The sequence below is a fragment of the Marinobacter vulgaris genome, from assembly GCF_003344045.1.
GTDB classification, from domain to species: Bacteria; Pseudomonadota; Gammaproteobacteria; order Pseudomonadales; family Oleiphilaceae; genus Marinobacter; species Marinobacter vulgaris.
This window is the reverse complement of sequence record NZ_QFWX01000006.1, coordinates 225,659-283,329: the sequence shown is the minus strand read 5'-3', so window position 1 is coordinate 283,329 and position 57,671 is coordinate 225,659. Positions and strand designations below refer to the sequence as shown.

Annotated in this window: 48 protein-coding genes (2 of these 48 running past the window's edge); 19 read left to right on the top strand and 29 right to left on the bottom strand. The window is 58.9% G+C overall.

Going from position 1 to position 57,671, the window contains the following annotated elements; translation table 11 throughout:
- From DIT71_RS14770 to DIT71_RS14725, 10 genes are all read right to left on the bottom strand, one after another.
- Positions 1-1,159, bottom strand: the 5' portion of a protein-coding gene (locus DIT71_RS14770) for an ATP phosphoribosyltransferase regulatory subunit (protein ID WP_114613980.1). The gene continues 23 nt to the left of window position 1, outside the view; only the first 1,159 of its 1,182 coding nucleotides appear in the window; it begins with the start codon at positions 1,157-1,159; its stop codon lies beyond the left edge, outside the window.
- Between the two features lie 182 nt (positions 1,160-1,341).
- Complete coding sequence (gene hflC, locus DIT71_RS14765) at positions 1,342-2,217, bottom strand: protease modulator HflC (protein WP_114613979.1); 876 nt, start codon at positions 2,215-2,217, stop codon at positions 1,342-1,344.
- 2 nt (positions 2,218-2,219) lie between these two features.
- On the bottom strand, positions 2,220-3,419 hold the full coding sequence (hflK, locus tag DIT71_RS14760) for an FtsH protease activity modulator HflK (RefSeq protein ID WP_114613978.1): 1,200 nt from the start codon (positions 3,417-3,419) through the stop codon (positions 2,220-2,222).
- Positions 3,420-3,497: 78 nt separating this feature from the next.
- On the bottom strand, positions 3,498-4,796 hold the full coding sequence (gene hflX, locus DIT71_RS14755; protein ID WP_114613977.1) for a ribosome rescue GTPase HflX: 1,299 nt from the start codon (positions 4,794-4,796) through the stop codon (positions 3,498-3,500).
- A gap of 134 nt (positions 4,797-4,930) precedes the next feature.
- A complete protein-coding gene (gene hfq / locus DIT71_RS14750; protein ID WP_007154829.1) occupies positions 4,931-5,179 on the bottom strand; it encodes an RNA chaperone Hfq in 249 nt (82 codons plus the stop codon).
- A 40-nt stretch (positions 5,180-5,219) separates the two neighbouring features.
- Complete coding sequence (gene miaA / locus DIT71_RS14745; protein ID WP_114613976.1) at positions 5,220-6,266, bottom strand: tRNA (adenosine(37)-N6)-dimethylallyltransferase MiaA; 1,047 nt, start codon at positions 6,264-6,266, stop codon at positions 5,220-5,222.
- 7 nt (positions 6,267-6,273) lie between these two features.
- Complete coding sequence (gene mutL, locus DIT71_RS14740) at positions 6,274-8,181, bottom strand: DNA mismatch repair endonuclease MutL (protein WP_114613975.1); 1,908 nt, start codon at positions 8,179-8,181, stop codon at positions 6,274-6,276.
- Between the two features lie 19 nt (positions 8,182-8,200).
- Positions 8,201-9,502: an N-acetylmuramoyl-L-alanine amidase gene (locus DIT71_RS14735; protein ID WP_244312035.1), complete on the bottom strand. Its 1,302-nt coding sequence runs from the start codon at positions 9,500-9,502 to the stop codon at positions 8,201-8,203.
- A gap of 75 nt (positions 9,503-9,577) precedes the next feature.
- Positions 9,578-10,093, bottom strand: a complete 516-nt coding sequence (gene tsaE / locus DIT71_RS14730; protein ID WP_114613973.1) for a tRNA (adenosine(37)-N6)-threonylcarbamoyltransferase complex ATPase subunit type 1 TsaE — start codon at positions 10,091-10,093, stop codon at positions 9,578-9,580.
- A complete protein-coding gene (locus tag DIT71_RS14725) occupies positions 10,093-11,667 on the bottom strand; it encodes an NAD(P)H-hydrate dehydratase (RefSeq protein WP_114613972.1) in 1,575 nt (524 codons plus the stop codon). The genes tsaE and DIT71_RS14725 overlap by 1 nt, the downstream gene beginning before the upstream one ends.
- Positions 11,668-11,785: 118 nt before the next feature.
- On the opposite strand from DIT71_RS14725, the gene queG reads away from it, so the two are divergent.
- Positions 11,786-12,850 (top strand): tRNA epoxyqueuosine(34) reductase QueG, encoded by a 1,065-nt coding sequence (gene queG / locus DIT71_RS14720; RefSeq protein ID WP_114613971.1) that lies wholly within the window; start codon positions 11,786-11,788, stop codon positions 12,848-12,850.
- Here the strand turns inward: queG and orn are convergent.
- On the bottom strand, positions 12,845-13,387 hold the full coding sequence (orn, locus tag DIT71_RS14715) for an oligoribonuclease (protein WP_114613970.1): 543 nt from the start codon (positions 13,385-13,387) through the stop codon (positions 12,845-12,847). The genes queG and orn overlap by 6 nt on opposite strands.
- A 228-nt stretch (positions 13,388-13,615) precedes the next feature.
- On the opposite strand from orn, the gene rsgA reads away from it, so the two are divergent.
- Positions 13,616-14,671, top strand: a complete 1,056-nt coding sequence (rsgA, locus tag DIT71_RS14710) for a small ribosomal subunit biogenesis GTPase RsgA (protein ID WP_114613969.1) — start codon at positions 13,616-13,618, stop codon at positions 14,669-14,671.
- Between the two features lie 6 nt (positions 14,672-14,677).
- Here the strand turns inward: rsgA and motB are convergent, their stop codons facing one another.
- Positions 14,678-15,637 carry a flagellar motor protein MotB gene (gene motB, locus DIT71_RS14705; protein ID WP_114613968.1) on the bottom strand — a complete coding sequence of 320 codons (960 nt, stop codon included), beginning with the start codon at positions 15,635-15,637 and terminating at the stop codon, positions 14,678-14,680.
- Between the two features lie 29 nt (positions 15,638-15,666).
- Positions 15,667-16,518, bottom strand: coding sequence for a flagellar motor stator protein MotA (motA, locus tag DIT71_RS14700; protein ID WP_114613967.1), 852 nt, complete (start codon positions 16,516-16,518; stop codon positions 15,667-15,669).
- A gap of 180 nt (positions 16,519-16,698) precedes the next feature.
- Between motA and asd the strand changes: the two genes are divergently transcribed.
- Positions 16,699-17,577, top strand: coding sequence for an archaetidylserine decarboxylase (asd, locus tag DIT71_RS14695; RefSeq protein WP_114613966.1), 879 nt, complete (start codon positions 16,699-16,701; stop codon positions 17,575-17,577).
- Here asd and epmA read toward each other — a convergent pair.
- Together epmA and efp are read right to left on the bottom strand one after the other, a co-directional pair.
- Positions 17,549-18,523, bottom strand: a complete 975-nt coding sequence (gene epmA, locus DIT71_RS14690) for an EF-P lysine aminoacylase EpmA (protein ID WP_114613965.1) — start codon at positions 18,521-18,523, stop codon at positions 17,549-17,551. The two genes, asd and epmA, sit on opposite strands and share 29 nt — an antisense overlap.
- A 14-nt stretch (positions 18,524-18,537) precedes the next feature.
- A complete protein-coding gene (gene efp, locus DIT71_RS14685) occupies positions 18,538-19,113 on the bottom strand; it encodes an elongation factor P (RefSeq protein WP_114613964.1) in 576 nt (191 codons plus the stop codon).
- A gap of 45 nt (positions 19,114-19,158) precedes the next feature.
- Between efp and epmB the strand changes: the two genes are divergently transcribed.
- From epmB to DIT71_RS14670, 3 genes are all read left to right on the top strand, one after another.
- Positions 19,159-20,199 carry an EF-P beta-lysylation protein EpmB gene (epmB, locus tag DIT71_RS14680; protein ID WP_114613963.1) on the top strand — a complete coding sequence of 347 codons (1,041 nt, stop codon included), beginning with the start codon at positions 19,159-19,161 and terminating at the stop codon, positions 20,197-20,199.
- A gap of 123 nt (positions 20,200-20,322) precedes the next feature.
- A complete protein-coding gene (locus DIT71_RS14675) occupies positions 20,323-22,131 on the top strand; it encodes a GTPase (RefSeq protein ID WP_114613962.1) in 1,809 nt (602 codons plus the stop codon).
- Positions 22,132-22,290: 159 nt separating this feature from the next.
- Entirely contained in the window at positions 22,291-24,378 is a 2,088-nt protein-coding gene (locus DIT71_RS14670) for an EAL domain-containing response regulator (RefSeq protein ID WP_114613961.1), read from the top strand.
- 49 nt (positions 24,379-24,427) lie between these two features.
- Here the strand turns inward: DIT71_RS14670 and serB are convergent, their stop codons facing one another.
- On the bottom strand, positions 24,428-25,648 hold the full coding sequence (gene serB, locus DIT71_RS14665) for a phosphoserine phosphatase SerB (protein ID WP_114613960.1): 1,221 nt from the start codon (positions 25,646-25,648) through the stop codon (positions 24,428-24,430).
- Entirely contained in the window at positions 25,641-27,947 is a 2,307-nt protein-coding gene (gene parC / locus DIT71_RS14660; RefSeq protein WP_114613959.1) for a DNA topoisomerase IV subunit A, read from the bottom strand. Before parC ends, serB begins: the two co-directional genes overlap by 8 nt.
- A gap of 210 nt (positions 27,948-28,157) precedes the next feature.
- Between parC and DIT71_RS14655 the strand changes: the two genes are divergently transcribed.
- On the top strand, positions 28,158-28,397 hold the full coding sequence (locus tag DIT71_RS14655; protein WP_114613958.1) for a hypothetical protein: 240 nt from the start codon (positions 28,158-28,160) through the stop codon (positions 28,395-28,397).
- 82 nt (positions 28,398-28,479) lie between these two features.
- Here the strand turns inward: DIT71_RS14655 and DIT71_RS14650 are convergent, their stop codons facing one another.
- The 7 genes from DIT71_RS14650 to DIT71_RS14615 form a co-directional block, all read right to left on the bottom strand.
- Entirely contained in the window at positions 28,480-29,061 is a 582-nt protein-coding gene (locus DIT71_RS14650) for a YceI family protein (RefSeq protein ID WP_114613957.1), read from the bottom strand.
- 53 nt (positions 29,062-29,114) lie between these two features.
- Positions 29,115-29,675: a cytochrome b gene (locus tag DIT71_RS14645; RefSeq protein WP_114614089.1), complete on the bottom strand. Its 561-nt coding sequence runs from the start codon at positions 29,673-29,675 to the stop codon at positions 29,115-29,117.
- Between the two features lie 677 nt (positions 29,676-30,352).
- Complete coding sequence (locus DIT71_RS14635; RefSeq protein WP_114613956.1) at positions 30,353-32,128, bottom strand: SLC13 family permease; 1,776 nt, start codon at positions 32,126-32,128, stop codon at positions 30,353-30,355.
- A gap of 101 nt (positions 32,129-32,229) precedes the next feature.
- Positions 32,230-34,125 (bottom strand): DNA topoisomerase IV subunit B, encoded by a 1,896-nt coding sequence (parE, locus tag DIT71_RS14630; protein WP_114613955.1) that lies wholly within the window; start codon positions 34,123-34,125, stop codon positions 32,230-32,232.
- 114 nt (positions 34,126-34,239) lie between these two features.
- Positions 34,240-34,731: a protease complex subunit PrcB family protein gene (locus DIT71_RS14625; RefSeq protein ID WP_144114500.1), complete on the bottom strand. Its 492-nt coding sequence runs from the start codon at positions 34,729-34,731 to the stop codon at positions 34,240-34,242.
- Positions 34,728-37,382 carry a S8 family serine peptidase gene (locus tag DIT71_RS14620; RefSeq protein ID WP_114613953.1) on the bottom strand — a complete coding sequence of 885 codons (2,655 nt, stop codon included), beginning with the start codon at positions 37,380-37,382 and terminating at the stop codon, positions 34,728-34,730. The genes DIT71_RS14625 and DIT71_RS14620 overlap by 4 nt, the downstream gene beginning before the upstream one ends.
- A gap of 126 nt (positions 37,383-37,508) precedes the next feature.
- A complete protein-coding gene (locus tag DIT71_RS14615; protein WP_114613952.1) occupies positions 37,509-38,132 on the bottom strand; it encodes a TetR/AcrR family transcriptional regulator in 624 nt (207 codons plus the stop codon).
- Between the two features lie 158 nt (positions 38,133-38,290).
- Here DIT71_RS14615 and DIT71_RS14610 point away from each other — a divergent pair, with 158 nt between their 5' ends.
- The 8 genes from DIT71_RS14610 (at position 38,291) to DIT71_RS14575 (ending at position 49,868) form a co-directional block, all read left to right on the top strand.
- Positions 38,291-40,096, top strand: coding sequence for an acyclic terpene utilization AtuA family protein (locus tag DIT71_RS14610; protein WP_114613951.1), 1,806 nt, complete (start codon positions 38,291-38,293; stop codon positions 40,094-40,096).
- A 151-nt stretch (positions 40,097-40,247) separates the two neighbouring features.
- Entirely contained in the window at positions 40,248-41,114 is an 867-nt protein-coding gene (locus tag DIT71_RS14605; protein WP_114613950.1) for an SDR family oxidoreductase, read from the top strand.
- Positions 41,115-41,124: 10 nt separating this feature from the next.
- Positions 41,125-42,741 (top strand): acyl-CoA carboxylase subunit beta, encoded by a 1,617-nt coding sequence (locus DIT71_RS14600; protein ID WP_114613949.1) that lies wholly within the window; start codon positions 41,125-41,127, stop codon positions 42,739-42,741.
- Positions 42,742-42,841: 100 nt separating this feature from the next.
- Positions 42,842-44,002, top strand: a complete 1,161-nt coding sequence (locus tag DIT71_RS14595) for an acyl-CoA dehydrogenase family protein (RefSeq protein ID WP_114613948.1) — start codon at positions 42,842-42,844, stop codon at positions 44,000-44,002.
- 23 nt (positions 44,003-44,025) lie between these two features.
- On the top strand, positions 44,026-44,844 hold the full coding sequence (locus DIT71_RS14590; RefSeq protein ID WP_114613947.1) for an enoyl-CoA hydratase/isomerase family protein: 819 nt from the start codon (positions 44,026-44,028) through the stop codon (positions 44,842-44,844).
- A gap of 338 nt (positions 44,845-45,182) precedes the next feature.
- On the top strand, positions 45,183-47,189 hold the full coding sequence (locus tag DIT71_RS14585) for an acetyl/propionyl/methylcrotonyl-CoA carboxylase subunit alpha (protein WP_114613946.1): 2,007 nt from the start codon (positions 45,183-45,185) through the stop codon (positions 47,187-47,189).
- Positions 47,186-48,013: an SDR family oxidoreductase gene (locus tag DIT71_RS14580; RefSeq protein WP_114613945.1), complete on the top strand. Its 828-nt coding sequence runs from the start codon at positions 47,186-47,188 to the stop codon at positions 48,011-48,013. Before DIT71_RS14585 ends, DIT71_RS14580 begins: the two co-directional genes overlap by 4 nt.
- A 25-nt stretch (positions 48,014-48,038) precedes the next feature.
- Positions 48,039-49,868, top strand: a complete 1,830-nt coding sequence (locus DIT71_RS14575) for a long-chain-acyl-CoA synthetase (RefSeq protein WP_114614088.1) — start codon at positions 48,039-48,041, stop codon at positions 49,866-49,868.
- 479 nt (positions 49,869-50,347) lie between these two features.
- Here DIT71_RS14575 and DIT71_RS14570 read toward each other — a convergent pair whose 3' ends face one another.
- Positions 50,348-51,328 carry an NADPH:quinone oxidoreductase family protein gene (locus tag DIT71_RS14570; protein ID WP_114613944.1) on the bottom strand — a complete coding sequence of 327 codons (981 nt, stop codon included), beginning with the start codon at positions 51,326-51,328 and terminating at the stop codon, positions 50,348-50,350.
- Between the two features lie 140 nt (positions 51,329-51,468).
- Positions 51,469-52,035: a BLUF domain-containing protein gene (locus DIT71_RS14565; RefSeq protein ID WP_114613943.1), complete on the bottom strand. Its 567-nt coding sequence runs from the start codon at positions 52,033-52,035 to the stop codon at positions 51,469-51,471.
- Between the two features lie 302 nt (positions 52,036-52,337).
- On the opposite strand from DIT71_RS14565, the gene DIT71_RS14560 reads away from it, so the two are divergent.
- The 4 genes from DIT71_RS14560 to DIT71_RS14545 all read left to right on the top strand — a co-directional run bounded on the left by DIT71_RS14560 (position 52,338) and on the right by DIT71_RS14545 (position 56,261).
- Positions 52,338-53,636, top strand: coding sequence for an NCS2 family permease (locus tag DIT71_RS14560; protein ID WP_114613942.1), 1,299 nt, complete (start codon positions 52,338-52,340; stop codon positions 53,634-53,636).
- Between the two features lie 27 nt (positions 53,637-53,663).
- A complete protein-coding gene (locus DIT71_RS14555; protein ID WP_114613941.1) occupies positions 53,664-54,206 on the top strand; it encodes an adenine phosphoribosyltransferase in 543 nt (180 codons plus the stop codon).
- Between the two features lie 9 nt (positions 54,207-54,215).
- Positions 54,216-54,878, top strand: coding sequence for a fumarylacetoacetate hydrolase family protein (locus DIT71_RS14550; RefSeq protein WP_114613940.1), 663 nt, complete (start codon positions 54,216-54,218; stop codon positions 54,876-54,878).
- 69 nt (positions 54,879-54,947) lie between these two features.
- The gene (locus DIT71_RS14545) at positions 54,948-56,261 is read left to right on the top strand and encodes an ABC1 kinase family protein (RefSeq protein ID WP_114613939.1); all 1,314 of its coding nucleotides are present in this window, start codon (positions 54,948-54,950) and stop codon (positions 56,259-56,261) included.
- On the opposite strand, the gene DIT71_RS14540 is transcribed toward DIT71_RS14545, so the two are convergent.
- The 3 genes in view from DIT71_RS14540 to DIT71_RS14530 are tightly spaced (at most 41 nt apart) and all read right to left on the bottom strand, a layout consistent with a single transcriptional unit that may run on beyond the window.
- Positions 56,250-56,930 carry an SIR2 family NAD-dependent protein deacylase gene (locus tag DIT71_RS14540; protein WP_114613938.1) on the bottom strand — a complete coding sequence of 227 codons (681 nt, stop codon included), beginning with the start codon at positions 56,928-56,930 and terminating at the stop codon, positions 56,250-56,252. The genes DIT71_RS14545 and DIT71_RS14540 overlap by 12 nt on opposite strands.
- Positions 56,931-56,963: 33 nt before the next feature.
- Positions 56,964-57,470 carry a DUF2244 domain-containing protein gene (locus tag DIT71_RS14535; RefSeq protein WP_114613937.1) on the bottom strand — a complete coding sequence of 169 codons (507 nt, stop codon included), beginning with the start codon at positions 57,468-57,470 and terminating at the stop codon, positions 56,964-56,966.
- 41 nt (positions 57,471-57,511) lie between these two features.
- Positions 57,512-57,671, bottom strand: the 3' portion of a protein-coding gene (locus DIT71_RS14530; protein WP_114613936.1) for an FAD-binding oxidoreductase. 1,244 nt of this gene lie beyond the right edge of the window; the window shows 160 of its 1,404 coding nt (coding positions 1,245-1,404); its start codon lies beyond the right edge, outside the window — the gene reads right to left on this strand; it ends in the stop codon at positions 57,512-57,514.

Sequence of the window (57,671 nt, the reverse complement as noted above, 5' to 3'; positions counted from 1 at the left end):
ACTGGCCATCACGCTTTACCAGAACGCGGTCGCAATTGCGGGACCGCGGATCGACGCCTTCGTCCTCCGGCAGGGCCCGAACGACGGTTTCAGTCATCCGCAAACCCGAAATAACACCGTCCAGCCCGGGCTCCTGCATTGCCGGCGCCCAGATTGCCTTGCCGGGCTGACCGGGACGCTGACCAAGGGAAACCAGTGCACGGATATCAAGACTGAACCCCGTCGCCGGTCGGGCACGGCCAAAATCACTACCGATAGCGTCATACCGGCCGCCCTTGGCGACAGCGTCGCCGTGTCCCGGCACATAGGCCGCAAAGACCAGGCCGGTATGGTAGTTGTAGCCGCGAAGTTCACAGAAATCGAAACCAAAGCTGACTTCCGGATAATCATCGGCCAGCATCTCTGCCACCCGCTCCAGCTGCTCCAACGCCTGGCGAAGCGGCTCCGGCGCGCCTTCAAGAATGTGTTTCGCCTCCATCAGCGCCGGCTTTCCGCCACTGACCCTGGCCAGCTCCCTGAGCATGCTTCCGGCGGACCCCGGCGGGCAGTCACCCAACAGCTGGTCCAGTTCCGGCACCGATTTGCGGGCCATGGCATCGAAAATGGCGGCGCCGGTGTCGCGGTCGAATCCGGCCTCGCCCACCAGGCTTTCGTAAATGGTTACATGGGCCAGATCGAGGTGGATTTTCGGCAACCCGGACACCCGCAGGGCTTCCAGCATCAGCCTGATCACTTCCATGTCCGCCGATTCGGACCCACTGCCGAACAACTCGCACCCGGCCTGGATAGGCGTGCGCCCGGTCAGCATGTGGCGCGGGCGCGTGTGCAGGACATGGCCGGCGTAACACAAGCGGGTAATACCCTCTTGGCCAAGGGTATGGGCATCAATGCGCGCCGCTTGGGGCGTCATGTCGGCTCGGAGCCCCATCATCCGGCCGGTGAGCTGATCCGTGAGCTTGAAGGTCTGGAGTTCCAGATCATGCCCGGTACCGGTAAACAGGGATTCGAGATATTCAATCAGCGGCGGGATAACCAGCTGGTAACCCCAGCGCTGGCAGGTATCCATTACATCCCGGCGCAGGGATTCAATCTGTCCAGCCAGTGGCGGAAGGATGTCTTCCACGCCATCCGGCAATAGCCAGCGGTCAGATACTGTCATGAGATTCGATTGTCCGTTTTGACCCGGGGCAAAACTCGGACCACGGGAGTGAACAGGATTTAGGGCGATGTTCGGTACCAGAGAAAAACCCGAACCAAAACCGGCGGAATTTTACACTGTTGGCAGGCACAAAAAAACCGGAATACCGAGGTATTCCGGTTTTGTCGTCATCGCTGCGCCGATCAGCGGGCTCCCTGGGGATCCTTGAGGAACCGGAGGAACGAACTGTCGGTGTCGATCACCATGATGTCGTCCTCGTTCGCGAACGTGTTCTGGTAGGCTTCGAGGCTGCGATAGAAGCTGTAGAACTCGCTGTTCGAGCCGTAGGCATCAGCGTAGATCTCTGCTGCTTGGGCATCACCCTCACCACGCATCTCTTCGGCACTGGCGAAAGCCTCCGACAGGATGACAGTGCGCTGGCGATCCGCATCGGCGCGGATTCCCTCAGCAAGCTCCTGACCCCGGGAGCGGAACTCCTGTGCCAGCTTTTCACGCTCAGTGGCCATACGACGGTAGACGTTCTGGCTCACCTGCCCCGGAAATTCGATGGCCTTGACGCGGATATCCACCACACTGATACCGAACTCTTTCTGCGCCGTTTCGTTGACCCGCTCCGTCAGCGTCGTCATCAATTCGTCACGCTGGCCGGAAACCACCTCGACCATGGTACGCACACCGAACTCGTCCCGGAGGCCATTGTCCACACGGGACAACAGCAGCTCGGAAGCACGGAATTCGTCGCCACCGGTGGCACGATAGAACTGATCCACATTCTGGATTTTCCAGGCGATGTACGAGTCCACGTCCAGTGGCTTCTTCTCAACGGTCAGATACTGACGCGACGGTAAGTCGGTCGTCAGCAATCGAACATCAAATTCCCGTACCTGATCGATGACTGGCACCTTGAAGTGGAGGCCCGCCTCAATGTCCGTCTGGATCAGCTCCCCGAACCGGAGCAACACGCCGCGGTGGGTTTCCGGAATGATGTACACGCTTGAGAGCGCAACCAGCACGACAATCAGGGCGCCTGCAAGGCCCGCAATGCTTTTGGTTCCCATAATTATCTACTCCTCCGAACGCCACTGTCCTGCCTGCCACGCAGCTCCTGCGCAACCTGATCCGACAGGGTCTGGATATCGACATTACCGCTGCCGGAGCCGGAGCTGTTCTGGCCATCAGACATTGCGCCCGCTCGGTTGGTCAGCCTGTCCAGGGGCAGAAACATCATGTTGTCGCTGCTTTCCGTATCCACCAGCACCTTGCTGGTTCTTGAAAGCACACCTTCAAGTGCCTGGATGTACATGCGCTCACGGGTCACTTCGGGTGCCGTTTCGTAAACATCCAGTACCGCGAGGAAGCGCGAGGTCTGGCCACGAGCGCGATCAATCACTTGCTGCTTGTACGCTGAGGCCTCCTCGGTCAGACGCTGGGCGCGACCACGGGCTTCAGGAACCACTTTATTGCGGTAGGTCTCTGCTTCTTCCTTGAGCTGCTGCTCATCTTCACGGGCACGCTGAACTTCCCGGAACGCGTCCTGTACCGCATCGGGTGGCTGTGTACTCTCGACGTTTACCCGAACGATTGACAAGCCGGTGCCATATTCCTCAAGGAAGGTCTGGAGACGCTGCTCGACGCGAACGGCCAGTTCGGCACGTCCTTCAGTCAACACGTCGTCTAGGGTCGAACTTCCAACTTCATGGCGCAGTGCGCTGTCGGTCGCAAATGCCAGCGCCTGATTGGAATCACGGACGTTGAGCACGTAGGCCTTGGCATCACCAACGCGATACTGAACCTGCAGGTCTACCGACACCAGATTCTCGTCCTGTGTCAGCATCTGCCCGGTGGATTCCGTATTCCGAACACTGGTCACCCGCACCAGATTCACATTATCGATCAACGGAACCTTGAAACGCAGACCGGGGGGCTCGGTACGACTGTACTCACCGAAGCGGAGAACCACCGCCCGCTCCTGTTCGTTTACGGTATAGAACGATTGAAATATAACGTATCCGACGAAAATGATCGCCGCCAGGGCAAGAACCGCCCCGATATTACCGGCACTGGGTCCTCCACCTGAGGAAGAGCCACCATCACCACCTGACTTTTTGCCCTTGCCGCCCAGCAGCTTGTTAAGCTTGTCGAGACCCTTTTTCAACGCCTCGTCCAGATCTGGGGGCCCCTGATCCTTGCCACCACGACCACCCCCGGTTCCCCAGGGATCATTGTCGTTGCGGTTTCCACCCGGTTCATTCCAGGCCATAGTTATCTCCGTTTCAAGCGTGTCGAATTGCTGCAAATACTAGGGATTTATAAGCGCCCCGGCAATAGCGCAGCCTGTCTATATACGTTGATCGTCGAGTCTTACGTCTTTTTCGCGAACGCCGGCTCTGCTTAAAAGCTGTAACCAGTCACGGTGCTGCAGGCGAACCTCCAACACCGAATCCCCGCTGTCACGATGATTTTCGGAGATTACGGAGCCGGCCTCATGCAGAAGCGCCCGCAATTTTCCGTCCTCCGGTCCCAGTAGCACAAACTGGTGGATAACATCCTCAGCTAGCCGCTCCACGATGGCATCGAACAGACCCTGGAGCCCTTCGCCCGTTATCGCAGAAACCCACACGCGAACCGGCACACCCTCTTCATTGCGCTCAATCCGCGGCTGAAAATTATCCAGCAGATCAATCTTGTTGAAAACCTGCAGCACCGGAACCTCGTCGGCACCTATTTCTGCCAGGACTTCCTCCACCTGCTCCATGTTCTCTTCCCGTCGATTGTCATGGCAATCAATGATGTGAAGCAGAAGGGAGGCTTCCGTGGTTTCTTCCAGTGTGGCGCGAAACGCTTCTACCAGTTTATGGGGCAGATGACGGATAAAGCCGACGGTGTCGGCCATTACGACCGGACCGATATCCGGAAGTTCCAGTCTTCTGAGGGTTGGGTCCAGGGTGGCGAACAATTGATCCGCCGCGTAAACGGTGGAGGTGGTGATACGGTTGAACAGGGTGGACTTGCCGGCGTTGGTGTAACCCACCAGCGAGACGGTTGGAATATCCGCCCGCATGCGGGCCCGGCGCCCCTGATTACGCTGCTTGCGGACTTTTTCCAGCCGACGATGGATGGACTTGATGCGCTCTCTGAGCAACCGCCGGTCAGTCTCAAGCTGGGTTTCGCCAGGCCCACGCAGCCCGATACCACCCTTCTGACGCTCAAGGTGTGTCCAGCCTCGAACAAGACGGGTCGACATGTGTTCGAGCTGGGCCAGTTCCACCTGGAGCTTGCCTTCATGGGTACGGGCCCGCTGCGCGAAGATATCGAGGATAACCCCGGTGCGATCAAGCACCCGGCAACTGAGCTCGCGCTCGATGTTGCGCTCCTGGCTTGGACTTAGCGCGTGGTTAAAGAGCACCACATCCGCTTCGTTGGCGGTCACCGCATCGCGGATTTCTTCCAGCTTCCCCTCGCCGACAAACAATCTCGGACTGGGTTGCTTGCGGGAACCGTTAACCACACCAACCGGCTCGACGCCGGCAGACCAGACCAGTTCCCGGAACTCACCCAGGTCCTCGGATTCTTCATGGGAGGGAAACTCAATATGAACGAGAATCGCCCGTTCACCAACGTCGGGACGCTCAAACAAGTAGTAATAGCTCCAAATCAGTCAGGTTTAACCTGTCATCAAAACAAATACCCGCGGCCCTCGGAACCTTGACCGGTTCTTCGGGAGCGCGGGCAGTAAAACTGACAGTACCGGGTAAAATCGTACCGGGCAAATCAGTCTTCAGACTCTTCTCCGCCGGGCGCCTGTGGCGGGATACGAACATTCCGCGCGGGCACCACTGTGGAAATGGCGTGCTTATAGACCATCTGGCTGACAGTGTTTTTCAGCAAAATCACGAATTGGTCAAAAGACTCGATCTGGCCCTGAAGCTTGATGCCATTGACCAGAAAGATAGAAACCGGAATGCGTTCCTTGCGTAATGCATTGAGGTAAGGGTCTTGTAGAGAGTGCCCTTTTGACATGTGTATTCTCCTGTTTATAAGTAAAGGCAGATCGTCATTTTCAAGCTTTAAATGTGGTGCGAAATTCAATAATTTTCAAGGCAGTGTCTGACATAAGTTTGTCTTCACTGTCCAGCCAGTCCAGACCGGACCACTTCCGCAACCAGGTCAGCTGTCGCTTGGCTAGCTGCCGGGTAGCAGCAGCGCCCTTCTCAGCCATGGTATTGTAATCGCCATCACCGGCCAGATAGGACCATGCCTGCCGATAACCGACACAACGCATGGAAGGCAGCGCCGGGTGCAGATCGCCTCTGGCCATCAGCGCCCTGACCTCGTCAAGAAGGCCGGCACCAAGCATTGCCTGGAAGCGCCGGTTGATTCTTTCATGGAGTACCTGCCTGTTGGCTGGCGCTAATGCGAACTGCACCACAGTATACGGAAGAGACAGCGTTTCGTCTGCCTGCCATTGAGTTGAATAGGTGTAATCCTCAATGTCTTTACCCTTGCTGTCGCCGCCAGCGTGGCCGCTGCCGGGCTTATCCGCCCAGATCGACGAGATCGGGCGGCCGGTCAGGCGGATCACCTCCAGTGCCCGGACCAATCGTTGCCGGTTGTTCCTGTGAATCAACCGGGCCGCCACCGGGTCCAGCTGCTCCAGCTGCCGGTGCAGGACATCCCAGCCTTTTTCCTGTGCCTCCCGCTCTAGGGCCCGCCGGATGGCGGAGTCTGCAGCAGGCAGGTCAGACATGCCCTGGAGTAACGCCTTGAAATACATCATGGTGCCGCCTACCAGCAGCGGAATCCGGCCGGCCGCGGTGATCGCGGCCATTTCATCCAGGGCATCACGGCGAAAATCCGCGGCGGAGTATATTTCCGCGGGATCGCAGATATCAATCAGACGGTGGGGCGCCCGGGCAAGCTCCTCTGGTGAGGGTTTTGCGGTGCCGATATCCATCCCCCGGTAGATCATCGCTGAATCCACGCTGACAATATCGCAGGGCAACCGGCGGCAGAGTTCCAACGCCAGATCCGTCTTGCCGGAGGCGGTAGGGCCCATCAGGCATATGACGGGAGGCTTGCTGGTGTTATCTCCAGTGCTTGCGGTCATACCGGTTTTAGCGCCCCCGCAGGAACAGTTTGTCCAGTTCGGAAAGGGTGACCACCGTCCAGGTGGGACGGCCATGGTTACATTGGCCACTGCGTTCGGTGGCTTCCATATCGCGCAACAGGGTGTTCATTTCCGGAATGGTCAACTGACGGTTTGCGCGGACCGAACCGTGGCACGCCATGGTACCCAGCAGTTCGTGGGTGACGGCCTCAACACGGTCACTCTCACCATTCTCGATCAGGTCTGATAACACATCTCTTACCAGCTGCTCGGTGTCGGCGCCCCGAAGAAGCGCAGGGACCTGACGGACCGCGAGGGTTTCGGGGCCAATCCGCTCAACCCGCAACCCCAACAGAAGCAGCTCCTCACCATGGGTTTCCGCCAAAGCGGCCTCCTTCTGGCTGACCGCAAGGGACACCGGCACCAGAAGCGGCTGACTCTTGAGATCCTGGGCCTCCAGTGCCCGCTTCATGCGCTCATAGGTGATGCGTTCGTGCGCGGCGTGCATATCAACCACGATCATACCCTGGCGACTCTGGGCAAGAATATAAATCCCGTGTAGCTGGGCAATGGCATAACCCAGAGGCGGCTCATCGCCGCTGCCCTGCGGCGGCGTGGGAGAAGCAACCGCCAGCTCACTGGTCTCCACCATGGCAGACTGCTCATTGACACCACCACCCTGGCTCAGGGAATGGTAGAACGCCATCTGATCGCGGGCCTGCCATTCATGCTGGGGCTGCCGCTGAGTGCCGGAGAAACCGGACGACTGCTGGCCGGGCGACGCAGCAAACGGGTCCGGAGAAGGCTGATGATTCAGGTTCGCCATGGCAGCCTGGGTGCCATACCCGCCGGCGGCCCCGTCAGACTCGCGTCCATGGGACTGGGCTATTGCGCCTCGCAGATGGTCGTCCGGTCGCACATCTGCCAGAGCCTTGTGAAGGGTGCGGAAAATAAAATCATGAACCAGGCGCCCGTCGCGGAATCGCACTTCGTGCTTGGTTGGATGAACGTTCACATCCACGTTCCCGGGGTCGACTTCCAGATACAGCACAAAAGCCGGATGGCGGTTGTTATAAAGTACATCCCGGTAAGCCTGGCGCACCGCATGGGCCACCAGCCGGTCGCGGATCACCCGCCCGTTCACGAAAAAATACTGAAGATCCGCCTGGCTGCGGGAGAAGGTGGGCAGGGCCACCCAGCCCCAGAGTTTCAGCCCCGTTGCCTCGGCATCAATCACCACGGCGTTGTCGATGAACTGCTGGCCACACAGGGAGCCAACCCGACGCTCGCGGTCCAGGGGGGTTTCCGCCGGGCGCAGGCTCTGGACCACGCGCTGGTTGTGGCGGAGCGTGAATCCGGTGTCAAAACGGCTCAGGGCCTGACGCCGGACGCACTCGTCCACATGATTGAATTCGGTTTTTTCGGTGCGTAGAAACTTACGGCGGGCCGGCGTATTAAAAAACAGGTCCCTCACCTCGACCGTGGTCCCCACGGGGTGGGCGGCTGGCGAGATGCTGGCATCCATGTCGCGCCCTTCCACCTCTACCCGTGAGGCAGCTTCCTGGCTCTCGGTGCGGGAGGTTAGCGCCAGCCGGGAAACAGAACTGATACTCGCCAGAGCTTCGCCGCGGAACCCCAGGGATGCAACGGCCTCGAGATCGTCGAGGTTTTCGATCTTACTGGTGGCATGCCGGCTAAGGGCCAGCGGAAGGTCTGCCTCATCAATACCTCCGCCATCATCACGAACCCGGATGAGTTTGACACCACCCTGCTCGATCTCGATATCGACCCGGCGTGCACCGGCGTCGAGCGCATTTTCTACCAGTTCCTTGACGACCGAAGCCGGGCGCTCAACCACCTCGCCAGCGGCAATCTGGTTTGCCAGGCGCGGAGTCAGTAATCGAATGGAGGGCATGCTACCGGGATACCTCGTTTCAGGATGCGGGGATACGAATGGTTTGCCCTACCATAACACGGTCATCATTAAGGCCGTTATATCGCATCAGTTCAGTGACGCTGATCTGATTCTCTTTAGCAAGCCCCGACAATGTATCTCCCCTGCGGATGCGATACTGGCTGACACTGTCAGCACGCTGGCTGTTCTGTTTCTGCCAGGCCAGCAGGGTACCCGGAGGCGGTGTTTTCTGGAAATAGTCGTCAATGCCCTCGAACACCGCCCGGGAGAGCTTATCCCGGTACCAGGAGCTGGACAGGTTCTGCTCTTCCTTGGGATTCGAGATGAAACCCGCCTCAACGAGAATCGATGGGATGTCCGGCGACTTCAGCACGGCAAACGCGGCCTGTTCAACACCCTTCTTGTGGAGTTTCGCAACGTTACCAAGCCTGCCGAGAATCGAGCTTCCGACCCCGAGGCTGGAATTAATGCTTGCGGTCATGGACAGATCCAGCAGTACGCCCGCCAGCATCTCGTCGCGCCCGTCCAGGGAAACCCCACCGGCACCACCGATCAGGTCCGACCGGTTTTCGCTTTTCGCCAGCCAGCGGGCCGTCTCACTGGTAGCACCGCGCTGCGAGAGGGCAAACACTGAGGCCCCACTGGGCTGAGGCGTACGGAACGCATCCGCATGGACGGAAACAAACAGGTCGGCGCTATGCTTGCGCGCCAGCAAAGTCCGGCTGCGCAGGTCAATGTAATAGTCGCCAGTTCGGGTTAGCTTGGCAGTATATCCGGGCTTGGCGTCTATCAGCTCCGCCAGGGTTCTGGCCATTTTCAGTACGACGTCTTTCTCGAGGGTACCGCGGGGGCCGATAGCGCCGGGATCTTCACCACCATGACCGGCATCAACCACCACAATAATGTCGCGCTTGCCATTGCTGTTCTGGGAAACCGTCGGCTCGAACGACTTCCGGGCTTTCAGGCCATCCTCGTCGATCAGGTCTACTACCAGCCGGTGGCCATACTGTTGATTGGGTGCCAGCTGAAAACTGCGGGGCTTGATATCACTTTTGAGGTCCAGAACCACCCGCAGGTCATTGCCGTTGCGTGGCGCACTGCGGATACGACGAACCGGGCTACCGGACAGGTCAAGCTTTTCGAAGTCAGTTTTGAGGCTGGCATTTTCGAGGTCGATCACCAGCCTTGAGGGGCCCGAGAGCGCAAATACCTTGTGGTCAATCTTGCCACCAATATCCAGCACCAGCCGGGTGTGGTCCGGCGCCGGCCAGATCCGGGCACTGTCTACCGTAACGCCCGCCATCGCAGCCAGCGGCGCCATCACTGACAGCAGTCCCGCTACAACAAACCATCTGGAGAACGTTTTTATAATCATCATCCTGCACACCTGCACTGATCAATCACGATTAATGTCCCTGCCCGAGGACCACTGCTTGCCAACCTGCGCCAGCAAACCTCGGCCTCTGGCCGTTGGCGCCGAAACCCGGGCAACGCGCCCGTCACCGCTTTTATTCAAACGGACCAGAAGATCCGGCTCAGGCAGGATACCCAGACCCCGCCCGGGCCACTCGATCACGCACAGATTCTGGCCCTGGAAATAATCCCGGATACCCATGTACTCAAGCTCTTCCGGGTCACCAAGCCGGTACAGATCAAAGTGATAGGCCGGCGGATTCAGATGCTCATAGGGCTCGACGATGGTGTAGGTCGGGCTTTTGACCGCGCCCTCATGACCAAGCCCACGCATAAGCCCCCGGCTCAGGGTTGTCTTCCCCATACCAAGATCACCTTCCAGAAACACCACCAGCCCCTGACCACTTGCGCTGGCCAGCCCGGCCAGAATCTGGCCCAGCTTCTCCGTCTCCAGCTCGTTCTCCAGGTGGAGTGTGAGTTCGCCTGCTGACACGGCCATCACTCTGCAATCGCCCCTTGCTCGCCATTCCACGGTACAGATCCCGACTCTGATTCCATCAGCACCCGCGGCAGCGCATCAATGACATCCACTGGCAGCAGCCCCATATAGCCACAGGTCCCCGATGCCCGGTTTGCAGCCGCCAGGTGGAGAGCGGCGGCTGCCGAGGCCGCCAGATGCGCGTCTCCCAGCTGCGCATACAGGCTGCCAAGCACGCCCGACAGCACGTCTCCCATGCCGCCGGTGGCCATGCCCGGGTTGCTGCCACTGATGATATCCGGCGACGAGTGTCCCGAGGCGACGACCGTACCGGCTCCCTTGAGCAAAACCACGCCGCCGAATAGCCGGCGAATCTCCTCCGCCGCCTGAACCCGGTCGTTCTCAATATCCCCGACCTCGCATTCAAGAAGTCTTGCTGCTTCTCCCGGGTGCGGCGTGAGAATCTGGTGCTCTGCCGGCTGCGCGACCCGCGACGCCATAAGGTTCAGGGCATCCGCGTCCAGCACCCGCGGCTTGCCGCTGGCCACCACCTGCTGCAGCATCTGCTGCCCCCAAGCGCCCTGGCCAATGCCGGGGCCACAGACAATCACGTCTGCCGCACTGATCAGCGCTGGCAGTTCAGAACCGTGGATCAGCCCCTGCACCATAACTGACGGGCAACGCGCCAGTGCAGGCGCCACATATTCCGGGCGCGTTGCCAGGGTGACCATGCCGGCGCCGGACCTGGACGCAGCTTCCGCTGCCATCAGGCCAGCGCCACCGAAGCCACGATCACCGGCAACGATCAGCACATGCCCGAAACGCCCCTTATGGGCAACCCTGGGGCGGCGGGGGATCGACTTCCGAATGCCTGCCCAATCCACTCTGCGTGCGAGCCTTGGCTGTCCACTCTCGGTCGCCCAGTCGTCGGTATCCAGGGATTCAAACGCCACTTCCCCGGCGCATTCCGGACCCTGACCAGTGAACAGACCGGCCTTGAGGCCGATAAAGGTCACCGTCGCCGACGCCCTGATCGTTTCCCCGGCCACGGTTCCGGTAGTGGCATTCAGCCCCGAAGGCAGGTCAATTGCCAATACCGGCGCAAGCGCCTCGTTGGCTTGGCGGATCATTGAGGCAAAAGGCTCGCGAGGAGCACCGGTCACACCGGTGCCGAGCATGGCGTCAACAATCAGTCCGGCATTGGCGAAATGCTCGCCGACTTCGCTTTCGTCGGTGTCGGCCAATTCCCTTACCCGAACCCCGTCCGCAACGGCTTTTTGCCACGCCTTGCGGGCGTCGCCGGACAGTTTTTCAGTCGGTGCCACAGCCAGGCAGTCCACGTCCAGGCCGTGCCGAGCTGCATTGGCAGCAACCAAGTAGCCATCGCCGCCGTTGTTGCCAGCACCACACAACACCAAGATCCGGCCCGGCTCGGGCCAGTACCGCACCAGCCGCCGGAACGCACTGGCAGCAGCAGCCTGCATCAGTTCGAACCCGTCAACCCCTTGCTGATCAATCACATAGTGATCGATCTCTCGCACCGCATCGGCGGAGTAGAGGTCTTCTGGTAAACTGTGATCTTCAGACAGGCGCATAACCACCGCTCCCGTTACAGAATTCGGATTAAGAAAAAGGGCCAGATACCTGTAAAGAGTAGCAAAACTCTGGGAAAGGTCATAACTTAATCAAATTAAACTTCGTTACTGGCATTCAATGACCGCTGCAACCGACCAAAACCTGAATGATCTGCCGCAAAAGATACGTTCCTGGGCCCATGAGCTGGGTTTTAATGACTCCGGGATCACCCTTCCCGACACCGGTATTCATGGCGAGCGGCTGAACAACTGGCTGCGCGAGGGACTTCATGGCGAGATGTCGTACATGGCAGATCATGGCGACAAACGCTACACCCCCACCTCGCTGGTGGAGGGTACCCGCCGGGTCATTTCCGTGCGACTCGATTACCTGCCGGCACCGGACAATCCGGGGCGGGTGCTCACTAACCCGGAGAAAGCCTATATCACCCGTTATGCGGTCGGTCGTGACTACCACAAACTGATGCGTAAGCGCCTGGCGAGCCTGGCCAAACGGATTGACGAAGCGGTATCGGGCTATGATTATCGGGCGTTTGTGGACAGCGCCCCGGTTCTTGAGCGAGCCCTGGCCCAGCGCGCGGGCTTGGGCTGGATTGGCAAGAACAACATGCTGATTCACCCGAAGGCCGGCTCGTTCTTTTTCCTCGGGGAAATTTTCACCAGCGCCCCGTTACCGCTTGATGCACCTTTCGAGAAAGAGCATTGCGGCAGCTGCGCAGCCTGCCTGGATATCTGCCCCACGGACGCCTTCGAAGGGCCCCATAAGCTGGATGCCCGAAAATGTATCAGCTATCTCACCATCGAACTGAAGGGCAGCATCCCTGAAAACCTGAGATCGAAGATGGGCAACCGTGTGTTCGGTTGCGACGACTGCCAACTGGTCTGCCCCTGGAACAAGTTCAGCAAACCCACCGCAGAAAAGGACTTCCAGCCCCGCCATGGCCTGGACAACAGCGAGCTGGCCACCCTGTTCCTGTGGACAGAAGAGGAATTTCTCAAGCGTACTGAAGGTTCTGCCATCCGCCGAACCGGTTACCAGGGCTGGCTTCGCAACCTGGCAGTAGGTCTCGGCAATGCGCCTTCAACCATTACCGTAATCGAAGCACTCAAAGCGCGGGCAGATCACCCGTCGGACATGGTTCGGGAGCACGTCCACTGGGCTCTGCGCCGGCACGGTCTATAACCGGAAGAAATGCTCGCGGTAATGGCGCAACTCGTTGATGGAGTCCCGGATATCATCCAGAGCCAGATGACTGCCCTTTTTCTTGACCCCACCGAGGACATCCGGCCGCCAGCGGCGTGCCAGCTCCTTGATGGTGCTCACGTCCAGATTGCGGTAATGGAAAAAGGCTTCCAGCTCGGGCATATACTTCACCAGAAAACGCCGGTCCTGGCCGATGCTGTTGCCACAAAGCGGTGACTGGCCGGGTTCGAGGTAACGCTGCAGGAATTCCAAGGTTTTCTGCTCGGCGTCTATCTCACTGAACTTGCTGTCCTTCACCCGCTTGGTGAGCCCACTCTCGCCGTGGGTGCGGGTGCACCACTCGTCCATGTCGCCGAGCAGCTTGTCTGACTGATGGACGGCAATCACCGGACCTTCTTCAATCGTGTTCAGTTCAGAGTCCGTAACGATGGTCGCTATCTCGATAATGCGCTCTTTCTCCGGGTCCAGACCCGTCATTTCCAGATCAATCCAGACAAGATAGTTGGCTTCTGGCATTCAGTGTTCTCCAGCGGTTAACTCATGATTTGGGCAATGGCCGGGCAGGGCTTTCCGGGAGTGTCTGAAGCCATGGATGGCTTCAGACAAGCGCACAGGGATGTGCTCGCAGCGTCTCCCGGGAAGCCCTGCCCGGCCGTTGCTGCACATAGTCTGCCTATTGTGGATGAATCACGTATGATGTTACAGCAATCACCATTCTCCAGCAGGAATTAACCGACTCAAGATATGGCTAAACGTCGACTCAACAAGCAGCAGCAATGGCGCATCAAGAAAGTCCAGCAGGAACGGGCTGCCCGGGCGGCGAGGAAGGAAGTGTCCATCGGAGAGAAACTGGATGCCGGCGATCTGGGCCCGGAGCAGCAGGGGCTGGTTATCGCCCACTACGGTCAGCAGCTGGATGTGGAAGCCCTGGAGGGTGAGGACGCCGGCAAGGTGCTGCGCTGCTTTGTGAGGGCCAACATTGACAGCCTGGTGACCGGCGACAAGGTAATCTGGCGGCCCGGCAGCGATGGTACCGGGGTGATTGTGGCCCGCTGCGATCGCAATAGCCTGCTGCAGAGGCCCGACAACTTTGGCGCCCTCAAACCGGTTGCGGCCAACATCGACCATATCATTCTGGTGATTGCCCCGGAACCGGAGCCCCATGACAACCTCATCGACCGCTATCTGGTAGCCGCGGAAAGTACCGATATCCCGGTAATTATCCTGCTCAACAAGACCGACCTGCTCACTGACCAGAACCGGGAAACCATTGACAAACTTCTGGCACGATACGAAAAACTGGGTTACCGGACTGAGCGCACCTCCGCCAAAACCCTGGCGGGCGAGCAGGCCGTGCGGGTGGAAGATCTGGTAAAAGACCAGACCAGCGTGTTCGTGGGTCAGTCGGGAGTTGGCAAGTCGTCCATCATCCAGACCCTGCTTCCTGACGAGTCGATCCGGGTGGGTGCGATTTCGGAAAGCACCGGCAAGGGTATTCATACCACTACTACCGCGAGGCTGTTTCATCTCATTTGCGGCGGCGACCTCATCGACTCACCGGGCATCCGGGAATTCGGCCTCTGGCACATGTCACCGCAGGAGATCGAGTATGGTTTCCGGGAAATCCGCGACCTGATCGGTCACTGCCGGTTTCGCAATTGCAGCCATATGGGCGATCCCGGCTGCGCCATTGCCGAGGCCGCCGAGGACGGACGTATCAGCATGGAACGCATGAAAAGCTTCAAACGGATCCTGCAGGATATGGCGGAGCAACAGTCCCGGGGGCTGAAGGCTGACTAAAACAGCCTACCAGTTCAGCTCACCGGGCTGAGGCTCTTCCTTTTCGTCGGACCAGTTACCCTGCTCCAGCCGCTCCATGGCCTCTTGCTGCTCCGCTTCCGAGGGCGCAGTCAGGTCGATCAGCGGTTCGTTCGCGTTGCCGGCGTTGCTCTGGATGCCTTCGGCAGTTTTCTTGTTCATCACGATGATCGAAATACGGCGATTAACCGGAGCCTGGGGGTCGTCCTTGTCAAACAGCACGGAATCACTCAGTCCCACGACCCGGCCAATCTGCTCCTCCCGCACTCCACCGGCCACCAGCGCCCGGCGGGCAGTATTGGCGCGGTCCGCCGACAGTTCCCAGTTGGTGTAACCGGGGCGACCGCTAAACGGGGTGGAATCGGTGTGACCGGTGATGCTCAGCTTGTTGTTGACTGCACCCAAGGTTTTGGCCAGCTCGAAGAGGATATCCTGGGAATAGTACTTGAGCTCGGCGCGGCCGCTATCAAACATCGGGCGCTGGGAGCGATCGACAATCTGGATACGCAGCCCCTCACTGGTGATATCAATCAGCAGCTGGTCCTTGAACTCCTGCAGGGTTTCGTTCTGTTCAATGCGGTCCTTGAGATCCTGGAAAAGCTCCTCCATCTGCTGCCGCTCCAGGGTCTGGGACAGCTCTTCCACCACCCGGTCCTCAATCCGGATATCGCTGCGCTCGATATCCTCGCTGCTCTCGTTGATGACAGACGCACTCCCTCCGAGATCCACCGGGTTCGCGGATCCGCCCTCGGTGAACCCGACCGGATCCTTGAAGTAACCCTCCACCGCCAGTTTCTGCTCGGGGGATGCCGTGGCCGTCAGCCAGAGCACGAGAAAGAACGCCATCATGGCCGTGGCAAAATCGGCAAACGCAACCTTCCAAGACCCGCCATGGTGCCCTGCGGCAACGACCTTTTTTCGCTTGATGATGATTGGCTGGTCTTCCAAGCAACTACTCCAGACGGCTTTTGTTCAGATTATTTCGAACGCACGTGGTCGTTCAGTTCCTGGAAACTCGGCCGCTTGTCCGAGGGCAACGCCTTACGACCAAACTCGATGGCCATTTGCGGTGCCTGGCCAGAGACGGTTGCAACAATCGCTGACTTCACACACTCGTAGGCCTTAAGTTCATAACGGGCAGAGTGCTCCATGGCAATGGAGGTGGGGCCGACAAAGCCGTAACCCATCCAGATACCGAGGAACGTACCCACGAGCGCCGCTGCCACGCTGAGACCGATTTTCTCCGGCCCCTCAGTCAGGAAATTCATGGTAATGACAATACCGAGCACGGCCGCCACAATACCCAGGCCCGGCAATGCGTCCGCTATCTTGTTGACGGCATGGGCCGGCTCTTCCAGCTCATGCTGGCGACTGTCGATCTCGTTTTCCATCATGCCTTCGAGTTCGTGGGTCGCCATATTTCCGGAGCTGATGATTCGGAGATAGTCCGTCATGAAGGCAAGCAGATACCTGGATTTCATGATCGCCGGGTAGCGGGTAAAGATCTGGCTTTCCTGGGGGTTGTCGATGTCCTCCTCAATCGCCATGACCCCCTGCTTACGGGATTTGTCGAACACCTCATACATCAGGCTCAGCAGATCCATGTAGAAGGATTTGTTGTAAGGCGAACCGGTCAGCTGATTGAAAATGCCTTTGCCCACTTCCTTGACCGTGTGCATGGGGTTGGCAATGATGAAGGATCCGAGTGCCGCACCGCCGATAATCAGGATTTCAGTAGGCTGCCACAACACCATGAGATTGCCGCCATGGAGGACATACCCCCCCAGGACGCTTGCAATTACGATAACTGCGCCGATTATGAGTAACATGGAGAGAGAGCATACCTTCTGTGATTGTTATCGGGAAACTGCGACTGAAGCCTGGCTGCCATTCCGCTTGGCACAGATAATAGCAAGCGCCGCCTGTAACCGCGAAGGTGTGAAACAATTTCTATACACACCGCGCGGTTTGATAGACTCTGCACCTTTGAGCGCCAAGGATCAGTCCTGATGTACGACAAGCTATTTGTAACCGGCCAGTACTTAGCCCCCCAGCTGGCCATCTCGCGCCTGGCCGGCCGCCTGGCAGACAACGAGGGCGTTCCGGCGCTCAAAAACCGCGTTATTAACTGGTTTATCGGCCGCTATGGCGTGGACATGAGCGAAGCGGTCGAATCAGATCCGGATGCCTATCCCAGCTTTAATGCCTTTTTCACCCGCGCCCTGAAGCCGGGCCTGCGGCCGATAGACGCAGGCGAGTCCGTAATGGTCAGCCCCGTGGACGGCGCCATAAGCCAGCTGGGCAGCATCAGTGACGGCCGGGTTTTTCAGGCCAAGGGCCAGTCCTTCAGCCTCAACGCTCTGCTGGGTGGCGACGAGGAACGGGCCAAACCATTTATCGGTGGCGAGTTTGCCACCACCTATCTCGCTCCGCGGGATTATCATCGCATCCACATGCCCCTGGCCGGCACCCTGCGAGAGATGGTCTACATTCCGGGCAAGCTGTTTTCCGTCAACCCGACCACAGCGGAAAATGTGCCCGAGCTGTTTGCACGGAACGAACGAGTCGCCTGCATTTTTGACACGGAAGCGGGTCCGATGGCCTTCGTGCTGGTGGGTGCCATGATCGTGGGCAGCGTTGAAACCACCTGGGCCGGAGTTGTTGCCCCCGGTGAGCGCCGGGTGGACGTAACCCGCTACGACGGCCTCAAGGCTCCGATTCGTTTTGACAAAGGCGAGGAAATGGGACGATTCCGCCTGGGATCAACCGTTATTGTGGTGATGCCCAAGGGCACGGTCACATGGAACAGCGACCAGAAAGCCGGGGAAAGAGTCCGTATGGGGGAGGCCTTCGGAAGAATCACGCCCGCTCCGCAGGAAACGCGATAACACTGGCAAGATCATCCACCCCCATCTTCAGCATCAGCAAGCGGTCGAGCCCCAGTGCTACTCCGGCGCAGTCGGGCACGCCGGCTTGCAGAGCGGCCAGAAAGGCCTGGTCGACGGGCATTTCCGGCTTGCCCGCTGAAACTCGCGCCCGGTTATCTGCCGCAAACCGCTGTCGCTGCTCCCCTGGGTCAGTGAGCTCCCAGTACCCGTTACACAGCTCAACCCCCTGTACGTAGAGCTCGAAACGGTGCGCCTGGCGCAGGCCGTCCTGTTCCGACACCCGTGCCAGTGCCGCCTGGGACTCCGGGTAGCCGGTGACGAACACCGGGCCGGCTTCCGCCAGCGCCGGTTCTACCTGGCAGCTCATCAACAGATCCAGGCAATCGTCCCGGCTAAAGGCCTGCAGCCGGGACGGTTCCATCCACTGCTCGCAGCGGGCTGACAACTCAGTGTCACTGCTCAGGAACGGATCAACACCGGCAAACCGGAGAAAGACATCGCGGTAACTGATCGTTGTTGGCGCTTCACAACCCAGCCAACCGCACACAAGCTCCGCTACTTCGGCCATCAGGTCGGAATCCGTGAATCCCGGCCGGTACCATTCAAGCAGAGAAAACTCGGGATTGTGCCTTCGCCCGGATTCACCGTCACGAAACACCCGCGCCACCTGGTAAATGGAGCCAACACCGGCGGCCAGTAGGCGTTTCATGTGATACTCGGGGGAAGTCTGGAGCCAGGCTCTCGATGGGCTGGACCCCACGGGGGTGGGGCTGGCGGCAATGCTGTCGATATTGATATCGGTGACGCCGCAGCGACCCAGCACGGGCGTTTCTACTTCCATCACCCCCCGTTGCGCAAAAAAGTCGCGCACCCAGGCCAGCTGCTGTGCGCGACTTTCAAGGGCAGCCAGGGAGGCGGAAGGCTGCCAGGAAGGGGTTTCAGTCACCCTGGGGAAACCGATCAGCTGCTTTTCACGCGGTTGACGTATTCACCTGAGCGGGTGTCGACCTTGAGCACCTCGCCGATGGTGATGAACAGCGGCACGTTGACAACGGCGCCGGTAGAGAGGGTTGCCGGCTTGGTGCCACCCTGGGCGGTATCGCCTTTCATGCCGGGGTCCGTATCCACCACTTCCAGTTCAACGAAGTTTGGTGGCGTTACTGTCAGCGGCGCGCCGTTATAAAGTGTGACGGTATAAACGTCCTGCTCTTTCAGCCATTTAAGGGCATCACTGACGGCTTTCGCATCCGCCGGGTACTGTTCAAAGGAGCCGTCGGTCTTCATGAAGTGCCAGAACTCGCCGTCCGTGTACAGGTATTCCATTTCCAGATCGATGACATCGGCGGCTTCCAGGCTTTCACCGGACTTGAAGGTGCGCTCCCACTGGCGATTGGTCATCAGATTGCGCAGCTTGACCCGGTTGAATGCCTGGCCTTTGCCGGGCTTGACGAATTCGTTCTCGAGAATGATACAGGGGTCGCCGTCCAGCAAAACCTTAAGACCGCCGCGGAATTCGTTGGTAGAATATGAAGCCATGAAATTATCACCTGAAAAGATGCGTATAAAAATTCGAAGGTCGCTATGATACAGCGAACCGCCACCCGTATAGAAGCCCGGCCAATCGATCCTGGTTTGCGCAGCTGGCAACAGCTGCTCTCAAGCTCTGTCACCAGCCCGGAAGACCTGCTCAGGCGGCTGAACCTTGACCCGGCTGTCTGGCTTTCAGGTGCCCGGGAAGGCCACCGTCTGTTTCCGATACGGGTTCCGGAACCCTATCTGCAGCGCATGGTTCCCGGCGATCCGGTAGACCCGCTGTTACGACAGGTTTTGCCGCTGACTGCCGAGAGCCACAGGCAACCGGGGTTTGTTCGTGATCCGTTACAGGAGAGCGACGCCATGCAAACCACCGGGCTTATTCGCAAATACCGGAGCCGGGCCCTGCTGATGGTTACCGGACAGTGCGCCATCAATTGCCGTTACTGCTTCCGTCGCCACTTCCCTTATGAAGAAAACCGGCTATCCCCCAGTGACCGGGCAGAAGTACTCGCCACCCTGACCAATGACACTCGCATCAACGAGGTCATTTTCAGTGGTGGCGACCCGCTTGTAGCCGGTGACCGGCTGTTGGCAGCCTGGGCCGAATCACTGGCAGACATTCCCCATATCCGCCGCCTGCGAATTCACACGCGACTTCCGGTTGTCATTCCCCAGCGTGTATGCAACTCGCTGCTTGCATGGCTATCAGGGAGCCGGCTGCAGGTGGTAATGGTGATCCACACCAACCACCCGGCGGAACTGGATACTGATACCCGCCACGCCCTGGAGCGCCTGAAAGCTGCCGGTGTCACCCTGCTCAACCAGAGCGTTATCCTCGCGGGTGTTAACGATACGGCCAGTGTACTGAGCGATCTGAGCGAGCGGCTTTTCGAATGCGGTGTTCTGCCTTACTATCTCCATGCCTTTGATCCCGTGGAGGGCGCCCATCATTTCAACGTCAGTGACGACAGGGCCAGGGAGCTGGTGCGGCAGCTGCTTGGCACACTCCCGGGCTTTTTGGTGCCAAGACTTGTCCGGGAAGTGCCTGACCGCCCCGGCAAAACGCCCCTCGACCTGTTCGCGTGACACAGTTGCCGGCGCGGCCCGGGTTTACTTGTCAAATTTTGTTAACTCATGCTATTGCCGCTTTCTGTTGCGTGTTTGCTGCATTAGAGTACCCAACGTGGCCCAACCAATTGGCGTGAACTCATGGAAGGCTTGATCCTGAAACCCGAGCTTCGTGTTCCAGAACAGAAAACAGCAAGTCTCTCATTCTGCCAGACTTCACCAAAAGCCTTCAGGGACTGGATCAACCAGCTGCCCATGGCCAATATCGGTGAGGCCTCGCGGCAGCTCTATCACGCCATCATTGAACTGAACCACTTGTTCATCGCGCCGCAACAGCGCCTGCAGCTGCTGGAACTGATTCGCCCGAAAATACACTTTGTCAGCTCCGAGCTCTCCAGACACTACCTTGGCATGGCGGTCGCGCTGCCGGAAAAACAGCGTAAGATCGCCAACCTGTCCCAGGCTCTGCAGCTCCATGCCGCCAGTGGCTACAAGCTCTGTGTTCTGGAGCTCCTGGATAATGGCGGGGCGGAAAAGAACCGCAAAGCGGTGGCAACGGCTATTCACCGGGCCATCTCGGAACTAGCAGCCACCATCGTCCGGTCCCACCAGCTGTATTGTCCCAGCCCGGCACAGAGCTGGCTGGAATGCCATCGCCTTTTCCGTTTCGCCCATCGCAACAAACTCAGCGGGCTATCTGTTAACGATGAAACCCTGAGTCACCGTCATGCCAGCACGGTCGAGGACAGCTACAAACGTATCCTGCTGCTTGGATGCGCCCGGCCCAATCAGTTGCGGCAATCGGAACTGGCCCAAGTGTACGACCTGTTCGAGAACTGGACCCATCTTGCTTCCTGTGGCCCCGAGACCGACAACGACAGTCTGTTCGTGGTCAACATGGAGCGGGACACCGCGCCCGTTTACCGCAGTTTGCTGGAGCAGAAGCCGGGGAACGACAGTTACAACTTCGACACCCGCGCATTGTCAGAGCAAATCACCGAATCACTGCATACCCGCCAACAGAACAAAGACCACAAGGCCAGCAGTCTTGAGCTGCCGTCCCGGGTCAGCGACACGCTGCTGACCCACCTGAGTCAGGCCCTGGGAATCCTGGCAAAGCGCAACTTCAACCGCATTACCAGTCAGGGAACCCTCGAGATGTGCGTGGGACTGACGGCCGCCCATTATTTTGTGGCCGGCGGCAAGACCTTCAATGAGTTTGTCAGCGGCAATGACAACGGCACCCCTGATCGGGATAACCAGTTCCTGATGCCGTCACGGCGCCGGGAAGACGCATGGGCGGGTGCCCACGACGCGGGCCAGGGTGACGAACCGCTGCATCCAGCAGGCACGCCGATCAACTATCGCAACGGTATCGGCACCGCACCCGACAGCGAGCATGACCGCAGGCGGCCCCGGTCCCATCACGCCCTGCTTATCAATACCAGCCCGGGGGGCTACTGCGTCGCCTGGGAGACCAACGTACCCGCCTCACTCCAGGCCGGTGAGATACTCGGAGTTCGTGAGCAGTCCAACCATCCCTGGAGCATTGCCGTGGTGCGCTGGATCCGCCAGGTTCGCAACCAGGGCACCCAGGTTGGTGTCGAGTTGCTGGCGCCCAGTGCGGCGCCCTGCGGCGTTCAGCTGATCCAGAAAGTAGGCAACAGCAGCGAATACCTGCGGGGCCTGCTGCTGCCGGAGATCAGCGTGGTTAATAAGGCGGCAACCCTGATTACACCACGGCTGCCATTCCAGTCCGGAAGCCGGATATCACTGCTCCACGATGGCCGTGAAGACCAGGGCACCCTCTCCCGCCGGATCTCCGCCACCGGCAGCATCAGCCAGTTTGAGCTCAAGCTTCACAACAATGCTGCCACCAGCCTGCATAAAACCACGCCCGCGGCAGCCACCAGCGAGGATGAATTTGATTCGCTGTGGCCATCACTCTAGAGCTGTGTTCCAGGCAGCCAGACGTCCCCGGGACGGGGCGAAGGGTTGTTATTAACCGGTAACCCCTGCATCATTCAGCGTTAGTGAAAAACCGGTCCTTTAAGTGCAAAATGTGCAAAGAACTGGTACAGCCAACGCGTATCACGAGACATCCGACGAATGCAGAAAAAGAACGCAACTGTACACCTGCTGATCCTCGACCCTTCACAAAACGACGCTGAGACCCTCGTCAGCCTGCTCCGGAACTCGGGCAAGGCGACCCGCGCCCATCGCATCACGTCTGAGGAAGATCTCGAGGAGACCCTGAAAGCGGGCAACTGGGACTTGCTGCTGGCGCGGGACGACGTGGATCAGGAATTCGGACCTGACGGCGCGCTGGCAATGATTCGCCGCATGGACAAGGACATCCCGTCCATTCTGCTGACCAGCGAATTCAACCGTGAGCGCACGGTTGCCGTGATGAAGGCCGGCGCCCATGACACAGTACCCTTCGAGAACAGCGATCAGCTGGTGCTGGTGGTTAACCGGGAATTGAGCTCGCTGGACGACCGTCGACGGCGCAGAACCCTCGAATCACACCTTCGTGAAGCCGAACAGCGCTGCCAGTTATTGCTGGAAAGCTCCAAGGACGCCATTGCCTACATCAATGATGGCATGCACATTTATGCCAACCAGTCCTACCTGGAATTCCTTGGCTACGACGATATCGACGACCTGATCTGCATACCGGTACTCGACACCCTGACTCCGGAAAGCCAGGAAAAGTACAAGGAGTTCATGAAGTCCTTTGCCGAAAGCGGTGAAGACGGAATGACCATGAATTGCGTTGCCCGCCGCAGTGACGACCAGGAACTCAACGTGACCATGTCGGTATCAGCCGCCACCTACGACGGCGAAACCTGCACCCAGATTGTCATTCAGCCAGAACACAGCGACGCTGAGCTGGAAGAAAAAATTCGTCAGATCAGCAGTCAGGATCTGCTCACCGGCCTGTTTAACCGCCAGTACCTGATGGATGCCCTGAGCCAGACCATCGCGACAGCGGGCAAGGACAACCAGACCGGCGCCCTGGCCTACATCGCCCTTGATAATTTCATGAGCCTGAAGGCCCTGGTTGGCATAGCCGGGGCGGACCTGATGCTGGGAGACCTGGCAGCCCTGCTCAAGGAACAGACACCGGAGCACATGATTCTGGCCCGCCTGAGCGACGACGCGTTCTGCCTGCTCTGCCAGCCCTGTGAAGAGAACACCATGGCTGAGGCGTGCGAGGATATCAGCAGAAAGGTCGAGGACCACCTGTTCGACATCAACGGTCGTACGGTCCAGCTGACCCTCAGCATCGGTGTCGCTGCCATTACCGAAAACGCGCCCAAGGCTCCTGACCTGATGGGCCGCGCCCATACCGCGTCCTCGGAGCTGAAGAAGAAACCGGGCCACGAGCAGGGCAACGGCGTTCTGGTCTACAATCCGGCCGACTATGAATCCCTGGACGAAAGCAATTCCGCTGATGCCATACAGAAAGCCCTCGACGATAACCGGTTCCGGCTGCTGTTCCAGCCCATCATCAACCTGAGGGGCGAAGGCGAGGAACATTACGAGGCTTTTGTCAGGATGCTGAACAAAGACAACGAGGAAGTGTCTCCCTACGACTTCCTGCCGCCGGTCGGCCCCTCGGAAATGGCAATCAAGATTGACCGCTGGGTTATCCTCCAGACCATCAAGCAGTTGTCCAGCCACCGCTCGCGGGGACATGACACACGCCTGTTCCTCAACGTGACGGCAGAGACCCTCGACGACAGGACCTTCACACCCTGGTTGAGCGTGGCGCTGAAAGCGGCCCGCCTGCCGGGTGATTCATTGATCTTCCAGATTCGCGAAGGTGATGCCAACAACCACATGAGACAGGCGAAGGAATTTGCCAAAGCCGTTCACGAATTGCATGCCAAGGTCTCCATCTCCCAGTTCGGATGCGCGCTGAATCCCTTCAATACCTTCAAGCACATCGACGTGGATTACGTGAAGATTGACGGCTCCTTTACCGAGGAAGTGCAGAAGAAGGACGAAGCGAAGGAAGAGGTCAAGGAGATGATCAAGAGCCTGCAAAGCGCCGGCAAACTGACCATTGTGCCGCTGGTGGAGAACGCCAGCGTGCTGGCAACGCTGTGGCAGGCCGGCGTGAACTATATCCAGGGCTACTACCTGCAGGCGCCGGTTCCGGAAATGAACTACGATTTCGGCGACCAGTAGCCCTCAAGATTGCGCGGGGGCAGGCTCCGGCCCTGCCCCCGCGCAATGATTACTCCCCTACCTGAAGACTGTCACTTTCCCGGAACCCGATCAGGTAGAGAATGGCATCCAGGCCCAGGGTCGAGATGGAATGGCGAGCCGATTCCTTTACCAGCGGTTTGGCCCGAAAGGCAACACCCAGACCAGCCTGGCTCAGCATGGGCAGATCATTGGCACCATCACCCACTGCAATCACCTGTTCCCGCGAGATGTGTTCCTTTTCGGCAATTTCCTGAAGCAGCTCGGCCTTGCGCTTGCCATCAACAACCTGACCCGCGACGCGACCGGTCACCTTGCCGTTCTCGATTTCCAGTTCATTGGCGTAAACATAATCAATACCCAGCTTTTGCTGGAGATGGCGGGCGAAGTAGGTGAAGCCACCGGAAAGAATTGCCGTACGATAACCGAGGGACTTGAGACTGAGAATCAGATGCTCGGCACCTTCGGTCAGGCGCAGTCGCGCCGCAATACCCTCAAGCACCGACTCATCCAGCCCCTTGAGCAACAGCAGCCGCTCCGCGAAGCTCTGGCTGAAGTCCAGTTCCCCCTGCATGGCGCGCTCGGTGATCTCAGCCACCTGCTCACCGACACCGGCTTCCAGCGCCAGCTCGTCAATCACTTCGGCATCTATCAGCGTGGAATCCATATCGAACACCACCAGCCGGCGATTACGACGGAAGATGGAGTCCTCCTGGAAAGCAATGTCCACGTTCATTTCGCCAGCGATGTGCAGGAAATCGGCGCGCAGTTGCTCCAGATCCGAGGGCGTACCCCTGACGGAGAACTCCACACAGGCAATGCGGTTGTCTGAAGGATTCAGTGACGGCCTTGCCGAAAGCCTGCTGATATTGTCGATGTTCAGACCATGGCGGGCGGTAATGGCCGACACTCGCGCGATCTGCTCGGCTTTTATATCCCGGGACAGCAGGGTGACAATGTAACAGGCCCGGTTACGGCCCTCGGCCCACTGCTGATAGGCCTCGATGGTAATGGGTGCAAAGCGCACCTGCAGATCCAGGGCGTGCAGCCGGAACAGCAGGTCCCGGATAACCGGAGACGATTTGGACTCGTCCGGGATCTCGATCAGGATGCCCCAGGTCAGGTGGTCGTGAATCACCGCCTGGCCAATGTCCAGAATCCGCACATCGTACTGCCCCATGATGCCGGTAATCTCAGAGGTCAGGCCCGGCTTGTCGCGCCCTGACACGTTAATCAGAACCAGTTCACTCACTGTCAGGCTGCTCCTCTGAACCGGCGGCTTCAGCGGCGTTGCTGGCGGACTGGATGACATCAATGGCATCCACCCGCTGGAGACCCCGGGGCAGTTTGTGGCCACGGCGGCCACGCTCGCCCAGGTAGTGCTCCAGGTCGCTGAACTGCAATCCCATCTTGCGTTTACCGGCGCGAATTTCCAGCTGGTCATCCTCAGCAAACACCGCGACGGCCACCACGTATTCCTCCCGGTTCTGTACCCTTGCGGAGGGAATACTGATGATCTTGTTGCCCTTGCCCTTGGCCAGCTCCGGCAGCTCGCTCAGAGGGAACACCAGCATCCGGCCTTCATTGGAAATGGCGCCCAGATACAGCGGCTTTTCGGAATCCGGCACCACCACCGGCGGCATGATCCTGGCCCCTTTAGGCACTGATACCACCGCCTTGCCGTTACGATTCTTGCTGATCATTTCGTTCAGTGAGGTAACAAACCCGTAGCCCCCGTCAGTCACCAGCAGCACCTTGCGGGCGGGATCGTCCATCAACAGGCCGGAGAAGGTCGCGCCCGACGGCGGGTTGATGCGGCCGCTCAGGGGCTCGCCCTGCCCCCGCGCAGAAGGAAATGAGTGGGCGACCAGGGAATAGGCCCTGCCTGTGGAGTCCAGGAACACCGCCTGTTGGTTATTCCGTCCCTTTGCCGCCATGGCGAACCTGTCGCCGGCCTTGTAGCTGAGCCCCTCGGGTTCGATATCATGACCCTTGGCCGCCCTCACCCAGCCCTTCTCGGACAGTACGACCGTCACCGGATCGTTGGACACCAATTCGGTTTCGCTGAAGGCCTTTGCTTCGCGGCGCTCGACAATCGGCGAGCGGCGGTCGTCACCATAGGTTTCCGCATCTGCCAGCAACTCGTCCTTGATCAGCTCCCGCAGACGGTCTTCCGAGCCCAGAATGGCCTGAAGTTCATCCCGCTCGGCGGCCAACTCGTCCTGCTCGCCGCGGATTTTCATTTCCTCGAGCTTGGCCAGGTGGCGCAATTTCAGCTCGAGGATGGCTTCGGCCTGCTCTGCCGACAGACCAAAGCGGGACATCAGCTCCGCCTTGGGTTTGTCTTCATAGCGAATGATCGCAATGACTTCGTCGATGTTCAGATAGGCAACCAGCAGGCCTTCCAGGATGTGCAGGCGCGCCAGTACCTTATCCAGCCGGTGCTGCAACCGCCGGGTGACCGTGGTGCGCCGGAAGCTGAGCCATTCGGTCAGCATTACCCGCAGCCCCTTCACGCCGGGACGGCCGTCGTTGCCGATAACGTTGATATTGACCCGGTAGGTTTTTTCCAGATCCGTACTGGCAAAGAGGTGGGCCATCAGGCCATCCAGGTCCACGCGGTTGGAGCGGGGAACAATCACCAGCCGGGTCGGGTTCTCATGATCCGACTCGTCCCGCAGATCTGCCACCATGGGCAGCTTTTTGGTCTGCATCTGCTGGGCGATCTGTTCCAGCACCCGGTTGCCGGAGACCTGGTGAGGCAGGTCAGTGACGACGATCTCACCACCCTCGTTAATCCAGCGGGCACGCATCCGCAGGGAACCCTTGCCGGTTTCGTACATCTGCCGGATGTCTTTGCGAGGGGTAATAATCTCCGCATAAGTGGGGAAATCCGGCCCCTTGACATGTTCGCACAGGTCATCGGTGGTGGCATCGGGCTGTTCAAGCAGACGCACACAGGCCGCCGTAATTTCGCGGACGTTGTGGGGCGGTATGTCTGTCGCCATACCCACCGCAATGCCGGTGGTACCGTTCAGCAGAACATGCGGCAGCCTGGCGGGCAACACCGATGGCTCATCCATAGTGCCGTCAAAGTTGGGCACCCAGTCCACCGTGCCCTGTCCCAACTCGCTGAGCAGGACATCGGCAAACCTGGCCAGACGGGACTCCGTATAACGCATCGCGGCAAACGACTTGGGATCATCGGGGGCGCCCCAGTTGCCCTGGCCGTCAACCAGCGGATACCGGTACGAGAAAGGCTGGGCCATCAGCACCATGGCCTCATAGCAGGCGCTGTCACCGTGGGGATGGAACTTACCCAGAACATCACCGACCGTGCGGGCGGACTTCTTGTACTTGGAGGTAGACTTAAGACCGAGCTCGGACATGGCGTAGATAATCCGGCGCTGGACCGGCTTCAGGCCGTCACCTACGTTGGGCAATGCCCTGTCCAGAATGACGTACATGGAGTAATCAAGGTAGGCCTTCTCGGTGTAGTCCCTCAATGAAACCCGCTCAAAGCCTTCATCCGTGGTCTGAAACTCTGGCATGGATGCCCCTTTGGTGTAAGTTGCGTGAGTTGCTTTACATAGTCTGCTGGTTGGCCGGAGGGCACATTATATGGAGGCGGGGGCGGATACTCCAACACCCCGTCGGATTTCCAATAGCGGAATTCCCGCATGGAGCGAGTGTAACCCGAGACGTATGCTCACAAACGGTAAAACAAAGATACGTTTCATGACACCCAAGAGTGGAGAACTATGAGACCCGACCTGAAAGCCTGCGGGCAGGCCATGATCACGGCCCTGGTGAACGCTGTTCTTGCTCTGGCACTGATGCTTCTGGTCGAGTTCGCCATAAGCGGTACCTTCCAGCTGGCAGAGCCCTATCTCTGGGCTGGACTTCTGATCGGGCTGGTCATCTTCTTTGGTCAGTTCTGGCGCCAGCGCCATCTCTGCCGCAATAACAGTGGCTCCCGACAGTCCAGTGATCTGTATTAGGCGGTTTGTGGCCTGAAGGCGGGCACGACAGGATCAAGTCTGACCACCTACGGCAGGCCCGGCGGTGGTCAGACTGCTGGCATCACTGACGAATACCCTCCACCGAAATAATCATTTCAACCGTCTCGGACGCCTTACCCAGATCCATGGGAATACCGAAATCAGTCAACTTGAACTCGGTGCCCGCCTCAAAACCCATGCGATAGCCTCCCCAGGGATCCTCCCCGTGACCAAGCATTTCCACATCAAGGGTGACCTCCCTGGTGACACCTCGCAGGGTCAGGTCGCCGATAATGTCAGCCTCCCCTTCGTCGTCCACCTCAACCCGCGTGCTCTTGAAGGTCGCTTCCGGGTATTCGCTGACATACAGGAAGTCTTCCTCTCGCAGGTGCTTGTCGCGCTCTGCGTGATTGGAATCAACGCTGGAGGTGTCCACGATCACCTCGACTGAACTGTTCTCCGGATTTTCCGCGTCGTAGACAAATTCACCATCGAAATCATTAAACCGGCCGTAAAGCCAGCTGTAACCCAGATGGGAAATCTTGAAGGTAATAAACTGGTGCGCGCCCTTGGTATCGAACGCATAGGTCCCACTGTGCTCGGACGCCTGGGCCCCGCCAGCCATCGTCAGCGAGACAGCGGAAACGAGTAGCAGTTTTTTCATGTTCATCTCCTTGTTGAAACCGCCCGAAGGCAAAATTATCGACGTTGTTCAGTTCAGTGTTGGCGACGGTCCGTCCCCAGCATACGCCGAAGAGTGTCATCTCGGTCAATCAGATGGTGCTTTATGGCGGCCAGACCATGCAGGCCAGCAAGTACCACCAGGGCCCAGGTTGCCCAATAGTGAACAAGCCCGGCTATGTCCTCCATGCCTTTGATTCTTCCAGTGACTGATGGCACTTCAAACCAGTCAAACACGCTGATGGATGAGCCGTCCGCCGTGGAAATGAGATACCCACTGATCATTGCGACAAAAACCAGCACATACATCAACAGGTGCGCACTATGGGCCGCCAGCACCTCGAAGCGGCTGTGATTCGGCAGCGGACGGGGTACCGGGTTAGCGAGACGCCAGGCCAGCCGTAGGACCATGACTATCAATAACAGAATACCAACGCTACGATGGATGTCCGGCGCCGTGCGATACCAGTCGTCGTAATAGGACAGCCCGACCATCCAGTAGCCAAGACCAAACAGGCCGAAGACGGCAACGGCAACCAGCCAGTGCATCGCAATGGTGACTACCCCAAAACCCGTGGCCGTATTGCGTACCTGCATAAATTTCTCCGTTTTCAGTGCCCTGATACCCGTTGATGACCTGAGGGCAGTGTAGAAACAGGCACCCGTAAAGCCAATCAAAATGTTTTGCATACTTAGGTCAGAAATTCTGACCGATGATCTTGCCGGACACCGACCAGGTACTTCCCCCTATATCTTTGGTCTGATACGGGTTTTACTGATTGTAGAAAACCATGGCGGGGATAAACTTTACTTATATTCTGCATGCCCGGTTCGGGTTACTCATTGAACGAGAGGAAGAGACATGGAAATGGAATTCGACGAGTCTGTCGTCGTCCCTAGCAACAACTGATTCGCGGCGGCTCCCCGCGAGCCGTCCACTCCCCCTTTTGGCGCCCTCCCTTGCGCTGTATCTGGCTCGCCTGTTGTTATACAAACCTGTTTTTAAATGAAATCGCGGCAATGATCCGCAGGTTTTGGCACTCTTTGCCCTCACCTGAGGTTAAAACCTTTCTACCTGACCGACTCTGCCGCTATCTGCACATTTGCAACTATTCGGATTTCCAGGACCAGCTGAACTGGCTACTTCTGAAGGTGTCTTCCCGCGTGGTATCAGCAATACCTGCGCCAGGCGATCGCCCAACCGGGCTATTACCACAACGGCCAACTGAGGGTGCTTTCCTGCGACGTCCTGGCCAACCCTACCGAGACCGCTGTCAGGAAAGTTTGATCCCGTAAACCAGCGAAATTACCCAGACAGTGACCAGCCCGATGAACAGGTTCATCGGCAGGCCCACCTTTACAAAATCCATGAACCGGTAACCACCCGGGCCGAATACCATCATATTGGTCTGGTACCCCAGCGGCGTGGCAAAGCTGGCTGAAGCCGCCATCATTACCGCAATCACATAAGGCTCCGGGGCGATACCCAAAGTGGCCGTCATCGACAATACGATCGGTAACACCAACACCGCTGCGGCGTTATTGGTGATCACTTCGGTGAGAACCGATACCGAAAAATACACCAGCAGGACTGTCAGTAGAGGATGGCCACTGCTGACATCCAATATCCCCTCGGCCAGGAAGGCGGCCGCGCCGGTTTCCTGAAGCGCCGCCCCCAACGCAAAGGACGCGGCAATGGTCAGTATGACAGGCACATCCACCGCCTTCTGGGCCTGGCCAACCGAGCAGCAACCACTGAGAACCATCAGGGCAGCCCCCATCAATGCCGCGTTGAGCATGCTCAGCATGCCCAGGGCCGCAGCGCCCACCAGCACCAGCAGGATTCCCCAGGACAGATAGGCCCGGTCGTGACGCGGTGTTTCGGTTTCCAGGTCGTTGATCAGCAGGAAATCCTTGGCGTACCGCTGACGACTGACGAACGCCGGGCGGGCTTCCAGCAGCAGGACATCCCCGGTCCTGAGCCGGATATTGCCAAGGTTGCCGGAGACCCGCTCACCACCCCGCGCAACCGCCAGCACCACGGCACCATAACGATCCCGGAAGCGGGCATCGCGAATGGTCAGGCCAAGCACCTCCGACTGCGGGGAGAGGGCGGCTTCCACCAGCCGGCGCTCTGCACGATCTTTACTCAGGCTGGGCTCGTCATCATGAACGGAGGGGACAATGCCGTTGATCCGCAGCACGTCGGAAATAGCCTGGGTATCGCCGGCAAACACCAAGCGGTCGCCTCCCCGCAGGCGTTCTTCCGAGGGTACTGCCGTAACCACGCTGCCATCCCGTTCGATCTCAACCAGGTAGAGCCGTTCAAGCTCACGCAGACCGGCCTCGCCAACACTCTTGCCCACCAGCGGCCCATCGAAGGCAACCGCCACCTCCAGAGTAAATTCCCGCATGGATCCGAACTTCTGCTGGTCCTTCCGATCGGGCAAGGCCCTCGGCAGCACCAGCAGCATCACGGCCAGACCAATCACCGCCACCGGCAACCCGACAGCAGTGATGGAGAAGATCGAAAACCCGTCTTCCCCGGTCAGCTGCTGGTATTGCCCGTTGACCACCAGGTTGGTGCTGGTGCCGATCAGTGTCAGCGTACCGCCGAGGATGGCGGAATAACTCAGGGGAATCATCAGTTTCGAGGGCGAAATGCCAATTTTTCGCGACCAGGCGTGAACCGCCGGAATCATGGTGGCAACCACGGGGGTATTGTTGAGAAAACCACTCAGCAAGGCGACAGGGAAGGCAATGCGGGCCTGGGCCGAACGTACGGTGCGGGGAGAGCGCAGCAGGTGATGAACCACCAGATCGACACCACCGGAATGGTGAATGCCGGCGGCCACCACAAACATGGCCACTACGGTGATCAGGCCGGTGTTACTGAATCCTGCCAGGGCCTGATCTGCCGTTACAATGCCAGTGGCGCTCAACACGATGAGCACGCCCATCATGACCAGGTGCGGGCCAAAGCGCCCGACACTCATCAGCAGCAGCGCCATTCCCGCCAGACTTAAAGCAAACCAGCCCTGCCACTCCATCCGGTGTTCCCTTGAACAAAAGGGGCAGGATAGCGAGTTTGCCGGAAGCTTAGAAAGAATAAAGGATGCTGTTTAAAGCACCAATAAGAATATGAAGAGAATTACACCTCGATATCGGCCATGTTGCCGTAGGTCTCCAGCCACACCCGGCGATCGGACGCCCGTTTTTTGCCCAACAGCATGTCCATGCGGCTGTCGGTGTCGTCGCCGTCTGCGATGGTGAGCATCACCAGCCTGCGGGTATCCGGGGCCATGGTGGTTTCCCGGAGCTGAAGCGGGTTCATCTCACCGAGGCCCTTGAAGCGGGTGACGGAGATTTTGCCACGGCGGTTTTCCGCCGCCAGGCGATCAAGGATGCCCTGTTTCTCGTGCTCGTCCAGAGCGTAGAAGGTTTCCTTGCCCAGATCCACCCGGTACAGCGGTGGCATGGCCACGAACACATGGCCGGCGGCGACCAACGGGCGGAAATGTTTGACGAACAGCGCGCACAACAGGGTGGCGATGTGCAGCCCATCGGAGTCGGCATCGGCGAGGATACAGATCTTGTTGTAGCGCAGGCCGTCGAGCTTGTCGGAGCCCGGGTCTACGCCGATGGCAACGGCGATGTCGTGGACTTCCTGTGACGCAAGGATTTCATTGGAGTCCACTTCCCAGGTGTTGAGGATCTTGCCTCGCAAAGGCATCACCGCCTGGAATTCCCGGTCGCGGGCCTGTTTGGCGGAACCGCCGGCCGAATCACCTTCCACCAGAAAGAGCTCGGAGCGGTTGCTGTCGCTGCCGGAACAGTCCGCCAGCTTGCCGGGCAGTGCCGGCCCGGAAGTGACCCTCTTGCGGGCGACTTTCTTGCTGGCACGAAGCCGGCGCTGGGCGTTGCTGATAAACAGCTCGGCGAGCGCTTCGGCAACATCGGTATGCTGATTCAGCCACAGGCTGAAAGCATCCTTGACCACGCCGGAGATAAATGCGGCGGCTTCACGGGACGACAGGCGCTCCTTGGTCTGGCCCGAGAACTGGGGTTCCTGCATCTTGAAAGACAGCACGTAGGCACAGCGCTCCCAGATGTCCTCGGGGGACAGCTTTACGCCGCGGGGCAGCAGGCTGCGGAACTCGCAGAATTCCCGCATGGCTTCCAGCAGGCCGGTGCGCAGTCCATTAACGTGAGTGCCGCCCTGGGCAGTGGGGATCAGGTTGACGTAACTTTCCATCACCGCTTCGCCACCTTCCGGCAGCCACTGGATGGCCCAGTCCACGGCTTCCTTGTTGCCCGAGAAACTGCCGGTGAAGGGCTCCAGTGGAACCGCCTCAATGTCGGCCAACTCGGTACGCAGGTAGTCGCGCAGCCCACCCTCGTAACACCACTCGTCCTTGTCTCCGGTCTGCTCCTGCAGGAAGGTGATCGTCAGACCCGGGCAGAGAACGGCCTTGGCGCGGAGGTTATGGCGCAGACGGCTGACAGAAAACTTCGGACTGTCGAAATAGCTGGGGTCCGGCGTGAACGTCAGCCGGGTGCCGGTATTGCGCTTGCCAACCGTATCTACGGCCTCAAGATCGGTCTGTTTGTGGCCGTTCGCAAACGTCATCCTGTGCATCTGGCCGTCGCGCTTGATCAACACCTCAAGGTGGGTCGACAGCGCGTTGACCACGGACACACCGACCCCGTGCAGACCACCGGAGAAATTGTAGTTGCCCTGGGAGAACTTGCCGCCGGCATGAAGGCGGGTCAGGATCAGCTCGACACCCGGCACCCCATGCTCCTTGTGCATATCCACCGGCATACCGCGGCCATCGTCTTCAACGCTGAGCGAGCCGTCGCTGTGGAGGACGACATCAATGCGACGGGCATGACCTGCCAGTGCCTCATCGACGCTGTTATCAATGACTTCCTGGGCCAGATGGTTGGGTCGACTGGTGTCGGTGTACATGCCCGGGCGTTTGCGAACCGGGTCCAGACCACTAAGAACTTCAATGGCGTCTGCGTTGTACTGTTTCTGGCTCATGGGAAGAAAGCGACTCCACGGGTTTGTTTTTTAAGCTGCGCCATAGCTTAGGGATTCGAGGAGAAAGATCAACGGTTGATTTGGGCTGGTACAGATCAGGGCCGCTGGGCGCCACTATTGTTGACGTGTGATGGTATCTAGACCTTCGCCGGATACCCTGAGCTGCTTCCAGTCCTCAGGAGTGATTGCGATGACGGCGCAGGGTGTGGTCAACACCTGGGTGACCATAGCATCCTGCGGCGGCTTGCGGGCATTGAGAGTCAGCTCCAGCACGCCATCAACGATCTCCGCGGACCTCAAGGTCAGGCCGTAGCCGCCGGTGGGCTTCTGTCCCAGCCCTACAAGCACCAGGTGCTCCCGCTCCAGATCAATTGCCCGGAGCTGGTTAATGGAGAGATTTCCGGAGGGCAGGCGCCGCAACCTGTCCAGCTCACTGGCATTACTGATGTAAACCAGCCCCGGTGCTGTCAGGCCACAATGGTCGGATTCCGTCACCTGGCGGGCCAGAGGTGCACCACTGGCGGTTGCCGAGCGGTTGACAGAACAGCCTGCCACCAGGGTGATGGCCAGTGCCAGCACTGTCATGTGTATGAAACGGGTAGTCAACGTTCGTTCTCCAGGCTGCGAAGTGGCACATCATTATGCTCTTTCTCACCAGCGGATTTCAGGCGATAGCCTTCAAATCCGGTCCGCGGCAGGCCGCCCATGGCTGCAATGGTGGGGCGGCGGAAGCTGGTGGTCAGGGTTATTCCTCCGAGTGATTCGTCGCCAACCACGATCTTCTCCGGCAGGCCATTGACCGGGTATTCGGCACAGGCCTCGCCGTTCTCGCAGATCAGGCCGTTGTTGTCCATATCCGTGCCTGACACCAGAAAGTATTCTCCGGGCTCGACCTCATCGAAGGCAAAACGGTACTGACCATCGCTTGCAGAAACCACTGTCTGCTCAATGGTATCGCGTTCGTCATCGGCGCTGACCAGAAGTACGTAGTGCCTGCCTGCATCCCGCTCGTCCGGCGAAGTGCCCAGTCGCAGGGAAATCGGGACTGTCAGGGTGCCTGCCTCACCATTAAGCGGGTCATAGTCAATAATCACCTCTGTGGTGAAGCGCTGATTATCTTCGAGTCCGGTGGTATCCACTGACAAAGGGAGCGAAAATGATGGCTCGGTGGTCACTTCCCCAGTATTCAGCCAGCCTGCTCCAGGGGTAACGCCTGTGATAGTGACAGGTTCCCCCTCGGGATAAACTGCGAACTCAAGCTTCGCACTGAGAACAGCCGGGTTAAACTGCAGTGCCGATGGAGATGCGCCAAGGGTAACGGGAAAGTTGCCTTCCAGGGCGGCATCCATCGCAGCCAGGGCATTGATCAGGCCGGCACCGTACTCAAATGCAGGGCCAACTTCTTCGGTCAGGTCGCCATTTTTCAGCAGGCTATGGAACTTCGCCGGAGTCATGGCCGCACCAATCTCTCCCTTCATCAGGGCATAGACAGCGGAAACGTGAGGTGCCGCCATGGACGTACCCTGCAAGCCGGCGAAACCCGGTTCGAATTCGCCACCGTCATCCCGTCCCCATGTGCTGACAATAACATCAGCGGCACCATCCTGGTTGGCATCCCGGCTCGCATCTCCACCTGGAGCCACGAGGTCCACGGACTCGCCGACATTGGAATAAGAGGCGCGGTTACCGGCACCGTCTACGGCGCCGACCCCGATCACGTTGGGGAAAGCAGCCGGAAAGGTTGGCTCGTCGCTCGCCTGATTGCCGGCGGCGGCCACAATCAGCTTGCCGTTGCCGCCATTCCATGCAGAATCAATGGCGGCTTCAAGGGCGGTGCTGGGCCCAAGGCCGCCAAGGCTGAGATTGATTACATCGATCTCATTGCGGCCTGCCGCCCAGTTCAGCGCAGCAATCAGGTCGGCGGAGGAGCCAACGCCATTACGCCCCAACACCCTGACCGGGTAGACAGTAGCACTGGGCGCCATCCCCACAATACCAATATCGTTATCCACCGCCGCGGCGATGCCCGCGACGTGAGTGCCATGAAAATTGCTGCTCTGGGCAATGCCGTCTCCGGGGTCAGCGGGATTGGCATCCCGCCCCGGGGTCCCATCAATATCCAGATCACCTGAGACGTAATCCATGGTCTGGCCATTAATGGTTTGAACATTGGGGTCCAGATCAGGATGCCAGTTTTCAGCGGTCTGTGGAGTGGCGCTGAACATGCCAGTGTCCAGAATCGCGATACCAACCCCTCTTCCTAATTCAGGGGCAACCTGCCAGGCCATAGGCGCCCTTGCCAGCGGCAGGTTCCACTGTCGATTAAAAAAGGTGTCGTTTCCAGGAGATACCTGCTGTGCAGTGTAAAGATAATTGGGTTCGGCCCCGATCACACCTGACTGCTCCCGCAGATCAGCTATCCATTCCAGCGTATCCCCGCGGACTTCTTTCAACTGGTTGGCGGACATGGCCACCGGATTTCGCGCCCCGTTCCTCCGCATCAACCAGTTTCCACGCCCCAGATCCCGCCGCTCCGACACAGCCATGGCCGCCATGGCACCGCCGTCGGGCTCTGATGCCAGGCTCACAATGGCTTCGTCCACCATGAAAGAAGGGTTGATATAGCGGGTATTCGTGACAGCGGGGGATGCCTGGTCAGCCAGAGTAAGAACGTAACGGAAGGGGCGGCCGCCTGTTGTGCTGGTTTCAATCAGATAGGAGCCGGTTTCAGCACCATCTGGAAGGGAAACGGTCAGTGCCCCCAGGTCAGTGGAGGTACTATCGATGTCAACCGGCACCAGTCCCCCATCCTGCTGCCGGAGAACACGCAATGTCCGGTCAGGCAGCGGCAGACCTGGAGAAAAGAACTCCTCTGGCGACAGGAAAACCTGAGCCGTAATTCGATCACCCGGTGACAGCTCCGTGACATAGAAATCTTCCGTATCCTCGAAGAAACGGAATACATCCGCGGTGTCAGTGACGTAAATGCCGTCGAAGAAACTGAGATATCCTCCCACGGTTGCTCCTGGAGGCAGAGTCTGGGCGGATCCGGGTGAACCATTATCCGTCTGCTGCTCAAAAAAGATGTCATCAGCCGTGTCAGAATCCACCCGCGTACCGCTCTCGATCTCGATAATCCCGGCCAGGTCGGGTGGTGGCTCTCCAGAGTCCCCGCCCGATCCTCCTCCGCCACCGCAGCCGGACAACAACATCACCCCAGAAACCAGGCCGGCGGCAACAGGAATAATCCGAATCATAATTAATTCACCAAATCGACATCACGTACACGGGAAAACAACTGCTTTTACTGTCCCGCATACTATCTGATTAACATTGCAACATCGGGTACGTTGCAAACATTTCATCAGACCCAAAGACTGCAATCACGCCCGGGAGGCTTTCAGACCCATCATGGCAACCACCTGCTCGGTAAGATCATCCAGCGTCAGCCCGCCATCGGGCCGGTACCAGGTCACGGTCCAACTCAGGGCTCCGGTCAGCATGCGGCGCACCACAAACGGCTCCGCAGCCAGCATGCCAGCGTGGCGCAGGGCCTCCAAAACATCCAGCCATAATTGTTCATAAATGTCCCTAAGCCTCAGCACATAGGCCTGGGAGGCTTCTGACAGACTGCGCCACTCGAACACCAATACCGCCATGGCCTCACCGGTCTGCCCATTGATGGACTCTAACTCCGCCCGGACAAGTGCCTGCAGTTTGTCGCGATCAGTTTCAGCCGCATCCACTGCCGCCTGCATCAGAGCGGTATTGAGGCGAATAGTTTCCACCATTACCGCCTTGAGGATCTCTTCCTTGGTGCGGAAATGGTGAAACAGACTGCCAGACTGGATACCGACGGCGGCCGCCAGATCCCGCACCGTGGTGCGCTCATACCCCTTGTCACGAAACAGCCTGGCGGCCTCGTGAAGCAGCCGGCCGCGGGCGCTGGTGGGATCGGAAACCAGGTTGTCAGCAACCAGCGCGCGCAGGATAGAGTCTTGATTCACAGTGTTTTCCAGCCAGAGAACAGAAGAACGCCAATTCTATCCTGATTTTGCCTGTTTACAAACCAAGCGCTTGCTTGGTATTGTCAGCCTCATCTCTGACAGACTCTTAGACAACGCCGCTCCCAGGAGCTTTGCGACTGCCGCTAACAGGTGAAGACATGCCCGACCCCCATCGTTCCAGCCCAGAAACCGTCCGCATCGGCTGCTCCGCCGCCTTCTGGGGCGATACTGAAACCGCCGCGGCTCAACTGGTTCGCAAAGGCAACATTGATTATCTGGTGGCGGACTATCTGGCAGAAATCACCATGTCCATCATGGCCGGCCAGAAGATGAAGGACCCCAGCCAGGGCTATGCCCGGGATTTCGTGCAGACGGTGTTGGGGCCATTACTGGATGAAATAAAACAGAAAGGTATCCGGGTGCTGGCGAACGCCGGCGGTGTCAATCCCGTGGCCTGCCGCGACGCCCTGCAGGTGCTGTGCGAAAAGGCCGGCGTGGATATGAAAATTGCCCTGGTGATGGGCGATGACCTGTTACCCAAGAAGAAGCAACTGGCGGACGCCGGCACCACCGAGATGTCTACCGGCCAGCCGATGCCACCGATGATGGTAAGCCTGAACGCCTATCTGGGAGCGCCCGGGCTGGTGGCCGCACTGGAACAGGGCGCCGATATCGTCATTACCGGCCGTGTTGCCGACAGCGCCCTGGTACTGGCACCGCTGGTGCATGAGTTCGGGTGGCGCTGGAGCGATTACGACAGACTGGCCCAGGGCAGTCTTGCCGGACATCTGCTGGAGTGCGGCGCGCAGTCCACCGGTGGCAACTTTACCGACTGGGAAGAAGTGGCAGACGGCTATGCCGATATGGGCTTCCCCATTGCAGAAGTTTCCCAGACCGGCGAGTTCACCATGACCAAACCGGAAGGCACCGGCGGCCAGGTGTCCCGGGGTACGGTAGCGGAGCAGCTTGTCTACGAGATTGGCGATCCGAGAGCCTACCTGTTACCGGATGTGACCTGTGATTTTACCGATGTCACTCTCGAAGAAGTCGCAACGGATCAGGTGCGGGTTGGTGGCGCGAAAGGGCTGCCACCGACGGACAGCTACAAAGTGTCCGGCACCTGGCCGGACGGTTTCAAGTGCACGGTTACCTTCCTGCTCGCTGGCATGAACGCCAGGGCCAAAGCTCAGACGGTGGCCGAGGCAATCCTGGCAAAGACGTCGCGCATGTTCAGCGAGCGTGGCCTGCCGGACTACACGGACACCAGTATCGAGTTGCTGGGCACCGAGACCACTTATGGTGCCCACGGACGCATGGGAGACTGTCGTGAGGTGGTGGTGAAGATCAGTACCGCCCATGCAAAGAAAGAGGCACTGGTGCTGTTTTCCCGGGAAATTGCCCAGGCGGCGACGGGGATGGCACCGGGAATTACCGGCATTGTGGGTGGACGGCCAACGGTGTGGCCGAAGATCCGGCTGTATTCCTGCCTGGTTCCCAAAACGGAAGTCTCGGTTGCCGTGGACCTTGACGGCAACAGGCAGTCCGTCACGGTGGATACCGCTGGCGGATTCGAGCCGGCTCAACTTGAGTCGCAGCCTTCCAGTTCTGCAGCACCAGCCACCGATGTGACCGTGCCTTTGATCCGGCTGGCGTGGGCGCGCAGTGGCGATAAGGGAGATCACACCAATATCGGGGTGATTGCCCGCAAGCCGGAGTTTGTGCCGTTTATCGAGGCGGCGTTGACGGAACTGGCGGTGGCGGAGTGGATGGTTCATACCCTGGACCCTGAGCATGGTCGGGTTACCCGTTGGTCAATGCCGGGCTTCCATGGGTTCAACTTCCTGCTGGAGCACAGTCTTGGTGGGGGTGGCGTGGCCAGTTTGCGGATTGACCCTCAGGGCAAAGCGTTTGCCCAGCAGTTGCTCGAGCTTCCTGTGCCGGTTCGTGCTGAACTGCTTGATTAATCTGGCTTGGGTGCACGCGCTCCGGTGGGAAGACGTGTCAGGTACACGCTGTGAATACGTCCCTGTACGCTCGACAAAAACATCCATGTTTTTGACGGTCCCTGACACGTCCTCCCACCGGAGCGCCCTGAACTTTTCGAGGATTTTTGACATGAGTTATCAGTCTATTTTTCATCCGGATCTCTTTCGGGACCAGGTCTTCATTGTCACGGGAGGAGGTTCGGGAATTGGGCGTTGTACCGCCCATGAACTTGCCGCACTCGGTGCACGGGTAGCGCTGGTTGGGCGCAAGGCCGAGAAAGTTGAGGCGGTGAAGGCAGAGATTACTGAGGACGGTGGTGTTGCTTCCGCTCACGTGTGTGACATCCGCGAGGAAGAGTCAGTAAAGGCGACCGTCAAGGCCATTATTCACGAACATGGTGGGCTGAACGGTGTGGTGAATAACGCCGGCGGGCAGTTCCCCTCTCCTCTTGCGAGCATTAACCAGAAAGGCTGGGAGACGGTGGTTCGTACCAATCTCACCGGTGGCTTTCTGATCGCCCGTGAGGCTTACACGCAGGCGCTGTCGAAAACCGGCGGGGCGATCGTGAATATTGTGGCCGATATGTGGGGCGGCATGCCCGGCATGGGGCATTCCGGTGCCGCCCGGGCGGGGATGGTGAATTTTACCCAGACGGCTGCCGTCGAATGGGGCTGTTCCGGAGTGCGGGTGAATGCGGTGGCGCCCGGCTGGATTGCCTCCAGTGGCATGGATAATTATCCCGAGCATATGAAGCAGTGGATTCGCAGCCTGGGGGATAACGTGCCGATCAAGCGCATGGGTACGGAGTCCGAGGTCAGTGCGGCGATCTGTTTTCTGCTGAGTCCGGGAGCGGCGTTTATCAGTGGGGATTGCCTGCGGGTTGATGGGGCGGCGTCCCAGGGCGGGCGTGTCTGGCCTTTCCCGAAGGCGAAGAACAATGAGCCTTTCAACGGTTTCCATCGGGCGGTCACGCCTAAAGTTCTGAGCGACGACTGAGGAGAATTCAATGCAGGTACTGGAGTCCACCGTTCATCCCCAGTCGGATGACTTTCGCGCCAATGCGGAGGTGATGGAAGCTCATATCGCCACTTTCCGGGATGTGGAACAGAAGGTTCTGGACCTTGCCGAAGCGGCACGGGAGAAGTTTATCAAGCGCGGCAAGCTGCTGCCCCGTGACCGTATCAACCGTTTGCTGGATCGGGGCACGCCGTTTCTGGAGCTGTGCTCACTGGCCGGTTACAAGATGCACGATGACAAGGACGGCAGCATGTCCGGTGGCGGCATCATTGCCGGTATCGGCCATGTCAGTGGTGTTCGCTGCCTGGTGGTGGCCAGCAACAGTGCCATCAAGGGCGGCACCATAACACCGGCGGGCCTGGACAAGACCCTGCGACTGCAGCAGATCGCCATGGAGAACAAGCTGCCGGTGGTGTCGCTGTCCGAGAGCGGCGGCGCCAACCTGAATTACGCCACGGATATTTTTGTGCTGGGCGCCCGCGGATTCGCCAACCAGGCGCGGATGTCTGCCGCTGGTATTCCGCAGGTGACGGTGGTTCATGGTAATGCCACCGCCGGCGGTGCCTACCAGCCGGGGCTGTCGGATTACGTCATCGTGGTGCGGGAGCAGGCCAAGATGTTCCTGGCCGGCCCTCCCCTGCTGAAAGCTGCCACCGGCGAAGTCGCCACCGACGAGGAACTCGGTGGCGCGCAGATGCACGCAGAGGTTGCCGGGACGGCGGAATACCTGGCTGAAGACGACGCTGACGGCATCCGCCATGCCCGCAATATTCTCGAAGCCCTGCCCTGGAACGAACAATTGCCCCCGGCCCGGGAACCGGAATGGGAAGAGCCACTTTACCCGGCTGAAGAATTGATAGGTGTGATCCCCAGCGACGCCAAAAAGCCCTACGACGTCCGCGAAATTCTGGCCCGCATCGCCGATGGTTCGAAATTCATGGATTTCAAGAACGGCTACGACGATCAGACCGTGTGCGGCACCATCCGAATTGAAGGCCATTCGGTGGGCATCATCGGCAACAACGGCCCCATCACCCCGGCTGGTGCCACCAAAGCGGCCCAGTTTATACAGCTCTGCGACCAGGCCGGCACGCCCTTGCTGTTCCTCCACAACACCACCGGTTTCATGGTGGGCACTCACTCGGAGCAGAACGGCATCATCAAACACGGCTCAAAAATGATCCAGGCAGTGGCGAACTGTCGGGTACCAAAGGTCGCAATTGTCATCGGCGGTTCCTATGGTGCAGGTAACTATGCGATGTGCGGGCGCGGCCTGGACCCGAGATTCATCTTCGCCTGGCCCAATAGCCGCACAGCGGTCATGGGCCCGGCACAGGCGGGCAAAGTGATGCGCATCGTGGCCGAAGACAAACAGCGCCGGGGCGGCATGGAGCCGGACCCGAAAACCCTGGATTTCCTGGAGCAGGCCACGGCCAAGAAACTGGAAGACGGCTCCACGGCCCTGTTCGGCACAGCGCGACTGTGGGACGACGGTCTGATCGATCCGCGGGATACCCGGCGGGTTCTGGCCCTGGTGCTCTCGGTCTGTCGTGAGGCGGAGGCCCGGCAGTTGCGGCCCAATTCATTTGGTGTGGCCCGCCTTTGATTCGGTCTTTGATGAGGCCCGCCCACACAGCCGCCACCCAAGCTCAAGAACGTGCACCAACACAACACAGGCACGGACTAACAATCAGGAGAACAATAAAGTGAAATTCACCCCCGAACACGAAGCCCTGAGAAAAACCGTCCGCGATTTCGTGGAGAAGGAAATTAATCCCCACTGCGACGAATGGGAAGAAGCCGGCGAGTTCCCGATTCACGACATCTTCAAGAAACTCGGCAACCTCGGGATTCTGGGCATTCAAAAGCCGGAAGAGTACGGCGGCATGGGGCTGGATTACAGCTATAACCTGGTGGCGGCAGAAGAGCTGGGCACCGCTCACTGTGGCGGCGTGCCCCTGGCCGTCGGTGTTCAGACCGACATGTGTACACCGGCTATTTCGCGCTTCGGCTCCGATGAACTCAAACGCACCTTCCTGGCCCCGGCCATCGCTGGCGACATGGTGGGGTGTATCGGTGTCAGCGAAGTTGCCGCCGGTTCCGACGTGGCCGGGATGAAGACCACCGCCAAGCAGGATGGCGACGACTACATCATCAACGGCTCCAAAATGTGGATCACCAACAGCCCCAAAGCCGATTTCATCTGCCTGCTGGCCAACACCTCCGACGACAAGCCCCACAAGAACAAATCATTGATCGTGGTTCCCATGAACACGCCAGGCATCTCGTTCAGCCCGCACCTGAACAAGCTGGGCATGCGTTCGTCCGAGACCGCTGAGATCTATTTTGACGATGTCCGTGTACCCCAGCGTTACCGCATCGGCGCCGAGGGCACCGGCTTCATGATGCAGATGCTACAGTTCCAGGAGGAGCGGCTTTGGGGTGCTGCCAACGTCATCAAGGCCCTGGAACAGTGCATCACCAAGACCATTGAATATTGCCGCGAACGCAAGACCTTCGGCCAGCCGTTGATCAATAACCAGGTGATTCATTTCCGCCTGGCGGAACTGCAAACCGAAGTCGAGGCACTGCGCGCCCTGACCTATCAGGCATGTGAGCTTCACATCGAAGGCAAGGATGTCACCAAGCTGGCGTCGATGGCCAAACTGAAGGCCGGGCGACTGGGGCGTGAGGTGACCGATAGCTGCATGCAGTATTGGGGTGGCATGGGTTATATGTGGGAGAACCCGGTGTCCCGTGCTTTCCGGGATGTGCGGTTGGTGTCAATCGGGGGTGGCGCTGACGAAATCATGCTGGGCATTATCTGCAAGATGATGGGGACTTTGCCTGGAAAGCAACGCGACTGATTTTCAGTTTTGGAGTCAAACTTATGGAAACATTACTTCACTGCGAAACGCTTATTCTGGAGAAGCAGGGCCCCGCCCTGCATGTCACCCTTAACCGGCCGGACGTTCGCAACGCCATGAGCCTGGAAATGGTAGCGGAGCTTTCGGCGGTGTTCAGCCAGATTGAGGGTGATACCAGCATCCGTGCCGTGGTTCTTCGTGGTGCTGGCGGGCATTTTTGTGCCGGGGGAGATATCAAGGACATGGCGGGCGCCCGGGGGCAGAAGCCGGCCGAGGGCGAGGAAGATCCGTTTTACCGCCTGATGCGGGCGTTTGGACAGATGATTCAGCAGGTGAACGAGTCGTCGAAGGTGGTGATTGCGATCGCCGAGGGTGCCGTAATAGGCGGCGGCTTCGGGCTGGCCTGCGTGTCGGATGTGGCCATTGCCGGGCCGTCGGCGAAGTTCGGGATGCCGGAGACCACCCTCGGGGTGATTCCCGCGCAGATTGCGCCGTTTGTGGTGGAGCGCATCGGGCTGACCCAGGCGCGGCGACTGGCGTTGCTGGGCTTGCGGGTGGATGCCGAGGAGGCCTGCAGGCTCGGCATTGTTCATCAGATGGCCGAGTCGGAAGTAGAGATTGATGAGCTGCTGGGCCAGGCGGTGGAGCGGGTCCGGATGTGTGCGCCCAATGCGACCGCGGAGACCAAGGCGTTGTTGCACCGCGCAGGCCATGAGTCCATGAGCGGCCTTCTGGACAGCGCGGCCGAGAAGTTTGCCACAGCTATTCGCAGTGATGAGGGCTCCGAGGGGACTCTTGCCTTTATGCAGAAACGTGCTCCGTCGTGGGCTTCTGGTGAGTGACGTTTTTTAGGCTTTGGTGGAGGGGCGGGGTTGATCAGGCTTTCCGGGACACGCGGTGAATACATCCCTGTACGCTCGACAAAAACATCCATGTTTTTGACAGTCCCGGAAAGCCTGATCAACCCCGCCCCGAGCACCGTGCAAAACGCTCATAAATTAACAAACGGGCATGCAATAACAAAAGTTGGAAGGAGCGTTGTTGCGAAGGGTGCTTTGGTTCAGGACCGTAAAAAACATGGATGTTTTTTACGAGCCTACATGGACGTATTCACGGCGTGTTCTGAACCAAAGCACCCTTCGCAACAATGCGACAACCACCCAAGCAAGAGAGCATACCGATGCTAAAAAAGCTCCTAATAGCAAACCGAGGCGAAATCGCCGTACGGGTGATCAAGACCGCGAAGTCATTGGGCTACCGCACTGTGGCGGTTTATTCCGAAGCGGACGCCACTGCGCTGCACGTGGAAATGGCCGATAAGGCGGTTTGTATCGGTCCGGCTCAGGTGTCGGCTTCGTACCTGAAGGCCGAGGTTATTATAGAGGCGGCGGTCAGGAGCGGGGCGGATTGTGTGCATCCGGGGTATGGGTTCCTGTCGGAGAATTCCGGGTTTGCCAGGGCCTGCAAAGATGCGGGGCTGGTGTTTGTGGGGCCGCCCGAGGCGGCTATCGAGCTGATGGGCAGCAAGCGGCGGTCGAAGATTGCGATGCAGGAAGCGGGCGTGCCGGTGGTGCCCGGGTTTGAAGGTGATAATGCCAGCGATACGGAACTGATCGGCGCTGCCAAAAACATTGGCTACCCGCTGATGATCAAGGCTTCCGCCGGCGGGGGTGGGCGGGGCATGCGACTGGTGGATAAGGGAGAGGAACTGGCCGACAACATCCAGCGCGCCCGTTCCGAGGCCAGGCAGGCCTTTGGGGATGATGAGCTGATCCTGGAGAAAGCAGTTATCGAGCCCCGCCATATCGAGATCCAGGTGTTTGCCGACCAACATGGCAACGCGGTCTATCTCGGCGAGCGGGACTGTTCGGTTCAGCGGCGGCACCAGAAAGTGGTCGAGGAAGCGCCCTCACCTTTCGTTACGCCGGAACTCCGGCAAGCCATGGGCGAGGCGGCCGTAAAGGCGGCCCTGGCCTGTGGCTACGAAGGCGCCGGCACGGTCGAGTTCCTGGTCGACAAGGACCGCAACTTCTATTTTCTGGAAATGAACACCCGCCTGCAGGTGGAGCATCCGGTGACTGAGCTGATCACCGGGCAGGACCTGGTGGCCTGGCAGCTGTCCGTGGCCGAAGGTCTGCCATTGCCGCTGGCACAGGACCAGATCCGGTTAAACGGCCACGCCATTGAAGTACGTCTGTACGCAGAAGACCCGGCCAACGGGTTTACACCACAGACCGGACCGCTGCACCAGTTCCGGCCTGCGGAAGGCGAAGGATTGCGGTTTGATACCGGTGTTCGCTCCGGCGATGCCGTAACACCCCATTACGACCCCATGCTGGCCAAGGTGGTTGCCTGGGGAGCCAACCGCAACCAAGCCCGCCGCCGGCTGCTGCGGGCGCTTGAAGACACCACCGTATTTGGCGTGACCACCAACCGCTATTTCCTCAGCCGCATCATTGCCGATGACACCTTCGGCGCAGGCGAAGCCACCACGGCGTTTCTGCAACAGGCATTCCGCGACGATCCATCGCTGACCTCGCAGGAGACCGGCATTCGCGAACTGGCGCTGGCCGCCTGCGTATTCAGCCATGGCCATCGAGACCCCGGTGCGGCTCGCTATGATATGAATACGTCCTGGAGCAACGCGCCGGCCACAGTCACGCCGATGAAGCTGGAAGCCGGAGACAACACCCTGGAGCTGCTGGTGCGTCGTGCCGGCAACCACTTTACGGTAACCAGTGGCGAACACCAGTACAAACTCGACCTTGAAAGCATCAGTGATGACCTGCTTTGCATTACCGACAATGGCATTCGCCAGCAATGCCAGTATTACCGCCGCGGCGACCAACTGTATTTGCAGGTATCCGGACAGGCGATCGCATTGCGAGACGTTACCCATCAGCCTGCCAGCGGGTCTGCCGCCAGTGGCAGTGGCCGCATCAAAGCCACCATGGACGGCGCTATTATCGATGTTCTGGTGCAGGCCGGCCAGGCGGTGAAACTGGGCGACACCCTGGTGATACTGGAGGCCATGAAGATGGAGCACCCGGTAAAAGCAGATCGCGATGGCACAGTGAGTGAGATCCTGGCTGCGAAAGGCGACCAGGTAAAACGCAGTCAGCTGCTGGTGGACATCACTGCCGGCGAATCCATTGCTGACGCCAAATCCGAGGAGACCGGACAATGAGCACACTGAAAGGCAGAACCGTTTTTATTACCGGCGGCAGCCGGGGTATCGGCCGGGCCATTGCCCTGGCCTGCGCCAGGGAGGGCGCCAATGTGGTGATCGCAGCCAAGTCTGACAAGCCGCATCCAAAGCTGCCAGGCACGATTCACAGTGTGGCTGAGGAAATTCGGGAAGCCGGCGGCAAGGCCCTGCCCCTGGTGCTGGATGTAAGGGACGAAAACCTGGTGCGCCAGCGTGTGGACGAAGCCGCGGCCCACTTTGGCGGCATTGATGCGCTGGTGAACAACGCCGGCGCCATCAAACTGACCGGCGTGGAGAACCTGAAGGTCAGCCGTTACGACCTGATGCATCAGGTCAATGCCCGCGCGGTGTTTGTCTGCAGCCAGGCAGCACTGCCCTGGCTGAAAGAATCGGACCAGGCCCATATCCTGAGTCTGTCACCGCCCCTGAATCTCGACCCCAGGTGGTTCGCCCAGTACGGACCCTACACCACCACCAAATACGCCATGACCATGCTGAGCATGGGCATGGCCGAAGAGTTCCGGCGCTATGGCATCGCCGTGAACACCCTCTGGCCAAAAACCTTGATCGCCACCGCCGCCATCGAGTTTGAAGTGGGCGGCCCGCAGATGATGGCCCAGGGTCGCAAGCCGGAAATCATGGCAGACGCGGCCTTGAGCATTCTCAGCCGCCCTGCCGAAAGGATGACCGGCCAGTCGGTCATTGATGAAGATATTCTGAAAGCCGATGGCGTCACGGATTTTGAACATTACCGGTACCAGGCTGGCGACAAGCCGCTGATGCCGGACCTGTTCCTGGATTAGCCCCGGAGCCCTGATGGATGACCCCATGACCCGGGACAGCATATCCCCACGTGACATTGCTCGCAGCCTGCCGGGAATACTCCGGCGGTTACCCGCTATTGCCAAAGGCTATTACTACTACTCAATCGAAGACAAAAAGAAAGACCTGACCCTTGGCACTTTGGTGGAACGTAACGCCAGAAAACACGGCCACCGCACAGCTATTCTGTACGAAGACCGCAGCATTACCTGGCACGAATTCGACCAGTGGAGCAACCGCATTGCCGGCTTTCTGAAAGCCGAGGGGCTGATCAAGGGCGATGCCATTGCCATCCTCCTGGAAAACCGTCCGGAACTGCTGGCGGTGGTGGCGGGCGCCGCCAAGATTGGTGTGGCCTGCGCCATGCTTAACACCTCCCAGAAAGGCCGGGTTCTGGCACACAGTATCAACCTGATCAGTCCCAAGATGATCGTTGTCGGCGAAGAACTGGTGGACAGCTTTGACGGTGTCAGAGCCGACATCCACACGGGCCATCCCAAAGCCTTCCTGTACCTGGCCGACACCAACACCCTGAACATCTTTGGCGAAGCGCCGGACGGCTACGTGAACATGGCGGCACAGGTCAGCGCCTACAGCAACACCCCCCCCAGACCTGTGGATCCGCCCACCATGGGCGATACCGCTGTTTATCTGTTCACTTCCGGCACCACTGGGTTGCCCAAGGCCGCGCCCGGTAGCCATCGCAAGTTTATGAAAGCCTATGGCGGCTTCGGCATGATGTCCCTGGACATGAAGCCAGACGATATCCTCTACTGCACCCTGCCCCTTTACCATGGCACGGCACTGGTTATCTGCTGGGGCTCGGTGTTGGCCGGCGGTTCCGCCATTGCCCTGCGCCGCAGGTTCTCCGCCAGCGCCTTCTGGGACGACGTACGCTACTTCCACGCCACCGCTTTTGGCTACGTGGGCGAGCTTTGCCGCTACCTGCTCAATCAGCCAGCCAGCGACCAGGACCGGAATCACAAGCTCACCAAGATGATCGGCAACGGCCTGCGGCCGTCCATCTGGAAGGAGTTCAAGGAGCGCTTCGGTATTGAAACCGTGGCGGAGCTCTACGCCTCCAGCGAGGGCAACATCGGCTTCAGCAATTTCTTTAACCTGGACAACACCGTCGGGTTTTCCACGGCACCTTACAAGCTGGTGAAATTCCACCATGGTACCCGCGACCCGGTCCGTGATGGTGATGGCTTTATGCAGGAGGTGGAGAAAGGCGAGCCGGGGCTGCTGATCAGCGAGATCACCAAGACCTGGTCCTTTGAAGGCTATACCCAGAAGGACGCCACGGAAAAATCCATCCTGAGAGATGCCTTCAGCAAAGGCGACCAGTGGTTCAACACCGGCGATGTATTAAAACAGATCGGCTGCGGGCACCTGCAGTTCGTGGACCGCATGGGCGACACCTTTCGCTGGAAAGGCGAGAACGTATCCACCACGGAAGTGGAAAACATCCTCGATGGCTCAGGCATGGTTGAGGAGGCCATTGTCTTCGGCGTAGAGATCCCCGACACCAACGGCAAGGCCGGCATGGTAACGCTAGTACCCCACTGCAGTGGCGAGGCGTTCGATGCAAACCGACTGTTCCGTTACCTGACCGACAACCTGCCGCCCTATGCGGTGCCGGTTTTCGTGCGGGTGACCAGTGCCATCGAGAAGACGGGCACCTTCAAATACCGCAAGGTGGATATCCAGAAAGCCGGCTATTCCATCGACAAGCCGGGGGAGCAGGTTTATGCGTGGTTGCCTGGGACGGAGGGGTATACCCCGTTGACACCTGAGCTGGTGGCGGAGATTGATGCCGGGGAGGTTCGGTTTTGAGTTTTCCTGGTAATTGAGTGGTGCCTGGTTGATTTGGCCCTAGCCTGCCGGATTTGGCGTATAGCTGTGGCTGAGGGGCCCTCCACAAAAACGCTACGAGCACATCCATGTGCGCTTGACTCCGGCCGTCCCTGGCCGGAGACATTTTGTGGAGGGCCCCTCAGCCACAGCTTGCAAACCTTGGGGATATACCGGTCAAGGCAAACCACGTAGGTCGGATTAGCGAAGCGTAATCCGACAAATGGATGCCACGCCACGAAAAGAGTCGGATTACGCTTCGCTAATCCGACCTACAATAGCAAGGCGATACCTCCCATGCTTTGCCTGTACCGGTGGGGAGCCCCTCCCAAAAATGTGCGGAGCCATGGATGGCGGAGCCCAAGCGCACATGGATGTGCTTGAAGCGTTTTTTGGGAGGGGCTCCCCACCGGTGCAACCACCACAACATACAGGCTAGGGCCCAGTTCTGACGCCAGACCTCAAGAACCAACCTTAAGCACAATCTTCCCGGTAGCTGTGCGCCCGGTCAGCGCCCCGAGGGCTTTCTCGTAATCCTCGAAATCGTAAACCTCACTGATTCTCGGATCAATCTTGCCCTCGGAGAACAGTTTTAGCAGCTCCATCATATTCTGGGCGCTGGTTTTAGGCTCACGCTGGGTGAAACTGCCCCAGAACACACCCACTACCGAACAGCCCTTCAACAGAGTCAGGTTGGCCGGGATCTTGGGGATGTCGCCGGCGGCGAAGCCGATAATCAGGTGGCGGCCGTTCCAGGCCATGGCACGCAATGCCTGTTCCGTGAATTCACCACCCACCGGGTCGTAGATGACATCCACGCCTTTGCTGTTGGTCAGCCGTTTCACGGCGTCTTTCAGTGGCTCTTCGGTATAGTTGATCAGCTCATCGGCACCGGCTTCCCTGGCTACCGCCAGCTTCTCGGCGGTGCTGGCGGCTGCGATTACATGGGCGCCCATGGCTTTGCCCAGTTCCACCGTGGCCAGGCCAACGCCACCACTGGCGCCAAGTACCAGCAGGGTTTCACCCGGCTGGATGTTGGCCCGCTGTTTGAGGGCGTAATAGGAGGTGCCGTAAACCATGGAGAAAGCCGCAGCTTTTTCGTCAGACATGGATTCAGGGATGGGCAGGATATTCTGTTCGGGAACCACAACTTCCTCTGCGAAGGCACCGTAGCCGGTGAGGCCGGCAACGCGGTCGCCCGGTTTGAAGCGGGTTACTTTCTCGCCCACTTCGATCACCTCGCCGGACATTTCTCCGCCGGGAGAAAACGGCATGGTCGGCTTGAGCTGATACTTGCCTTCGATGATCAGGGTGTCTGGAAAGTTCAGGCCGGCGGCCTTGACCCGCACCTTGACGCCATGGCCTTTCGCAACGGGACTGGCGATGTCTTCGATCACCAGCTTGTCCGCGGGGCCGTATTCCTTGCAGAGAATCGCTCTCATGTTCTGACTCCGTTAATCGACGGTCGATACAGGATGACTGCAGTTGATGGTCATCAACCTAAACAGAGTCGCGCCATGAAGCAAATAAAGAAGTTTTATCCAACCGGATAAGCTTTACTTATATTCCCGGTGATCCGCTACTAAAGCATGGTGCTTACGTAGGCCATGGCACCCACCAGACATATACCGGCCGCGATGAGCCCCATCAGAATACCTTTGGGAATAACAGACTGCTTGTTACGGTCGTTGCGCGCGCCATCATGGCTGACCACCCGACCTTCCTGGCTGGAGTTGCGAATCAGGGTGACCATTTCCTCGCACTGACTGCGATTAAATTCGGACGGGCGGAACGTGTCCATTCCCTGGCTATCCAGGAACCGGTTCACATCGGATGATAGCGGAACGTACTTCATGGACCAGTTGGTGAAGGTTCTCTGTTTAATCGGCTCTTCCAGCAGAATGACCACATTGCGATGCCGTTCGTCCCTGGCAATCCGGTCATATAGCCTGCCAACGGCTTCCTCCTCGCCTTCCAGATACTGAAAAAACTGGTCGTCGCCATAGTAGAGCCCGCCAACAATTTCATTTTTCGCGTTGTTTCTTCGGGATTCCATCAGAATCCGCGCGACATTGGGCTCTACGCCCTTTTCCACGGGCTTTGCCTTGAAGGTGGCTTCACTGGCATAAGCCAGGCGAATCAGGGACATAATACTCACTCCGGACTGCGGGAAACGTTCAAGTTGACTCTGAAATACGTGCCCGGCGTTGAAGATGGATCATAGACATTCGTATATCGGTGCCTACCGGGCGCTACCGGGTTTCCTCAAAATGCTCCACCCCTACACCTTTCCGGGGGGGTGAATCGGCTAACCTTTTGGTCTACCCTGCCAACACTCAATCGTTCCTTGGCGTTGGCGGCTCCAGACGGTAACATTGCCGTTTTTTTAGCCCAGCTCCTGAAAAGATTTGCCCAACCCCCATTCAGCATCCTGTGAGGCAGGCATCCGTCATGCTCGAACGTTTATTCAAGCTCCAGGCCCATGGTACCACCGTTCGTAAAGAGGTGATTGCGGGCTTTACCACTTTCCTGACCATGGCTTACATCATCGTGGTTAATCCCAGCATTCTCTCTGCCACCGGCATGGACTTCGGTGCTGTGTTTGTTGCCACCTGTCTGGCGGCCACCATTGGCACCCTGATCATGGGACTCTGGGCCAACTACCCGATTGCCCTGGCACCGGGCATGGGCCTGAACGCCTTCTTCTCGTTCACCGTGGTCGGCAGCATGGGCTACAGCTGGCAGGTGGCACTGGGAGCCGTGTTCATCTCCGGTTTCATCTTCTTTTTGCTGAGCCTCTTCAAGGTCCGGGAATGGATCATCAACAGCATCCCGCTTTCGTTGCGCTTCGGCATTTCAGCCGGTATCGGCTTCTTTCTGGCGCTGATTGCACTGAAAAATGCCGGGGTCGTTATTGATAACCCCGCCACCCTGGTTGGTCTTGGCGACGTTAAAGTGGCCGAAAGCCTGCTTTTCTTCGGCGGCTTCGTACTGATCTGCGCGCTGTCGTTCCGCCAGATCACCGGTGCGGTGATGATTGGCATCATTGCCGTGACCGCCGCGGCAATGGCAATGGGCATGGTGGAATACGACGGCTTTGTTTCCGCCCCGCCCAGCCTGGCCCCGACCTTCATGCAGCTGGATCTGGCCGGTGCGTTCAATGTGGGCATGATCAGCGTTATTTTTGCCTTCCTGTTCGTCGACCTGTTCGACACCTCAGGCACCCTGATCGGCGCAGCCCAACGCGGTGGACTGCTGGATGAAAACGGCAAGCTGCCGCGCCTTGGCCGTGCCCTGATGTCCGATTCCGTGGCGACCATGTCCGGGGCCGCCCTCGGTACATCCACCACCACCAGTTATATCGAGTCCACCGCTGGCATCTCCGCCGGTGGCCGCACCGGCCTGACCGCTGTCGTGGTGGGCGCCCTGTTCATGGCGTGCCTGCTGCTGTCGCCCATTGCCAGCATTATCCCGGCTTATGCCACAGCCCCTGCCCTGCTGTATGTGGCCGTGCTGATGGCCAGCGGCCTGAAACTGATAGACTGGGACGATGTCACCGAAGCTGCACCGGCGGTTGTGACGGCACTGATGATGCCGCTGACGTTTTCCATCGCCAACGGCATTGCGCTGGGCTTCATCACCTATGCCATCCTTAAGGCGCTGAGCGGTCGCTGGTCGGATCTGAACGCCAGCGTGGTCATTATCGCGATCGTCTTCATCCTGAAATTCACCTTCCTGGACGTGGCTTAAGCTGCGTCTCCAGAGCCCGGACCCGCTATGGACTACTTTGCAGAAAGCATCAAGAAAGCCATTCGCACGGTGCCTGACTGGCCCAAGCCAGGGGTCGCCTTTCGCGATATCACCACCGTGCTGCAGGACAGAACCGCATTCCGCAAGCTGATTGATGCCTTCGTTCACCGTTACCACGGCCACCGGATCGATGCCGTTGCCGCAGTCGATGCCCGCGGTTTCATTATCGGCTCTGCCCTTGCCTACGAGCTCAATGCCTCACTGGTGCTGATCCGCAAGAAAGGCAAGCTGCCGTTCGATACCCTGGTGGAGGACTATGAACTGGAATACGGCACCGCCTCGGTGGAACTGCACAAGGATGCCTTCAAACCCGGCGACAACGTGGTGCTGGTGGATGACCTGATCGCCACGGGGGGCACCATGCTGGCTGCCTCGCGCCTGATCCGCCGCATTGGCGCAGAGATCGTGGAAGTGGCGGCGATGATTGACCTCCCCGACCTGGGCGGATCACGCAAGCTGCAGGACGAAGGGCTGAAGGTTTATACTGTCTGCTCATTCGAGGGCGACTAGAGGGCAACCATGCCTGATTATCAGCACCACTGGAAAGACGGGACCCCGGTGCACCTGCCGCTGGGCAAGATTGTCTGCATTGGCCGCAACTACGCGGAGCATGCACGGGAACTGAACAACCCGGTGCCGGACGAGCCCCTGCTGTTTATCAAACCGGCAACATCGGCGGTGCATATTACCCGCCCCCTGGACTTTCCTCGCGATCGTGGCGCGGTCCATTTCGAAACCGAACTGGCGGTACTGATTGGCCGTCCGCTGACCAACGCCTCTGTCAGCGAGGCCGAGGGCGCCATTCTTGGCTACGGTCTGGCTCTGGATCTGACCCTGCGGGACCTGCAGGCCCGGCTCAAGGAAAAGGGCCAGCCCTGGGAAAGAGCCAAGTCCTTTGACGGAGCCTGCCCGCTGTCACCATTTGTACCCATTGGCCTGCTGCGGCGTGATCACCTCATCTTCACCCTCGACATCAACCGGCAACGCCAGCAAACCGGAGACACCCGGGACATGCTGAATCCGATCGTGCCTCTCATTGCGCATATGAGCACCCAGTTCACCCTGATGCCCGGCGACGTGGTCCTGACCGGCACGCCCAAAGGCGTAGGGCCGCTGGAATCGGGGCAGATATTATCACTGGAACTGGAAGATGCCTTGTTTGTGGAGACCACCGTACTTTAGTCTGGAGCCCGGTCGCGCAAGATTACGACTAACCTCAGGTCCATCGGCTTTTCAGGACGTATATCAGGCATGGCAAAAAAACCAGTGACCACCCGTAGCGGGCGATTCTTCAGATTGGCAGGCATGACGGCTTCCGTGGCCGGGCAATATGCCGGCCAGCGTGCGCGCCGAATTTTTCGCAGCGAGGAGGACAACGAAGGCGCCCGCTCCGAAAGCTACACCCGCATGGCGGATCAGATTGTCGACACCCTGGGTGAGCTCAAGGGTGCGGTGATGAAGGTCGGCCAGATCGCGTCCCAGACCCAGGACTTCCTGCCCAAGGAATTCTCCGACGCTCTGGAGCGGCTCCAGAAAGAAGCGCCACCCATGCCTTTTGAGGTGATCGTTGCCCAGGTTGAGAGTGAACTGGGCAAGCCGGTGTCTGAGCTGTTCGAATACCTGCAGGAAACACCCTACGCCGCCGCATCAATCGGTCAGGTCCACCGGGCCCGCCTGTACGATGGCACCGACGTAATCGTCAAGATCCAGTATCCCGGGGTGGACGAGTCCTGCGACAGCGACCTGAAACAACTGCGCATGGCCCTGAAACTGGGCGGTCTGCTGAGGATGCCAAAGGAACACGTGGACCAGCTGTTCGGCGAAATCCGGGTCAGGCTGAAAGAAGAGCTGGATTACGAGAACGAGGCGCGCAACCTGGAGCTGTTCCAGTCATTCCATGCCAATGACGACTGGATTGTTATCCCGAAAGTATTTGAAAGTCACTCTTCCCGGCGGGTTCTGACCATGGAACTGGTGGAAGGTGATCACATCAGCCAGGTCACACCTGAAAAATACAATCAGGACACCATCAACCTGATCGGCCACCGCATCTTTACCATGATGGCGGACCAGTTGTTCCGCTACCAGTGCATCCATGGCGACCCTCACGCCGGTAACTTCGCGTACCGCCCGGATGGCACCGTCATTCTGTACGACTTCGGCTGCGTGAAGAAACTGAAGCCGGAAATCATTGAGGCTTATCGCAACGCTCTGGTATCCGCGCTGGAGGAAGACTACGCCGCCTTGGACCGTCACCTGATTGCTCTCGGCGCGCGTGTGGAAAGCCAGCCCGCGGTGGACGAGGCCTACTACGCCATGTGGCGGGATATTCTCATCCAGCCGTTCAACAGCGATACCCCCTACGACTTCGCCGAGTCCGAGCTCCACAAGGACGTCGCCGCCAAGACCACCACCGTGTTCAAGTACCTGGACTACTTCAAGCCACCGGTAGAGAGCATTTTTATCGACCGCATGATTGCCGGGCATTACTGGATGATGAAGCGGTTGGGAGTGCAGGCAGCGTTCCGCGAAGAGCTGGAACAATACCTCGGGCTAGAGTCCTAGCCCGCTCACCCATTCCGCGAGACCCTCACTGGCACCCTTACGAATCACCTTCGCCCTGGAGAGGCTTGCCGGCTCCCCCGGATCAATCACCGTAACCGGCACATCGAAGCCCACCAGGTCCACCAGACCCGCCGCGGGATAGACCTGCAGGGATGTGCCCACTATCAGCAGGTGATCGGCGGTGGGCACTATCTCCGCTGCCACCTCAATCATCGGAACCTCTTCCCCGAACCACACAATATGGGGCCGAAGCTGGGCACCGCGTTCACAGGTGTCGCCGGGATGGATATTCCGAAACCCGATGTCGTAGACCAGTTCAGGATGCTTTGAGCTGCGGGCCTTGGTCAGCTCGCCATGCAGGTGGATGACGTTGCTGGACCCGCCGCGCTCATGCAGGTTGTCCACGTTCTGGGTGATGATGGTGACGCGGCAATGCTGCTCCAGCTCCGCCAGCAGGCGATGGGCGTCGTTGGGTTGTGCGGACTCGAGCTGGCACCGGCGTTCATTGTAAAAGCGCAACACCAGCTCCTGGTTGCGGGCGAAAGCCTCCGGAGTGGCAACGTCATACACGCTGTACTGCTCCCACAGCCCGCCGTTGTCACGGAAGGTGGAGAGCCCGCTTTCGGCACTCATGCCGGCGCCGGTGAGAACCACGATGTGATCTTTCATAGAGCAACGCTTTCACTGTTTTCGGGATATGCCTCAGAACCAGAGTTTCTCCGGCCTGCGCCGTTTTTCCACTCTGAGCCCCTTCTTCTCAAGGATAGCAACCAGTTCCTCGGTGTCATCAATATTGAGGAACGGCGCCAGGGAAATCTCTTCGCCCCGGAACTGGAGATGAAGCTTTGGAGGCGTCCAGGGATGCCGGGGTACATCCTGCCAGACGCGGGTATACTGCCGGGGCAGTTCCCACTCTTTCTCCTTATGGGTCAGGCCTTTTTCCAGGCGTATCAATTCCTGGGAGAAGGTGAGCACTTCCCGCTTCTGGCACTTGCGGGAGGTGTAGTAGAAACCGGCCGCCAGAGCCGTCAGTTCCAGGCCTGCAAACGGTAACACCGGCCAGGCTCCGACCAGAAGCATACCGGTGGAGATCAACATAGAAAGAATGAAGGCTGCCAGCCAGATGCGGATGTTCCCCTTCCAGCTCATGGAACGATTGGGTGTCAGGAGAAAACAGTCGCCTTCACGTCGGGAAAGCTGCTCTACCATTGCGGTTACTCCCGGGAACCACCCGCGTCACCGGAATGACTTCAGTCGAAGATCTTGCCGGGGTTCATAACCCGGTTGGGATCGAAGACCTGCTTGATGCCCCTCAGGTAGGCAATCTCAGCAGCGCTGCGGGTATACTCCAGATACGCCTTCTTGGTCATGCCAACGCCGTGTTCGGCAGATACACTGCCCTGGTAGCGT

What these genes read in the sequence shown, in the direction of transcription:
- hflC (WP_114613979.1), bottom strand. Translation starts at nt 2,217, where the DNA reads ATGGGAACCAAAAGCATTGCGGGCCTTGCAGGCGCCCTGATTGTCGTG.
- hflK (WP_114613978.1), bottom strand. Translation starts at nt 3,419, where the DNA reads ATGGCCTGGAATGAACCGGGTGGAAACCGCAACGACAATGATCCCTGG.
- hfq (WP_007154829.1), bottom strand. Translation starts at nt 5,179, where the DNA reads ATGTCAAAAGGGCACTCTCTACAAGACCCTTACCTCAATGCATTACGC.
- miaA (WP_114613976.1), bottom strand. Translation starts at nt 6,266, where the DNA reads ATGACCGCAAGCACTGGAGATAACACCAGCAAGCCTCCCGTCATATGC.
- mutL (WP_114613975.1), bottom strand. Translation starts at nt 8,181, where the DNA reads ATGCCCTCCATTCGATTACTGACTCCGCGCCTGGCAAACCAGATTGCC.
- DIT71_RS14735 (WP_244312035.1), bottom strand. Translation starts at nt 9,502, where the DNA reads ATGGCGCCGCTGGCTGCGATGGCGGGCGTTACGGTAGACAGTGCCCGG.
- tsaE (WP_114613973.1), bottom strand. Translation starts at nt 10,093, where the DNA reads ATGGCCGTGTCAGCAGGCGAACTCACACTCCACCTGGAGAACGAGCTG.
- DIT71_RS14725 (WP_114613972.1), bottom strand. Translation starts at nt 11,667, where the DNA reads ATGCGCCTGTCTGAAGATCACAGTTTACCAGAAGACCTCTACTCCGCC.
- queG (WP_114613971.1), top strand. Translation starts at nt 11,786, where the DNA reads ATGACCGCTGCAACCGACCAAAACCTGAATGATCTGCCGCAAAAGATA.
- orn (WP_114613970.1), bottom strand. Translation starts at nt 13,387, where the DNA reads ATGCCAGAAGCCAACTATCTTGTCTGGATTGATCTGGAAATGACGGGT.
- rsgA (WP_114613969.1), top strand. Translation starts at nt 13,616, where the DNA reads ATGGCTAAACGTCGACTCAACAAGCAGCAGCAATGGCGCATCAAGAAA.
- motA (WP_114613967.1), bottom strand. Translation starts at nt 16,518, where the DNA reads ATGTTACTCATAATCGGCGCAGTTATCGTAATTGCAAGCGTCCTGGGG.
- asd (WP_114613966.1), top strand. Translation starts at nt 16,699, where the DNA reads ATGTACGACAAGCTATTTGTAACCGGCCAGTACTTAGCCCCCCAGCTG.
- efp (WP_114613964.1), bottom strand. Translation starts at nt 19,113, where the DNA reads ATGGCTTCATATTCTACCAACGAATTCCGCGGCGGTCTTAAGGTTTTG.
- epmB (WP_114613963.1), top strand. Translation starts at nt 19,159, where the DNA reads ATGATACAGCGAACCGCCACCCGTATAGAAGCCCGGCCAATCGATCCT.
- DIT71_RS14675 (WP_114613962.1), top strand. Translation starts at nt 20,323, where the DNA reads ATGGAAGGCTTGATCCTGAAACCCGAGCTTCGTGTTCCAGAACAGAAA.
- DIT71_RS14670 (WP_114613961.1), top strand. Translation starts at nt 22,291, where the DNA reads ATGCAGAAAAAGAACGCAACTGTACACCTGCTGATCCTCGACCCTTCA.
- parC (WP_114613959.1), bottom strand. Translation starts at nt 27,947, where the DNA reads ATGCCAGAGTTTCAGACCACGGATGAAGGCTTTGAGCGGGTTTCATTG.
- DIT71_RS14655 (WP_114613958.1), top strand. Translation starts at nt 28,158, where the DNA reads ATGAGACCCGACCTGAAAGCCTGCGGGCAGGCCATGATCACGGCCCTG.
- DIT71_RS14650 (WP_114613957.1), bottom strand. Translation starts at nt 29,061, where the DNA reads ATGAAAAAACTGCTACTCGTTTCCGCTGTCTCGCTGACGATGGCTGGC.
- DIT71_RS14645 (WP_114614089.1), bottom strand. Translation starts at nt 29,675, where the DNA reads ATGCAGGTACGCAATACGGCCACGGGTTTTGGGGTAGTCACCATTGCG.
- DIT71_RS14635 (WP_114613956.1), bottom strand. Translation starts at nt 32,128, where the DNA reads ATGGAGTGGCAGGGCTGGTTTGCTTTAAGTCTGGCGGGAATGGCGCTG.
- parE (WP_114613955.1), bottom strand. Translation starts at nt 34,125, where the DNA reads ATGAGCCAGAAACAGTACAACGCAGACGCCATTGAAGTTCTTAGTGGT.
- DIT71_RS14620 (WP_114613953.1), bottom strand. Translation starts at nt 37,382, where the DNA reads ATGATTCGGATTATTCCTGTTGCCGCCGGCCTGGTTTCTGGGGTGATG.
- DIT71_RS14610 (WP_114613951.1), top strand. Translation starts at nt 38,291, where the DNA reads ATGCCCGACCCCCATCGTTCCAGCCCAGAAACCGTCCGCATCGGCTGC.
- DIT71_RS14605 (WP_114613950.1), top strand. Translation starts at nt 40,248, where the DNA reads ATGAGTTATCAGTCTATTTTTCATCCGGATCTCTTTCGGGACCAGGTC.
- DIT71_RS14600 (WP_114613949.1), top strand. Translation starts at nt 41,125, where the DNA reads ATGCAGGTACTGGAGTCCACCGTTCATCCCCAGTCGGATGACTTTCGC.
- DIT71_RS14590 (WP_114613947.1), top strand. Translation starts at nt 44,026, where the DNA reads ATGGAAACATTACTTCACTGCGAAACGCTTATTCTGGAGAAGCAGGGC.
- DIT71_RS14585 (WP_114613946.1), top strand. Translation starts at nt 45,183, where the DNA reads ATGCTAAAAAAGCTCCTAATAGCAAACCGAGGCGAAATCGCCGTACGG.
- DIT71_RS14580 (WP_114613945.1), top strand. Translation starts at nt 47,186, where the DNA reads ATGAGCACACTGAAAGGCAGAACCGTTTTTATTACCGGCGGCAGCCGG.
- DIT71_RS14575 (WP_114614088.1), top strand. Translation starts at nt 48,039, where the DNA reads ATGACCCGGGACAGCATATCCCCACGTGACATTGCTCGCAGCCTGCCG.
- DIT71_RS14570 (WP_114613944.1), bottom strand. Translation starts at nt 51,328, where the DNA reads ATGAGAGCGATTCTCTGCAAGGAATACGGCCCCGCGGACAAGCTGGTG.
- DIT71_RS14565 (WP_114613943.1), bottom strand. Translation starts at nt 52,035, where the DNA reads ATGTCCCTGATTCGCCTGGCTTATGCCAGTGAAGCCACCTTCAAGGCA.
- DIT71_RS14560 (WP_114613942.1), top strand. Translation starts at nt 52,338, where the DNA reads ATGCTCGAACGTTTATTCAAGCTCCAGGCCCATGGTACCACCGTTCGT.
- DIT71_RS14555 (WP_114613941.1), top strand. Translation starts at nt 53,664, where the DNA reads ATGGACTACTTTGCAGAAAGCATCAAGAAAGCCATTCGCACGGTGCCT.
- DIT71_RS14550 (WP_114613940.1), top strand. Translation starts at nt 54,216, where the DNA reads ATGCCTGATTATCAGCACCACTGGAAAGACGGGACCCCGGTGCACCTG.
- DIT71_RS14545 (WP_114613939.1), top strand. Translation starts at nt 54,948, where the DNA reads ATGGCAAAAAAACCAGTGACCACCCGTAGCGGGCGATTCTTCAGATTG.
- DIT71_RS14540 (WP_114613938.1), bottom strand. Translation starts at nt 56,930, where the DNA reads ATGAAAGATCACATCGTGGTTCTCACCGGCGCCGGCATGAGTGCCGAA.
- DIT71_RS14535 (WP_114613937.1), bottom strand. Translation starts at nt 57,470, where the DNA reads ATGGTAGAGCAGCTTTCCCGACGTGAAGGCGACTGTTTTCTCCTGACA.